We start from the raw sequence: 57,671 nt of genomic DNA on the forward strand, positions 1-57,671 counted from the left end.
GACACAGGCGCAGGCGCATGGAGAGGATGCCGCGGTCGCGCCAGATCACATAGAGCGGCACCTGCGACTGGATGCGCTGCCAGGCATAGATGCACAGCTCGCCATTGCCGGCATTGCCGATGGCGTAGTTGAACGGCCCGTAGCGGTTCTGCACGAAATAGTTGGAGACATGCATGGCGACGCCGGGCACGCGCTCCAGCATCTCGTCATCCAGCAATTCGTCGTTCAGATAATCGTCCTGCTTGAGATTTTCCCAGCCGGTGCGGCCCTTCACCGGGCCGAAGAACACGACATGGATCGCGTTCTGGCCGGGCGTGCGGGCCTGCGTCTCCAGCACGATCTCCTGCTCGACCGCGTTGAGATAGTCCGTCTCCAGCACGGTGACGACGCGCGGCGTCGAGCCCGGCTCGGGGAGGATCAACGCCTCGGCCACGGGCACTTCAACGGTCGCGGTGGCGACCTGCGGATTCTGGCCGACCAGCGGGTACGGGGCGCACCCCGCCATGGCAAGGGCGACGGACACCGCAAGACACCCGAGGCGAGCTATGCGCCTGTTCCGTCCAATCATGAGCCCTTCAAGCGCTTGAGCCGTCGCCGTGACGACACCCCCCACTCCGCCCGCTTTCCAACGAATCGACGCGAGACGCCCCCGAATCACATGCGTCGGCGGACTTTATCCTGCCCGTCCCTCCGGTGGAATCGAGCACGGACAAAGCGGACGGGCCCTTGGATAGATTTCCTCAACCTCTGGAGCGTAAGACACAGTCGGTAGTGTGCGGCCCCGCACGGCTGGAACCGAGGCTAAAGACACGATGCGCAAGGCATGGGTTGCCGGCCTGTGGGCTATTTCTTCGCTGATCGTGGTGTTTCTCATCACCCTGCCGATCAGCCTCCAGGCTCATCTCATCGCCGGCTGCATCGTTGTGCTGGCCATGATCCTCTTGAAGACCTTCGGCCCGCCGGTCGGCGTCTTCCGCATGATCGCGCTGGCGCTCGGCACCGCCATCGTGCTGCGCTACGTCTATTGGCGGACGACCTCGACGCTGCCGCCGATCTCGCAGATCGAGGACTTCATCCCCGGCTTCATGCTCTACATCGCCGAGATGTACAGCGTGTTCATGCTGTTCCTCAGCCTGTTCGTCGTGTCCTCACCCATGCCCTCGCGGGTCTCGCCGGCCATTCCGCCGGGCGAGGAGCCGACCGTCGATGTCTTCATTCCCACCTATAATGAAGACCCGCACCTGCTTGCCTCCACCGTCTCGGCCGCGCTGAGCCTCGACTACCCCGCCGACAAGTTCACCGTCTGGCTGCTGGATGATGGCGGCACCGACCAGAAGTGCCAGCAGGACGACATCACCAAGGCCACCGAGGCGCAGCAGCGCCGGGCGGAACTCACCGCCATGTGCGAGGGCCTCGGCTGCCGCTACCTGACGCGCGCGCGCAACGAGCACGCCAAGGCCGGCAACCTGAACAACGGCCTCCAGCACTCCACCGGCGACCTCGTCGTGGTGTTCGACGCCGACCACGCGCCCACGCGCGACTTCCTGAAGGAGACGGTCGGCTTCTTCCTGCAGGACGAGAACCTGTTCCTCGTCCAGACCCCGCACTTCTTCATCAATCCCGACCCGCTGGAGCGCAATCTCGACACGTTCGAGCACATGCCGTCCGAGAACGAGATGTTCTACGGCATCATCCAGCGCGGCCTCGACAAATGGGACGCGGCGTTCTTCTGCGGCTCGGCGGCGGTCATCAACCGGCGGGCGCTGGCCGAGACCAACGGCTTCCAGGGCATCACCATCACCGAGGACGCCGAGACCGCGCTCGAGCTGCACTCGCGCGGCTGGCACTCGATCTATGTCGACCGCCCGCTCATCGCCGGCCTCCAGCCGGAGACCTTCGCCAGCTTCATCGGCCAGCGCTCGCGCTGGGCGCAGGGCATGATGCAGATCCTGCGGTTCCACTTCCCGCCCGGCAAGCGCGGCCTCTCGCTGCCGCAGCGCCTCTGCTACATGTCCAGCACGCTGTTCTGGCTGTTTTCCTACCCGCGGCTGATGTTCCTCATCTCGCCGCTGTTCTATTTGTTCTTCTCGCTGGAAATCTTCAACGCCTCGGGCGCCGAGTTCTTCGCCTACACCACCACCTATATGCTGGTGAACCTGCTGATGCAGAACTACCTCTATGGCCGCTACCGCTGGCCATGGATTTCCGAGCTGTACGAATACATCCAGTCGATCTACCTGTTCCCGGCGCTGATCTCGGTGATCGCCAACCCGCACAAGCCGACCTTCAACGTCACCGCCAAGGGCGAGACACTGGAAGAGGGCCATGTGTCGGAGATCGGCCGGCCATTCTTCATCGTCTACGGCATCCTGATCGTCGGGCTGCTGGTCACCATCTGGCGGCTGGTCACCGAGCCGTTCAACGCCGATGTCATCATCGTCGTTGGCGCGTGGAACGTGCTCAACATCATCATCGCCGGCTGCGCGCTCGGCGTGGTGTCGGAGCGGCGCAACCGGCGCCGCACCCACCGCGTCGACCTGATGCGGCGCTGCGAACTCGTCATCGACGGCGTGTCCTATGGGGCGATGATCGACGACGGCTCGCTCGGCGGCGCGCGCGTGCGGCCGAACCCGAACGTCACCCTGCCGGAGCTGGACCGCGGCCATGCGGCGGTGCTGCGCTTCAAGCCCATCGCCTCCAACATCGCCATCGACACGATGCCGGTCACCATCCGCAACGTCGAACGTGATTCGGACGGCACGCTGATCGGCACCGAATTCGCCCCCACCGAGCCGATGCATCACCGGCTGATCGCCGACCTGATCTTCGCAAATTCCGACCAGTGGAAGAAATTCCAGGAGTCCCGGCGCCGCAATCCGGGGGTTCTGCGCGGTACTATCAATTTCCTTCGAATTTCGATCTTTCATACCGGCCGCGGCCTGTCCTATCTGGTTCACCTGCACAAGCTGTGGCGGGAGCGGCGCCAGCGTCCGGTGCTCGCCCCGGCCAAACGCGGATAATGACCATGCGCGCTCTCCACCCGATCGCGGCGCTCGGCTTCCTGGCCGCCCTCGCCGGTGCCGCAGCCGCGCAGCAGAGCGGCGCCGCCGGTCAGGGCACGGGCTTCTCGATGACGCCGCCGGTCTCCGGCTACAGCGCGCCCGCGACCCCCGCCTCGCCCGGTGGCGTGCCGATGGCCCCGCCCGCCGGCAACCGCGCGCCCGGCGCCGGTAACCTGCCCGGCGGCACGCCGCGCGGCCTCGCCGAGCAGGACGGCCCCGCCGCGCCGGCGCAGGGCGAGCGTCTGCCGACCACCGGTCTCGGCGTTCCCGGCGAGGCCGGCGCCCCCGCGCCGACCGCCGCCCCCTTCCAGATGCGGCCGGGCCAGCCCGCGCCCGCCGCCCCGCGCGTCGCCACCCCTGCCGTGCCGGCGGCGCCGCCCAGGCCCGACCGTTTCATCATCCCGCAGCAGCGCATGATCTTCGCCGGCGAGGCCGCGGCCCGCGCCTGGACCATCAACCTCACGCAGGAAGAGGCCAGCCGGCAGGCGACCTTCCTGCTCAGCTACATCAACGCCGTCGTGGTGATGCCGGAGACCTCGCGCATCCGGGTGACCATCAACGGCCAGGCGATCATCGAGACGCCCATCGCCTCCTCGCAGGAGCCCTCGCGCTTCTCGGTCGCGGTGCAGCGCGGCACGCTGCGCGCCGGCGCCAACCTCATCCGCATCGACGTGATCCAGCGCCACCGCACCGACTGCGCGGTGAACGCCACCTATGAGCTGTGGACCGAGATCAATGGCGAGGGCACCGGCCTGTCCTTCGCCGGCGGGCGCCCGCCGCTCACCGGCGGGCTCGACGACCTGCCGGCGGTCGGCTTCGATTCCAAGGGCGTGACCAACATCCGTGTCGTGACCCCCGGCCCGATCGAAGGCGGCGGCTCCACCCGCGTGCTGCGCGTCGTGCAGGGCCTGTCGGTGCGCGGCCAGTTCCCCAACCCCGCCGTCACCATCGCCGAGGGCGCGCAGGGCCCCACCCCGCCCGGCGGCCTCACCGTGGTGATCGGCACTGCCGCCGAGCTGCCGCGCCTCATGGCGAACGCGCCGGGCGATGCCCGCCAGCGGCCCATCACCACCTTCCTGGAGGATGACCGGCTCGGCGCGCCGACGCTGGTGATCTCCGGCCCGACCCCGGCCGATGTCGACCGCGCCATCGAGCGGCTGAACGACATCACCATCCCGCAGACCGACGCCATCAACACGCTGACGCGCTGGGCGCCGAGCGCGCCGCTGTTCAACGGCGCGCGCACGGTGCGGCTCGCCGATCTTGGCGTCAGCACGCAGGAATTCTCCGGCCGCCGCTACCGGGCCGAGTTCCAGATCGCCCTGCCGCCGGACTTCTTCGCCGAGGCCTATGGCAACGCCAATCTCTATCTCGACGCCGCCTTCACAGCCGCGGTGCGGCCGGGCAGCCATGTCGACATCTATGTGAATCAGCAGATCGCCTCGACCCTGCCGATCACCGCGCGCGGCGGCGGGCTGTTCCAGCATGAGCCGATCTTCATCCCGCTGCGCAATTTCCGCCCGGGCATCAACCGGCTCTGGCTGGAAGTGGTGCTCGACACCGAATCCGACGCGCGCTGCCTGCCGGGCGCGACCCTGCCGGCCGACAACCGCTTCGTGCTGTTCGACAGCTCCGAATTCTCCATGGAGAACTTCGCCCGGATCGGCCGCATGCCGGACCTCGCCGCCTTCGCCGGCGACGCCTTCCCCTATGATCTCGACGGCAGCCCGATCGCCGTGGTGCTGGCGCGGCAGGACGCCTTCACCCTCTCCGCCGCCTCGACGCTGATGGCTCGCCTTGCCCAGTCCAATGGCGCGCCGCTGCCGATCGACGCCGCCCCCGCCTCGGTGACGCTGGGCGAGCGCAACGCCATCTTTGTCGGTGGCATCGACCAGATCTCCGCCAGCGTGCTCGACCAGGTGAGCATCGCCGAATCCGTGCGCGCCAACTGGGTGGTCTCGGCCGGCGACGATGGCGGCACCGCCAATTCCACGGACAGCGCCAATTACGACAACGTGCTGGAGCGCTTCCGCAACCGGCAGGCCGGGGAGGCCGCGCCGGTGCCATCGACCCCGCCCCCGCCCGCCGCGCAGACCACGCCCGAGGTCTATGAGCGCTGGCGCGAGAGCGTGCAGGGGCGCGGCGGCTTCTACGCCATCATCGACGGCTTCGAGGGCTGGCTGCAGCGCACCTTCTCCATCGGCTTCAACTCGCTGCGCATCCAGGAAGGCCAGCGCACGCGCTGGGAGCCGCCGCCGCGCACCTCCGTGCTGATGGCGCAGGGCAACAGCACCAATGGCCGCTCGGCCTGGACGCTGGTGACGGGACGCACCTCCGAGGCGCTGGCCGCCAATATGGTGCGCTTCACCGCCGATCCCGTCTGGAACCGCATCGGCGGGCAGGCGGTCGCCTTCCAGTCCGCCAATGGCGAGGTGGAACGGCGCGACGTGACGAGCTACCGCTTCATCGTCACCCAGCCGCTGACCTTTGGTAATTTCCGCATGATCGCGGCCAACTGGCTCTCGACCAACATCATGCCCTATGCGCTGATGCTGCTCGTGGCCGGCACCGTGCTCGGCATCGCCACTGCCTTCCTGCTGCGACGACTGGGACGCCCGACATGATGAAATACCTCGTAGCCGGCATCCTCTTGCTTGCCTGCGGGGTGTTTCCAGTAAAGGCCCAGAACATCCAGATACCGATCGACGCCTGGAACGCCTACATGAAGGCGTTCGTCGACGATTCCGGGCGGGTCGTGGACACCGCCAATGGCGGCATCAGCCATAGCGAAGGCCAGGGTTACGGAATGTTGCTGGCCTATTTGGCTGGTGACAGAAGTAACTTTGAGCGCATATGGAGTTTCACGCGTACCGAGTTGCTGATTCGCGACGACGGACTCGCTGCATGGCGCTGGGATCCTGCTTCAAAGCCGCATGTGACCGACGTCAACGCCGCGAGCGACGGCGATCTGTTAATAGCCTATGCACTGGCTCGGGCGGGCAGGACTTGGGGATACCAGCCTTATATCGACAGCGCACAGAAGATCGCCCGCGCCATCGGGCGCAAGCTGGTCGTGCGCGACGGCAGCCGGTCGATTCTTCTTCCCGGTGCCACCGGCTTCAGTTCAAAGGACCGGCCGGACGGCCCTATACTGAATCTATCCTATTGGATCTTCGAAGCTTTTCCGGTGATGAAGCAACTCGCGCCGGAAACCGACTGGGACGCGCTGTCGCGCTCCGGCATCGAGCTTCTGCGCATCGCGCAGCTTGGTCCCGCGCGCCTGCCGCCCGACTGGATATCCGCCCCGACGAATGCGCCGGTCACCGTGGCCGAGGGGTTTCCCCCGGTCTTCGGTTACAATTCGTTAAGGATATCTCTTTACCTGTTGCGGGCAGGGATTGCGGACGCAGAGCTTCAGGATTCGTTCCGGAGGAGTTGGCTGACCGAGAACGGGGGAAGCCCCGCGGTGGTCGACATTCCCACCGGGCGCGTGGTCACGCGGCTGACCGAACCGGGCTATCGCATGCTCGGCGCGGTTCTGGCCTGTGCCCTCGCGGCGACCCCGATCCCCGACGATCTGCGGCGGTTTGAGCCTACGCTCTACTACCCGTCGACTTTGTTTCTTTTGGGCTGGGCCTTGGTCGCGGAGAAGTATCCGAGATGTCTCTAAAGCGAGCTGCTCTGCTGATCATGCTGGGAGGCGCCGTCCTCCCCGCGATCGCTCAGCAGATCGAGCTCCCGACAGGCTCCGGATCCACCACCAACCGCCCCAAGGTCGACGAGACCGCCCTGCGCTACTTCGCCTCCCAGGGTGATACGCGCCGCCTCGAAGCCGAAATCGCCCGCCTGCGCGCGCTCTACCCGGACTGGTCCCCGCCCGGCGACCTGTTCGGGCCGCAGTCCGATGTCGAGCTCGAGCGCATGTGGAAGATGTATGCCGAGGGCAAGTACAGCGATGTGCGCAGCGCCATCGCCGCCAAGCAGGCCGCGGATTCGTCCTGGGAGCCGCCGGCGGACCTGATCGCCCGGCTCAACGAGGCCGAGACCCGCCAGCGCCTGATCAACGCCTCAGACGGCCAGCAGTGGAACACCGTGCTGCGGCTCGCCACCGACCAGCCGGGCATCCTGACCTGCACCAATGTCGACATTCTCTGGCGCGTGGCCGAAGCCTTCGCCAAGACCAATCAGGTGCCGCGCGCGCTCGACGCCTACACCTATGTGCTGACCAACTGCAACGACGCCAATGAACGGCTGGCGACGATGCAGAAGGCCATCCCGCTGCTGACGGACGATCAGATCGCCAATCTGATGAAGCTCGAGCGCAAGGATGCCGAGGGCAAGCCGGAATTCGACGTGCTGCGCGACGATCTCATTCGCCGCCGCATGGGCGCCGCCGCCGAGAACCCGGAATATTCGGTCCCCGAGGCTGACATCAAGCGGCTCGAAGTGCTCGCCAAGCAGAATGACCAGCCGGGCGACCCGCTGCTGCTGGGCTGGTATCTGTTCCGCCATGACGAGGCCAGGCGCGCGCTCGACTGGTTCAAGCTCGCGCTCGACCGCAAGGGCGGCCCGAAGTCGGCGGAAGGCTATGTGCTGGCGCTGAACTTCCTCGGCCGCGCGCTGGAAGCCGAGCCGATCGCCTTCGAGTGGCGCGATTCCGCCCCGGAGAACAACAAGGCCTATCTCGACGTCGTCATCAGCCTGCTGACGGCCGACCCGCCGCCGGTGCTGGACGAGATCGTGCTGGCGCGCTTCAGCCCTGTCGTCATGCGCGACAAGTACGTGCCGGGCGCACAGGCGCTGGGCTGGTACGCCTACAATACCGGGCAGATCGTCACCGCCCAGTCCTGGTTCGAGACCGCGCTGAACTGGGATCCGAACGACGAGCCGTCCGCCTATGGCCTGGCGCTCACCTTCTGGCGCCTCGGCGACCGGGCTCGCCTCGCGGCCATCGTGCAGGCCTGGGGTGCCCGCTCCGAGCGCATCGTCGCGCTGGTCGATCCCAATGTCCGCGCCCGGCTCGAGGCCCGCAACGCCCAGACCTCGCATCTGCGCATCACCGATCCGCTGGTGGCCGCCGCCGCCCGCATGACCCCGACCCCGACGCTCACCCCGCCGCCGATCGGCCAGCCGACCATCGGCGCGGGCCGGACCTATGCGCCGGGCGCGGTGAACTACCCGACGGCGCCGAGCGCGACCACCGCCATGTCCTATGCCGGGCAGGCCTTCCAGCCGATCCCGCAGCAATTCCAGGGGGCTTCCGGCGCGGTGCGCACCCCCGGCACGGCGCAGTTCCAGCCGATCCCGCAGCAGGGTGAAAGCTATGCCGGCCAGCCCGGCACCGGCTTCGCGCCCATCCCCGCCGTCACCGCCGATCAGGGCTATGCCAGCGAGCCCGTGCCCACCCCGCCGCGCCGGCGCAACCTCGCCCAGTCGACCGCCCGCTCGGGCAATGCGGCGGCGGGCGGCGGCTCGGGCGGAGCGGCCGGCGAGGCGCTGGCGCGCGCCTGGCAGCTCATGGAGCTGAACCGGCCGATGGAGGCGATCCCCTCCTTCGACTACGCCATCAAATACGGCACGGGCCGCGTCGCCGAAGATGCCGCCTATGGCAAGTCGCTGGCCTATATCCGCAAGGGCATGACCAATCAGGCGCAGGCCGCCGCGCTCGAAGCGCCGCAGAACCCGCGCCGCTCGCTCCAGCTCACCGGCGACCTGCTGGCCCAGAGGGCGCTCGAATTCTACCGCGACGGGCGCTATGTCGAGGCGATCATCGCGCTCGACGAGCGCGCCCGGCTCGGCCCGGAGCAGCAGGATCTGATGATGCTGCGGGCGTGGAGCTACTACCACATCCGCGACTTCCAGTCGGCCAACCGCCTCTTCAAGGCCCTCTCGCTGCAGGGCAACAAGGAAGCGATGAGCGGCGTGCTCGCCGTCGACGCCGCCACGCGCAAAACCCGCGACGCCTACTGACCCGCGACGCCTGCTGACCGGCGACGCCGACGGAGGCCGTCGCCGGCGGCGGGGAAAACTGGCGGAAGAGAGTGGGAGTCGAACCCACCAAGGACCGTCTCGCGGCCCCTACCGGATTTGAAGTCCGGCCCCATCACCGGATGGGACGCTCTTCCATCGCCCGCCTGTCGCGGGAAGTTCACTCTCGCCGATCGCGCCGAACAGGTCCAGCCGGTGCGGGTTGATGCGGCGCTGGTCGCCCCGGCGCAGCGTCACGCCATGGCGGTCGAAAAACTCCAGAATCTGGATAGCCACCTTGCGGCCGGCCGGCGCCGCGTCGCGCTCGACCCGGTCGCGAAAGGTGCTGGCGCCGAACTGCCGGTCGGGTGAGGCCGCGGCGAGTTCGGCGGCCATGCCGACCAGTTCGGCGACGCTAGCGCGCAGGAAGAAATGATCGTGCGCCACCTCGTCCACCCGGCCGAGCCGGGCCAGCAGCTTCATCAGCCGGCGAATATCGGCTTCCGCCTCGCCCAGCAGCCCGGCGAGATCACGCACGCGCGGCGGGCGGAAGCGCTCGGCGCCGCCGAGCCTGGGGGCGATGGCCTCCCAGACAATTTCATCGGCTTCCGTAAGTCGGACCTCATGGCCGGCAAGGCGCACCCAGGCGCCCTCCAGCACCAACCCGCCTTCCTCGGCGAGCCGACGCAGCGCCTCGGTAAAGGCGGGCTTGGGCAGGCGCGGGGTGAGGGAAAGCCGCAGCTTCTCCGCCCCCATGCCGGCCAGATCGGGATTGGCGGCGTGGAAACCGGCGAGCGTCTCCAGCATCGCCTCGCGGTACAGCGCCCAGCGCCGCACGGAGAGGACGATGCGCGCGCCGGGCGACCCGAACAGGATGAGCCCGAGCGCCGCCGCCAGATGCTCGGTCGCGCCGATCTCCAGCGCCCGGTCGCGGACGAAGCCGTCGAGATCGAGATGATAGGGATCGAGATCGAGCAGCCGCGCCAGCACCGTCGGCGCGTCGCCGGCTTCCAGCGCCGCGAGCTGCGCCAGCCGCTCCGGCGTCCGCCGCTTGCGGGCCGGGGCGCGCAGATCGAGGAAGCGTCCGCCGCCGATGGTCCGCTGGGCCGAGGTGTCGCGAATGACATAGCGGTCGCCCACCGCCGCCGCGATCGGCCGGTCGAGCACGAGCTGCGCCCACCCCTCCCCGCCGGGCGCGATCGCCTCGTCCGACAGCGGCACCAGCCGCGCGCCGACCTCGACCGAGGCATGGTGCAGCCGCACCGGGAACCACGCGCCGAGCGGCTTCGGCTCACCCGCGAGGACGGTGACGCTCGCGTCGATCCGCACGGTGGGGGCGTGCAGCGCGGGGTCGAGCACCATGTCGCCGCGATGGATGGCGTCATGGGTGATGCCCTCGCCGGCGAGATTGAGCGCGCAGCGGTCCCCGGCGCGGCCCTCCTCCGCCCGGCGGTTCTGCGCATGGATGGAGCGCACGCGCGCCGTGAGGCCGGAGGGGCTGACGCTCACACTGTCGCCCAGCCGCACGGCACCGGAGAGCACCGTGCCCGTCACCACCGTGCCGGCGCCCGCCAGGGTGAAGCAGCGATCCACGGCGAGGCGAAACCGCCCCTCCCCCGCGCGTCCGTGAAAAGCGGCGGCCATGGCGACGAGGCGGCCGCGCAGATCGTCCACCCCCTCGCCGGTGACCGACGAGACCGGCAGGATCTCCGCCCCCTCAAGGCCCGTGCCCTCGATCAAAGCGGCGATCTCGGCGCTCACCTGCGCCCGGCGATCCGCGTCGGCGAGGTCCGCCTTGGTCAGCGCGACGACCCCCCGGCGGATGCCGAGCAGGTCGATCAGCGCCAGATGCTCGCGGGTCTGCGGCATTACCCCGTCATCGGCGGCGACGATCAGCAGCGCCGCGTCGATGCCGCTCGCCCCGGCGAGCATGGTGTGGATGAACTTTTCATGGCCGGGCACGTCGATGAAGCCGAGCGTGCCGGCCTCGGTCGGCAGATAGGCGAAGCCGAGGTCGATGGAGATGCCCCGCGCCTTCTCCTCCTTCAGCCGGTCGGTATCGACCCCGGTGAGCGCGCCCACCAGCGCGGTCTTGCCATGGTCGATATGCCCGGCCGTGCCGATGATCATGGCGCCGCCCCCAGCGCGTCGAGGCTGGCGAGAAATCCCGCCTCATCCTCCAGGCAGCGCAGATCGAGGAGCAAAGCGCCCTCATTGACGCGCCCGATGACCGGCACCGGCAAACCGCGCAGCCGCGTGGCGAGGCCGTTGAGCGCCCCGCCAGAGGCGTCCCCGGCCGGGCGGATGGCGAGCGCGGCGCTGGCCAGCGTTTCCAGCGGCAGCGCGCCGGAACCGATCTGACTGGTGCAGTCCGCCACCTCGACCGTGAAGCCCGGCCCGAGCCGCGCCGCCACCGGCGCGGTGAGCCGTTCGGCCACGGCGCGCAGTTCGTCGCGCGTGCGGGCGAGCAGGCGCAGCGTCGGCAGGCGGGCGGCGAGCCGGTCCGGATCGCGGTAGAGCTTCAGCGTCGCTTCCAGCGCGGCCAGCCGGATCTTGTCCACCCGCAGCGCCCGCTTCATCGGGTTGCGGTTCACTTTCGCGATCAGATCCTTGCGCCCGACGATGAAGCCGGTCTGCGGCCCGCCAAGCAGCTTGTCGCCGGAGAAGGTCACGAGGTCCGCGCCCTCCGCCACCGCCTCGCGCACGGTCGGCTCATGGGCGAGGCCGATGCGGGCGAGATCGACCAGCGTGCCGGAGCCGAGATCGTTCACCAGCGGCACGCCGCGCGCCCCGGCAATGCTCGCCAGCTCGCGCGCGCTCACCTCCTTGGTGAACCCTTCGATCCGGTAATTCGAGGTGTGGACCTTCAGCACCAGCCCGGTCTCGGGGGTGAGCGCGCCCTCATAATCGCGCGCATGGGTGCGGTTGGTGGTGCCGACCTCGATGAGCCTCACCCCGGCGCGGGCCATGATGTCCGGCATGCGGAAGGCGCCGCCGATCTCGATCAGCTCGCCGCGCGAGACGATGGCTTCCTTGCCGAGCCCGAGCGTGTTGAGCACCAGCAGCACGGCGGCGGCGTTGTTGTTGACGACGGTGGCGTCCTCCGCCCCCGTCAGCTCGATCAGCAGATCGCGCACATGGTCGTCGCGCTCGCCGCGCGTGCCGGTCGACAGGTCGAATTCCAGCGCGACGGCGCTGCGCATGGCGGCGGTGGCCGCCGCCACCGCCTCTTCCGCCAGCAGCGCCCGGCCGAGATTGGTGTGCAGCACCGTGCCGGTGAGGTTGAACAGCGGGGCGAGCGAGGCCCGCGCCGCGCCTTCCAGCGCGCTGGTGGCGGCGAGCGCCACATGGTCCGGGGTGGGCAGGCTCGCCAGCTTCCCGGCGAGGAGGCGGGCGCGCACCTCGTCCAGCGCGCCGCGCACCGCCTGCGTCACCGGCAGGCGGCCGAAGCGGGCGATGGCGAGCTGGCCGGAGGGCGTCTTCAGCACCGCATCGACGGCGGGCAGGTCGCGCAGGGAGGGACGGATGGGCGTATCCATGGCCGCCCCCTCAATAGCCGAGCAGGAACGGGTTGAACGCCGCCCGCCGGTACGGCCCCTCGCGCATCATCATGTCGAGCCCGAGCGAGCCGATATCGTCGGCCACCGGCTCGATGGTCATGTCCTTGTTCTGGTAGAGCACCTTCACATAGGTGCGGCACTCGTCGCAGGTCTCGGCCTTGATGGTCTCCGGCCCGCCCTCGATGCCCTGATAGCCAATGCCCTTGGTCGAGCCGCAGGCGCAGCAGCGGATGCGCACATAGTTCCACAGCGTCGCGCAGAGCGAACAGGCGCAGTAGCGGTTGCCATGGGCGTTCGGCCACTCGACGATGAGCGAGGCGACGGGCGGCCCGCCGCAGGCCGGGCACACGCCATCGCCCACCGGCACCAGCGCCTTGGCATCGAGCGTCGCGGCGAGACGCGCGGCATGCACCTGCAGCGCGGCGGCGACATAGACATGCTCGGCCAGCGTCTCCACCGGCATGTCATGGGCGAGCACGTCCCGCACCATCTGCGCGCGCAGCGCCCCGTCGGCGAGGCGCACGCGGGTGAGCGCCGCCTCGGCCTCCTCCGGCATCCGCACCTTGGCGGCAGCGTCGAACAGCGCGTCGAGCGTGGCGTCCAGCGTGTCGTCGAGCTTCACGCCCACGCGGTCGATCGGCGGCATCTCGAAGCTGCGGGCGCGCTCCAGCGCCTGCGGATCGGGCGCGGCGACGGGCGGCAGGGTCGGCACAATCGCGTGCTGGCCATCGACGATACCCGCCACGAAATTGAGAAACGGCGCCATCGGGCTCACCGCCGCATAGCTGCGCAGCCGCACAGCGCGGGCGGCGAACAGCGTCGCGGGATCGGGCAGCACGGCGAAGGGCGGGGTGGTGACCCCGCCAATCATCGAGGGGTCGGGCTGAAGGTCTTCCGGCATCATGTCCTCACGAACCGCACGGGCCACGTGTTGATGTGGGGCGTCGCGGGCTCGCGCCAACGCCCCGCTGCGGAACCGCGCGTGGAACGAAGCGCGGCATTGATTGATCGTCATCCCCGCCAAGCGCGGAGCGCGCAGAGCCGGGATCGGCATTGTTCGCGGCACGCGATCCCGGATCGACCTTCGGCCGTCCGGGATGACGGTTGCCCCCCGCTTACTCGGCGGGCGTCGCCGGTGGCTTGCCGGGACGGCTCACCAGTTCGCGCAGCCATTTGCGATGATGGCGCCAGGCCCAGCCGCCGGTGACCTCGCCGCGCGTCATCGCGCCGATCGTCCCCTTCACCCAGATCGCCGCATAGACGTGGATGATCCAGACGCAGATGATGACCACCGCCGCCATGGCGTGGACGAGGATCGCCCAGCGCTTTTGCGGGATGGTGGTGAGGTCATAGAAATACTGGTCCCACATCACGATGCCCGAGCCGATGAGCACGATGATGAGGCCGGACATCGCCCAGAACACGCCCTTCTGGCCGGCATTGTACTTGCCGACCTCCGGCATCTTCTCCTCGCGCCCGGCGAGCAGGTCGGCGGAATGCGCCACCCAGTCGACATCCTCGCGCGCCGGCAGGTTGGCGCGCCAGAAGCGGATGAACAGCAGGGCAAAGGAGACGAACAGCACCACGCCGATCCACGGGTGCAGCGTGCGCGTCCACTGCCCGCCGCCGAACAGATTGGTGAGGAAGAACAGCTTCGGCGTGAACAGCGCGAGGCCGGACAGCGCCAGCAGCACCAGGCTGATGGCGGTGATCCAGTGGTTGATGCGCGCGCCCACCGTGTAGCGCTTCACCTGCACGGGGTGGCCGGGCCGGACGGCATCGCCCGGCTCGACATCATCGGGGACATGCTGATGCGGGATCGCGGCCATCACACCCTCCCCTCGGGACGGGACGCCTCGTTGGGCGGCGGCGCGGTGCCGGCCAGCAGCTTCTCGGCGTTTTCCTCATCCTCCTCGGCCACCTTGTTCGGGCCGGCGACCATGTAGTGGAGGAAGCCCGCCGCGGCGGCAAAGCCCATCACGGCGAGACCGACATATTTGGTCACGCCCTTCCAGGTCTCGACGATCGGCGAGATGCGCGGATTGTCCGGCAGCCCGGCATAGAGCGAGGGCTGGTCGGCGTGCTGGAGCACATACATGACATGCGTGCCGCCGACGCCCGGCGGGTCGTAGAGGCCGGCATTCTCATAGCCGCGGGACTTCAGGTCGGTGATGCGGTGTGCGGCCCAGTCCTTCATCTCGTCCTTGGTGCCGAAGACGATGGCCTGGGTCGGGCACGCCTTCTGGCAGGCCGGGCCCTGGCCCACCGCCACGCGGTCCGAGCACAGCGTGCACTTGTAGGCGGTGTGATCGACCTTGGAGATGCGCGGGATGTTGAACGGGCAGCCCTTGATGCAATAGCCGCAGCCGATGCAGTTCTCGTGCTGGAAGTCCACGATGCCGTTGGAATACTGCACGATGGCGCCCGGCGAGGGGCAGGCCTTCAGGCAGCCGGGATCCTCGCAATGCATGCAGCCATCCTTGCGGATGAGCCATTCGAGGTTCTCGGTCTCCGGGTTCACCCATTCGGTGAAGCGCATCAGGGTGAAGGTGTTCGGCGTCAAATCCATCGGGTTGTCATAGACGCCGTGGTTGAAGCCGATCTCCTCGGTCAGGTTGTTCCATTCCAGGCACGCGGCCTGGCAGGCCTTGCAGCCGATGCATTTGGACACATCGATCAGCTTGGCGACCTCGGTCAGCCGCTGCGCGGGCGGCGTGACCTCGGAGGCCGAGCGGCGAAGAATGTCCTTCTCGCCGAACCTGGCGCTGGCGGCATCGGGGGCGGTCGACGGGTTGGGAATTGGGGGAAACATCTGCGCCGCCTCCCTACGCCACCGGCCCGGTGGACGCTTCGATATTGACCATGAAGGCCTTGAACTCGGGCGTCTCGATATTGGCGTCGCCCACGAAGGGGGTCAGCACATTGGCCGGGAAACCCTTGCGCGCCGCGCCGACGAAGCCCCAGTGAATGGGGATGCCGACCACGTGGACGGTCTTGCCGTCGATGGCCATCGGCCTGATGCGCTTGGTGACGACCGCCTTGGCGAGGATCTCGCCGCGCTTCGACCACACCCGGACCCAGCCACCCTTGGTGATGCCCTTCTCCCGCGCCAGTTCCTCGGAAAGCTCGACGAACTGCTCGGGCTGGAGCACCGCGTTCACGTGGTTGTTCTTGGTCCAGTAGTGGAAGTGCTCGGTGAGCCGGTAGCTGGTCGCCGCATAGGGGAAACCGGGGTCTCCCACATCGGCGAACTGCGCCCAGTCATCCTTGAACACGCGCGCCACCGGGTTGCCGCGCACCTTGGGCGCGATCACGTTGGCGACCGGGCTCTCGAACGGCTCGTAATGCACCGGGAACGGCCCATCCCGCATCATCTTGCGCGCGAACAGGCGTCCGACGCCCTCCGCGTTCATGATGAAGGGCCCCACATCCTGCGGCTTAGCGGTGGGGGCGATATCCGGCACGTCGTAGCCGGACCATTTCGCCCCGTCCCATTCGATCAGCTTGCGTGAGGGATCCCACGGCTTGCCGTCGCGGTCGCAGGAGGCGCGGTTGTAGATGATGCGCCGATTGGCCGGCCAGGCGAACGACCATTTCAGATAGGCGCCGGTATTGTCCGGGTCGGAATTGTCCCGGCGCGCCATCATGTTGCCGGCCTCGGTCCAGCAGCCGGAATAGATCCAGCAGCCCGCCGCGGTCGAGCCGTCGTCGCGCAGCACGCCGAAGCCGGAGACCTGCTTGCCCGCTTCCAGCACCTTCTTGGTCGAGTCGTTCGGATCGAACACGTCGGAGATGACGTAGCCGTTCATCTCCTTGGCGAGTTCCTCCGGCGCCGGCTCGCCCGGATCCTTGTAGGGCCAGTACAGGTTGAGGATCGGGTCGGGGAACGCCCCGCCCTCCTTGCGGTACATGTCCTTCAGCCGCAGATGGATCTGCGCCATGATCCAGGCATCGGTGCGCGCCTCGCCGGGGGGCGAGCCGCCCGGCCAGTGCCATTGCAGCCAGCGGCCGGAATTGACCAGCGAGCCCTCATCCTCCGCGAAGCAGGTGGTGGGGAGCTGGAGCACCTCGGTCTGGATGCTGGCCGGGTCGGTCTTGTTGTAGACGCCGTGATCTTCCCAGAAGCGCGCCGTCTCGGTCTGCAGCGGGTCCATGACCACGAGCAGCTTGAGCTTGGAGAGCGCCTGCGAGAGCTTGGCCCGGTTGGGGAAGGCCTGGAGCGGGTTGAAGCCCTGGCAGATGTAGATGTTCATCTTGCCGTTCTTCATCAGCTCGAAGGCGCGCAATATGTCGTAGAAGGCGACATCGAGCTTGGGCAGGTAGTTATAGGCCCAGTCGTTCTGCGCCGTCGCCGCCGGGCCGTACATGGCCTTCATGAAGCTGACGAAGAACTTCCGGTAGTTCTGCCAGTAGCTCATCTGGTTCGGCCGCAGCGGCTTGAAGCCGCGCGTCGACATGTAGGTCGCGATATCCGGCTCCTTCTCCGTCGGCAGGTTCAGATAGCCGGGCAGCATGTTGGACATGAGCCCGATATCGGTCAGCCCCTGGATGTTGGAGTGGCCGCGCAGCGCGTTCATGCCGCCGCCACGGATGCCGATATTGCCGAGGATGAGCTGCAGCATCGCCATGGTGCGGATGTTCTGCGAGCCCTTGGAGTGCTGCGTCCAGCCGAGCGCGTACATCGACGTCATCGCCTTGGTGGGCGAGGACGTCTCGGCGATCATCTGCGCGACCTTGAGGAACTTGTCCTTGGGCGTGCCGCAGATGCGCTCGACCAGCTCGGGCGTGTAGGTCGCGACATGCGCCTTCAGGAGGTTCCAGACGCAGCGCGGGTGCTGCAGCGTCTCGTCCACCACGGCGAAGCCGTCCGGCCCGATTTCGTACTCCCAGCTGTCCTTCACATAGTCGCGCTTCTCCGGGTCGTAGCCGGTGAACAGCCCGTCCTGATAGGTGAAGCCCTCCTTCACGATGAAGGACGCGTTGGTGAAGGCCTTGGTGTACTCCCACTGCACCTTGTCGGTCTGCATGCAGTGATTGATCACGCCGAGCAGGAAGGCGATGTCGGTGCCCTGCCGGATGGGCGCGTAGAAATCCGCCACCGCGGCGGAGCGGGTGAAGCGCGGATCGACGACGATCAGCTTCGCGCCACGTGTGGCCTTCGCCTCCGTGACCCATTTGAAGCCGCAGGGATGGGCTTCAGCGGCATTGCCGCCCATGATGACGACGAGGTCCGTGTTCCGAATGTCGGTCCACGAATTGGTCATTGCGCCACGGCCAAATGTTGGGGCGAGACTCGCCACCGTCGGGCCGTGTCAGACGCGCGCCTGATTGTCGAAAACCAGCATCCCCGTGCTTCGCACCACCTTATAGGTGGCGAAAGCGGTCTCGTTGGTGGTGGCGGAGGCCGCCAGCATACCGGTCGTGGTCCAGCGGTTGACGGTCACGCCGTCCTTGTTGGTGGCGACGAAATTGGCGTCGCGATCGTCCTTCATGGCGCGGGCGATCTTGTCGAGCGCCGCCTCCCAGGAGATCGGCTCGAACTTGTCCGAGCCCGCCTTGCGGATCATCGGCTGGGTGAGCCGCGTCTCGGATTTCACGATGTCGCGCAGCGCCGCGCCTTTGGGGCAGAGCGTGCCGCGATTGGTCGGGTGGTCGGCGTCGCCCTCGATATGGACGATGTCGGCCTTCTCACCCTTTCGCAGGTCGCCCTTGGAATAGATGATGATGCCGCAGGCGACCGAGCAATAGGTGCAGGTGTTGCGGGTCTCGGTGGTGTTGGCGAGATGGAACGGCTTGATATAGGCCGCCACCGCCGCTTCTGCCTCGCTGAAGCCGAAGGCTCCCAGCGTCGTACCCGCGATCCCCGCTCCCGACGTTTTCAAGAACGTCCGGCGCGAGAGCTCCATATTCATGGCGACCCTCCCGAGTTACCTTCCTATCCCCATCGGCCGATAGGGTAATCCAATCGTCAGGCTAGTTTCGAGCGGCTCCAATGTCAAACATTGGAGGGGCCGACCTTGGTAGGAAAAGCCGTTGTGTTTCAGTAGGTTCGTGGCATACCAGCACCGTCGGCGTGGCTTTTGGCAATGATGCGCCGCACCATCGCACAGGCTATCAATCCGGCGGATTGACGCGGCGAACCGACCGGCGCAGCATCGCGCCGTGTTCGCCTTGAAGGCTCCCGCGTGGCGGGGCGCACTGAAAATCCTGATCGGCCTTGTCCTTGCTTCCCTTGCGTCACTCACGACGGGAGCGAGCGCGCTCGCCGCGTCCCTGCCCGTGCCCGGAAGCGCGGCGCCGGCCCTCACCCTGCCGAGCCTCGACGGACCGCCGCTGAGCCTTGCTGCGCTGCACGGCCGGCCGGTGGTGGTTCACTTCTTTGCGACCTGGTGCGAGCCGTGCCGGGAGGAACTTTCCGGCCTGTCCCGCCTCGCCGCGCAGCTCGATCCGGCGACCGGACCCGTGATTCTGGCGGTCGATGTCGGCGAGGTGCCGGTGCGCGTGCGCCGCTTTCTCGACCGGCAGTTCAAGGGCGCGGGCCTCGGCTTCCCCGTGCTGATCGACGAGGACCGCGCGCTGAGCCGCGCCTTCGGCGTCACCGTCCTGCCGGCCACCCTGCTGCTCGACCCCGCCCATATCATCCGCCGCACCGCCGAGGGCCCCATCGACTGGGACCACCCGGACGCCCGCGCGGCGCTGGACCGCCTTTCCACCTCAACAGCCACGCCGGATGCGGCGGCGCTGCCTCCTCTCACCGACCGGGAGCCCCCTCATGACCAGCCGTCGTGATTTCCTGAAAGCCGGCGCCGCGCTCGCCGCCGCGACCACGCTTCCCGCCCACGCCTTCGCTCAAAGCGCCGCGACCGCGGGCGCCGCGGCGGGCGCCGCGACCTTCGCCCCCTCGCCCGGCAAATGGCGGCAGTTCGAGGTGGTGACGACGCTCGACGTCGCCCCGCTCGACGGCAAGAGTGGGCCGGCCCAGGCCTGGGTGCCGCTGCCCTCCTACAGCGCCGCCGACTGGTTCAAGCCCGGCGAGAACCGCTGGACCACCAACGCGGCGAGTGCCACCGTGGTGAAGGATCCCCATTACGGCAGCGACATGCTGCACCTCGTCTGGGCCGCGGGCGAGACCGCGCCCAAGGTCGAGATCATCTCCACCTTCGCCACCCGCGACCGCGCCACCGACCTCTCCAAGCCCGGCACCGTCGCCGCCCTCACGCCGGAGGAGCGCTCGCTTTTCCTCAAGGCGACCGACCTCATCCCCACCGACGGCATCGTCAAGACGACCGCCGACAAGATCACCGCCGGCAAGACGAGCGACCTTGAGAAGTCCCGCGCCATCTATGAATGGGTGGTCGAGAACACCTACCGCAACGCCGCCACGCGCGGCTGCGGCACGGGCGACATCGCCGCGCTGCTGACCAGCGGCAATCTCGGCGGCAAATGCGCCGATCTCAACGCTCTGTTCGTCGGCCTCAACCGCGCCGCCGGCATTCCCGCGCGCGACATCTATGGCATCCGCGTCGCCCCCTCCGCCTTCGGTTACAAGAGCCTCGGCGCCAATTCGCCGACCATCTCCAAGGCGCAGCATTGCCGCGCCGAGGTGTGGCTGGACGGCTTCGGCTGGGTCGCCACCGATCCGGCGGATGTGCGCAAGGTCGTGCTGGAGGAACCGCCGGGCAAGAACGCCATGGACGACGCCAAGGTGGTCGCCGCCCGCAAGGCGCTGTTCGGCTCGTGGGAGGGAAACTGGCTCGCCTATAATGACGGCCACGACATCGCCCTGCCCGGCTCCTCCGGCCCCAAGCTCGGCTTCCTCATGTACCCGCAGGCGGAAGTCGCGAGCCTGCGCCAGGACTGCCTCGACCCGGACGCCTTCCGCTACACCATCAAGGCCAGCGAGATCTCGGCGTGATGCCGAGCATCGTCATCCCGGCCGAAGCGCAGCGAAGAGCCGGGACCGCTCGCCAATTTCATGCGATCCCGGATCGGCTTTCAGCCGTCCGGGATGACGCCTTGCAGAGGTAGACGACATGCTCGACAAGCCGACCGACACCCCCGCCCCGTTCCGCCTCACCAGCCTCGCCCATGGCGGGGGCTGTGGCTGCAAGCTGGCGCCGTCGGTGCTGCGCGAATTGCTGGCCGAACAGCCGGCGGCGGGGGCGTTCACCCAGCTCCTCGTCGGCACCGAGACCGGCGACGACGCGGCGGTGTGGCAGCTGGATGACGAGACCTGCCTCATCGCCACCACCGACTTCTTCATGCCGATGGTGGACGATCCCTTCACCTTCGGCCGCATCGCCGCGACCAACGCGATTTCCGATGTCTACGCTATGGGCGGCAAGCCGCTGCTGGCGCTGGCGATCCTCGGCATGCCGCTCGGCAAGCTCGATCCCGCGCTGGTGCGCGAGATCCTCAAGGGCGGCGCCTCCATCGCCACCGAGGCGGGCATCCCCATCGCCGGCGGGCATTCCATCGATTCCCCCGAGCCGATCTATGGCCTCGCCGTCATCGGCACCGCCCACCCCTCTCACATCCGCCGCAACAGCACGGCGAAGGCTGGGGACGCGCTGATCCTGACCAAGCCGCTCGGCGTCGGCATCTATTCGGCCGCCTTCAAGAAGGAGGCGCTGTCGCCGGCCGCCTATGCCGAGATGGTCGGCGCGATGACGCAGCTCAACAAGGTCGGCACGGCGCTCGGCCGGGACAGCGATGTTCACGCCGTCACCGATGTCACCGGCTTCGGTATTCTCGGCCATGGGCTGGAAGTGGCGCGCGGCGCCGGGCTGCGGCTGGAGATCGAGGCGGCCGCCCTGCCCTTCCTCGATGAGGCCCCCGCGCTGGCGCAGGCCGGCTTCGTCACCGGCGCCTCGCACCGCAACTGGGCGAGCTATGGCGAGGGCGTGACGCTCCCCGCCGGCCTGCCAGAGTCGCAGCGCCATCTGCTCACCGATCCGCAAACCGCTGGTGGCCTGCTCGTCGCCTGCGCGCCCGACGCCGCCCCGCGCCTTCTCGCCCAGATCCGGGCGGAAGGTTTTTCCCGCGCGGCGATCATCGGGCAGGCGAGTGCGGGCGAGCCCGGCATCACCGTGCGCTAAAGCGTTCAGCCGATCCGTTCGCTGAGGAAATCGACGAAGGCGCGGATGCGGGCGGCGAGATAATCGTGCCCCACGAACACCGCATGCAGCAGCTCGATGTCGCCGCCGTTGAACTCTTCCAGCACCGGCACCAGCCGCCCCGCCGCGATGTCCGCCTCCGCCACATAGCGGGCGATGCGGGCAAGGCCGAGGCCGTCCAGCGCGAGGCGGCGCACCATGGCGCCGCTATTGCCCTCGAGATTGCCGGTGACGGTGAGCGCGTAGCTCTCCCCGCTCGACGGGTCGCGGAACGGCCAGTCATCCATCGAGCGGCGGAAATTGAAGCGCAGGCAATTATGCGTGGCGAGATCGGCCGGGGTGCGCGGCGTGCCGTGCCGCGCCAGATAGGACGGCGCGGCGACGATGACGCGCCGGCTCTCCAATATCTTGCGCGCCATCAGCGTGGAATCGCGCATTGGCCCGGCACGCAGGGCGATGTCGGCGCGCTCGGTCACCAGATCGATCACCTCGTCGGTGAGGGACAGGTCAAGCTGCACCTGCGGGTAGCGTCCGAGAAATTCCGGCACCAGCGGCACGAGGCACTGCTCGCCGAAGCCGACCGTAGCGCTGACCCTAAGCCGCCCGCGCGGGGTGGCGGCGGCACCGGCGGCGACGACGCGCTCCGCCTCGTCGATCTCGCCGAGAATGCGCCGCGCCCGCGCCGCATAGGCCTCGCCTTCCGGGGTCAGCGTCACCACGCGGGTGGAGCGCACCAGCAGGCGCGTGCCGAGCCGCTCCTCCAGCCGCGTCACCAGCTTGCTGACGGCGGAAGGCGAAAGGCCGAGCCGGCGCCCGGCGGCGGAGAAGCTGCCGCGCTCGACCACCTCGACCAGCACCTGCATCTCGCCCGCGCGGTTATCCATTCGCCCGCCTGTCGCACTCATGAATTCAATTCACAGCCCTTCGTCCGACATCGCGGCTTATCGCGCAAGTGGCTGGCCCGCATATTGCCGCCAACCCCTTGCACGCGCCGCATCCGTCTGCGGCGCCGGAGACCCCCGATGCCTCTTGCCCTGTTCGCCCTCACCATCGCCGCCTATGCGATCGGCACCACCGAATTCGTCATTGTCGGCCTGCTGCCCACCGTCGCCGCCGATCTCGCCATCGACCTGCCGCGTGCCGGGCTGATCGTCAGCGTCTATGCGCTCGGCGTCACCTTCGGCGCGCCCATCCTCACCGCGCTGACCGGCCGCGTGGCGCGCAAGCCCCTGCTGCTCGGGCTGATGGCGCTGTTCGTCATCGGCAATTCGGCGGCAGCGCTGAGCCCGGGCTACGAGACGCTGCTTGTCGCCCGCGTCGTCTCGGCCTTCGCCCATGGCGTGTTCTTCTCGGTCGGCGCCACCATCGCCGCCGATCTCGTGCCGGCCGACCGGCGGGCCTCGGCCATCGCGCTGATGTTCATGGGCCTCACCGTCGCCATCGTCACCGGCGTGCCGCTCGGCACCTTCATCGGCCAGAACTTTGGCTGGCGCGCCACCTTCTGGGCGGTCGCCGGGCTCGGCGTTGTCGCCTTCCTCGCCATCGCGGCGCTGCTGCCGAGCACCCTGTCGCGCGCCGAACCCGCCCGGCTGATCGAACAGTTGCGCGTACTGGGTTCCGGTCGGCTGCTCATCGTCTACGGCATGACGGCGCTCGGCTATGGCGGCACCTTCGTCGCCTTCACCTATCTCGCCGTCATCCTCGAGCACATCACCGGCTTTTCCAGTGCCAGCGTCAGCCTGATCCTGGTGCTCTACGGCCTCGCCATTGCGGCGGGCAATCTCGTCGGCGGGCGCATTGCCGACCGTGACCCGGTGAAAGCGCTCACCGTACTGTTTCTCGCGCAGGCCGGCGTGCTGGCGCTGTTCTCGCTCACCGCCGTCTCGCCCTGGCTGGCGCTGCCGACGCTGGCGGCGCTCGGCTTCCTGTCCTTCGCCAATGTGCCGGGCCTGCAGATCTATGTGGTCGAGCTCGCCCGCCGCTACCGGCCCGGCGCCGTGGATGTCGCCTCCGCGCTCAACATCGCCGCGTTCAATCTCGGCATCGCCGTCGGCGCCTGGGTGGGTGGGCGCGTCGTCGCCTCCCCGCTCGGCCTTGGCGCGACGCCCTGGGTCGGCGCGCTGCTGGTGGCCGGCGCGCTCCTCCTCACCCTGTGGAGCGGCGCGCTCGACCGCCGCGCCCGCCCGGCGGCCTGCCCCGCCTGAGGTCCGTCGGCCCTCGCGGCACACTGTGTGAGAACCGATAACGGACCGGAGCGACCGCCGGTCCGTGCTGTTTCTGATTTGCTTCGCCGCCAAATCATGCTGTCTGGCCAAGGGCCGGACGGCAATTTGAGGTGGAGGAACGCTTGCGCGTCAGCAAGGCGAAGGTGGCCGAACATCACGGTTCGATCCTGCAATCGGCGTCGCGCCTGTTTCGCGCGCGCGGCATCGACGCGGTCGGCGTCGCCGAGATCATGCAGGCAAGCGGGCTGACCCATGGCGCCTTTTACGGCCATTTCCGCTCCAAGGCCGAGCTTGCCGGCGCCGCCTGCCGCACCGCCTTCACCCAGACGCTGGCGAAATGGGAGAGCGCGCCGAGCCTCTCGGTCATCTTTGACCGCTATCTGAGCGGCGCTCACCGTGACACGCCGGGCGAGGGCTGCGCGCTCTCCGCCCTCGGCGCCGAGATCGCCCGGCACGACACCGACATCCAGAAGGATTTCGCCGCCGGCCTCAAGGCCTGCATCGCGCAGGTCGAGGCCCGGCTGGAGGGCGGCGATCCCGCCGAACGCCGCGCCCGCGCCATTGCCACCGTCTCGGCCATGGTCGGCGCGGTCTCGCTCGCCCGCGCGGTGAAGGAGGCGGACGCCCCGCTTTCCGACGAGATCCTCGCGAGCGTGCGCGCGGCCCTGCGCGAGACTGCCGGGGCCTGAGCCGCCGCACCACCGTTGAACGACGTATTGCCGCCCGCACCGGCCTGCCGCCAATCTGCCGGCGCGCGGCCCTTCATCACGACTCCTGCCGCCACGACAACCCACCCTTTGAGACGCAATGGCCCCGCCGCTTGCGCGCGCGGCGGCGTGCGCGTTCACGCGAGGAGAAGACCATGTTGCACGGCGATGTTTCCAGCAGCAAAGACACCGTCGGCGTGGCCGTCGTGAACTACAAGATGCCCCGCCTGCACACCAAGGCCGAGGTGCTCGCCAATGCCCGCAAGATCGCCGACATGCTGGTCGGCATGAAGATCGGCCTGCCGGGCATGGATCTGGTGATCTTCCCGGAATATTCGACCCACGGAATCATGTATGATTCCAAGGAGATGTACGAGACCGCCGCCACCGTGCCGGGCGAGGAGACCGAGATCTTCGCCGAGGCCTGCCGCAAGGCGAAGGTGTGGGGCGTGTTCTCGCTCACCGGCGAGCGTCATGAGGAACACCCGCACAAGGCGCCCTACAACACGCTCATCCTGATGAACGACAAGGGTGAGATCGTGCAGAAGTACCGCAAGATCATGCCCTGGGTGCCGATCGAGGGCTGGTATCCCGGCAACTGCACCTATGTCTCGGAAGGCCCCAAGGGCCTGAAAATCTCGCTCATCATCTGCGACGACGGCAATTACCCGGAAATCTGGCGCGACTGCGCGATGAAGGGCGCCGAGCTGATCGTGCGCTGCCAAGGCTACATGTACCCGGCCAAGGAGCAGCAGATCCTGATGTCCAAGGCGATGGCCTTCGCCAACAACACCTATGTCGCGGTCGCCAACGCCGCCGGCTTCGACGGCGTCTATTCGTATTTCGGCCACTCGGCCATTGTCGGCTTCGACGGGCGCACGCTCGGCGAATGCGGCGAGGAGGAGTACGGCATCCAGTACGCCGCGCTCTCCACCTCGCTGATCCGCGACGCGCGCAAGAACATGCAGTCGGAGAACCACCTCTTCAAGCTGGTCCATCGCGGCTATACCGGCATGATCAATTCCGGCGACGGCGACAAGGGCGTCGCCGACTGCCCCTACGACTTCTACAAGAAGTGGGTCGCCGACCCCGAGGGCACGCGCGAGATGGTGGAATCCTTCACGCGCCCGATGGTCGGCACCGAGGAATGCCCGATCGACGGCATCCCCAACCCCGACACCGCGCATCGGTGAGGGCTGGAGGGGGCTCCCACCCCGACACAACGTCATGGCCGGGCTTGTCCCGGCCATCCACGTCTTGGCCCGGTGCGGCGGGCAGACTGCTGAAAGCTGTGCGCCAAAGTCATGGATGCCCGGCCAAAGGCCGGGCATGACGGCTGTGTGAGGATGGCGGGCGGCGTTTCAGCTCCCTCTCCCCGGCGGGGAGAGGGTTGGGGTGAGGGGCCTTCAACGCTCCGCAGCCGTGCCGACCCTCACCGACCCGCTGCGCGGGCCACCTCTCCCCAATGGGGAGAGGGAAGAATTCGCGGCGCCACATGGCTAGCCATCCCTCAGCCATTCCACAAAACCACGTCATGGCCGGGCTTGTCCCGGCCATCCACGTCTTCTGAGGGACGTCTTGGGGCCGGGCGCGCGAGTGACAGAACCGCGGGCCGCGCGCCAAAGTCATGGATGCCCGGCCCAAGGCCGGGCATGACGGCTGTGCGAGGTGAACGGCGTCGTTGCGACTCCCTACCGCCGAGCGAGGCGGAAATAGAGGTCGGCGAGGCGCGCGGGCAGATCTTCGATGCGGTGGATCGGCAGCACATGCGCCTTGCCGAAGATCGCCGCCGCGCTCTCCGCCCCGGAGGGCCATTCACGCCCGGCGCCCCCGCCCCCACTCACCCCCGCGGGCGCCAGCGTCACGCCGAAACTGTCGATGCCGCGCGCGCGCAGCGACAGCACCGCCCGGCGGGCATCGGCGGCGAGGTCGGCGGAGCTCGCGTCGATGTCGGACGGCTCGCCATCAGTGAGCACCAGCACCAGCTTGCGGAAGCTGGGCACGCGCGCGATCTCCGCCCCGGCATGGCGCAGCGCGGCGCCGAGCCTTGTGGACAGGCCCGAACCGAGACCGGCGAGCCGGGCAAAGCCTTCCGCCTCCCACGGCTCGTGAAAGCCCTTCACGGGATGCACCCGCACCTCGCCGCGCCCGTTTGAGGCGAAGCCCATCAGCGCGAAGCGGTCGCCGAGCCCCGCCAGCGCCTCGGCCAGCAAAGCGACGGCGAGCTTTTCCACGTCGAGCACGCTGAGCCCGCCGGCGAGGCGATCACGCGTGGACTGCGAGATGTCGATCAGCACCAGCACGGCAAGATCGCGCCGGGCCAGCACGGACGAGCGGAACACCCGCAGCTCCGGCACCTCCCCCGCCCGGCGGGCGATGGCCTCGGCGATCACCGCGTCGATGTCGAGTTCGTGCCCCTCGCTCTGGCGCGTCAGCCGGCTCGGGCGACCGAGCTTCGCCGCCATGACCAGCCGGGCGATGCGGGCGCGCAGCGGCGCGGCCTCGTCCAGCGCCCGGCGCAGGGCCCGCGTGTCGCCCTCGACCGGCGGCATGGCCTTCACCGTCACCCAGTCCGGCCGCTCGATGCCGGCCTGCGCGTCCCATTCCGGATAGGTGGCGAGCGTGACGCCCTCCGCCGCCGCGCTCACCGGCCGCGCCCGCCCAGCCGAGGGCGAGGGCGGCGCGTCGGGCTTGCCATCCTCGCCCTCCCGCCGCTCGATCCGCGCGGCCTCGACCATCATCTCGACCTCGGCCGTCACCTGCGGATCGACCTGCGAAAAATCCCACAGCCCCAGCCCGTCATCGCGATAGGCCGGCTCGACCACATGGCCGCGCGCGTCGAAGCGCAGGCGGCGCTGGCCGATATCATTGGCGAGCCGCGTGCCGATCTCGCGGCTGATGGCGGGATCGTCCAGCCGGCCCGCGGCATCGCCAAACAGCGCCTGCGCCTTCTCCACCAGCGCGTCGGGATCGCGATAGGCCGGATCGAACAGCCCGCGCGCCGCCCGCGCCAGCAGCGCGTGAACCGTCGGCCCATCCTCGGCGCTCGCCCGGTGATAGGGCGCCCAGAGCCGGCGCAGGCCCGGATAGAGCCGCAGCGCCAGATGCTCGATGCGCGCGTCCTCAATGAGCGTCGCCAGCGCGATCTGGATCGGCTTGTCCTTGCCCACGGCAAAGCGCGGATTGCCGAAGAACAGATGCGCCCCGGCATGCACCGCGCTGGCGAGATAGAGATGGCGCGCGCCCTCGGCGTCGAGCGCCGGCCACGCGGCGGGTAGGCGCAGCACGGAGCCGGCGATGTTCACCCGCTGCGCCGCGCCGGGCGGCGGCGGTGGCAGGGCCTGAAGCTGCGGCGCCCCACCCCAAAGCGCCAAGAGCACGCGGCGCAGCTGGCCGTCCATATCCTCAAGCCCCAGCGCCGCGCCAAGCCGGGCGACGAGGCCGAGCGCCAGCGGGTCCTCCAGCGCGAAGAAGGCCCGCCGACGCGCCGCGCTGCGGCCGGCCGCCTTCAGCCCCGTCTCGACGAAATGCCGGAAGGCCGCGCCCTGCCCCGGCCGCCACACCTGCTCGGCCCGCGCCGCGAACGGCGCGACCTCATCGGGCGCGCCTTCCGCGAGCCGCGCGAAAGCGGCCCAGAAATCCGCCGCCTCGCCTGCCGGCCGCAGCCGCGCGCACGCCTCCAGCGTCGCTTCCGCCGCCCGCCCGCCGGCCAGCCGGCAGACCCGCATCGCGCCCTCGGCAGCGGCGAGAAGGGTGGACGGACCAAGGCCACCCCCCTCGCCAAGGCGCGCATAGGCCAGCAGCGCCCCGGCCCCGGCATTGGCGGTGAGCAGCGCCAGCGCCCCCTCGGACCATACCTCGCCCGCCGGATCACCATGGCGGGCGGCAAAGCGCGCCGCCGCCGCATCCAGCGAGACGCGCAAGGTCTCGCGCCCGGCGAGCAGGGTCGCGAGGCGCCCGGCGGCCGGCCCGCGCGCCGTCAGCGTCACGGCAGACATGCGGAAATCGCCGCGCGCAGCGCCGCGCGCACATCCGCATCATCGGTGATGGGCAGCACGATCGCCGCGTTCACCGCCGCCTCCAGCGGCACGCCGGCGCAAGCGAGCCGCCCGGCATGGATCAGCATGCGGGTGGAGGCACCCTCATCCAGCCCCTGCCCGCGCAGCCGGCGCGAGGCGGCGGCGATGGCCACCAGCACCTGCGCCAGCCCCTCGTCCACCCCCGCCTCGCGGGCGACGATCTCGACCTCCAGCGGCGCTGAGGGATAGTCGAAGTCGATGGCGATGAAGCGCTGCTTGGTGGACTCCTTCAAATCCTTCACCGCGCTCTGGTAGCCGGGGTTGTAGGAGATCACGAGCTGGAAATCGGCATGGGCGGCGATCAGCTCGCCGCGCTTTTCCAGCGGCAGCACGCGCCGCGCATCGGTCAGCGGGTGGATGACGACGGTGGTGTCCTGCCGCGCCTCGACGATCTCGTCGAGATAGCACAGCCCGCCATGGCGCACCGCCAGCGTCAGCGGCCCGTCCTGCCAGACCGTGCCTTCGGGATTGAGCAGGAAGCGCCCGGCAAGATCGGCCGCCGTCATGTCCTCATGCGCGGCGACGGTGACCAGCGGGCGGGCGAGCCGCCAGGCCATGTACTCGACAAAGCGCGTCTTGCCGCAACCGGTCGGGCCTTTCAGCATCACCGGCAGGCGATGGGCGAAGGCGGCCTCGAAGATGGCGATCTCGTCCGCCATCGGCCGGTAATAGGGCTCGGCGGCGAGACGGAACAGCGCGAGGGGATGGACGGCGGCATCGGTCGGCATGAAGGTCTCCGCGGCAGGAACGGATGGCGCCCTGTCAAAGGGCTCACCTCCCGCTTCGCCTTGGTCCTTGCCGCCGGCAGCAAGGGATTAGACGGGCCCGCTCACCCCCGCGCAAGGGGGTGAATGGCTTATTGCGCCGCCTGCAACGCCCGGCGGAATCGCAGCCGGGCGAGGGTGAAGAACGCCCCGCCGATCACGACCAGCGCCAGGATCTGCGGCCAGATGATGGACATCCCCGCCCCGCGATAGAGGATCGCCTGCGACAGCGCGACGAAATGGGTCGAGGGCGAGAGCTGCATCACATATTGCAGCACCTCCGGCATGCTCTCCATCGGCGTGGTCGAGCCCGACAGCAGGTTCATCATGATGAGCACCGGCATGACGATCAGGCCGAACTGGCCCATCGAGGTCGAGACCGTGGCGATGAGGATGCCGAGCGAGGTCACCGAGAACTGGTAGACCAGCATGGAGGCCACGAAGAGCGTGACCGAGCCGCCAATCGGCACGCCGAGCAGCTGCTGCACCACGAAGATCAGCGACAGCGTCGCCGCCACCACGATGACGAGGCCGTTGGCCCAGACCTTGGCCAGCATGATCTCGGTCGGCGTCACCGGCATCACCAAGAGGTGCTCCAGCGTGCCGTGCTCGCGCTCGCGGATCAGCGCCGCCCCGCACAGGATCACCGCCAGCATGGTCACGTTGTTGATGACCTGCATCACCGCGTTGAACCATTCGGATTTCAGGTTCGGGTTGAACTTGGCGCGGGTGACGACGCTGACCGGCGCCGTGCCGGTGGAGGAGGGATAGGCCGCCGCCACCTCCTGCAACAGGATGCTCTGGATATAGGTCGCGCCATTGCCGGCCTGCGACATGGCGGTGGCGTCGATGTCGAGCTGCACCACCGGGTCGCGCCCGGCGATCACGTCATGCTCGAATTTCGGGGGGATGCTGACCACGAAGACGAAACGTCCCTCATCCATGGCCCGGTCGACCTCGCTGGCCTCGATCAGCACCGGCTCCTTGAAGAAGGGCTTCAGCAGCGCGTCGCGCATCCGGCGCGAGAGCGCGGTGTGGTCCTCGTCCACCACCGCCACGGCGGCGTTCTCCACCTCGAACTTGGCGCCGGACGCCACCGTGTAGATGGCGATGGTGAAGGTGTAGACGATCAGCGCCGCCAGCACCGGATCGGCCTTGAGGCTGTACAGCTCCTTGATGCCGAGCCGCCAGATGCGCTTGAGCGAGGCGATCATGCTCAGGCTCCCTGCTTGCGCAACGCGGCCATCGCCGCGCCGATATAGGCCAGCGCCAGCAGCCCGGTCACCGCGATGTCCCACCACAGATCGCTGAAGCCCAGCCCCTTGGTGAAGGTGCCGGCGCTCACCTGCTCATACCAGGAGGCGGGGAAGGCGAGGCCCATATAGCGCCCCGCTCCCGAGAGCGAGGACACCGGCACCAAGAGGCCGGAGAAATTCACCGCCGGGATGATGGCGATGATCGCGGTGGCGAACACCGCCGCCACCTGGCTCGACACAAAGCTCGAGACCAAGAGGCCGAAGCCGGTGGTGGCGCAGACATAAATGAGCGAGCCGAGCGCCAGCGTCGGCAGCGAGCCCTTCACCGGCACGTCGAACACCAGCTGCGCGGCGATCACCAGCGTGATGAAGCTCAAGAAGGCGACGCCGACATAGGGCAGTTGCTTGCCGAGCAGGAACTCCACCTTGGTCACCGGCGTCGACTGGAAATTGGCGATGGAGCCGCTCTCCTTCTCCTTCACCACGCCGAGCGCGGTGGTGATGGCGGGGATCAGCACCAGCATCAGCATGATGACGCTCGGCACCATGGCGTTCACGCTCTTGAACGACTGATTGTAGCGGTAGCGCGGCTCGACCGAGATCGGGTAGAGCGAGGTCTCGGTCCCCTGCGTGCGCATCTGCGCGTCCGAAAGGTAGCTCTGGCTGATGCCCTGCACATAGCCGCGCGTGGTTTCGGCGCGGAACGGCATGGCCCCGTCCACCCACACGCCCACTTCCGGCGCGCGCTCGCGCAGCAGGTCGCGGCCGAAATCCGGCGGCACCTCGATGGCGAGCTTCAGTTCGCCATTGGCGAGGCGCCGGTCGAGCTCGTCGGACGAGGCGATGGGCGCGTGGCGCTCGAAATAGCGCGAGCCCTCGAAGCTCTCCAGCAATTGCCGGCTCTGCGCGCTCTGGTCCTGGTCCAGCACCGCATAGGGCAGGTTCTCGACATCAAAGGAGATGCCGTAGCCGAAGGTGAAGAGCAGCAACAGCGGCCCGAGCAGCGCGAAGGCGAGGCGTGCCGGGTCGCGCATCAGTTCCAGCGCCTCGCGCCAGGCATAGGCCCAGAGCCGACCGGGATCGAAGCGGCGCGAGCGGGTGACATGGGCGGGCCGGGTGGCCAGCTCCACCGCCCCCTCCTCGCGGCCCATGCCGGCCTCTTCCAGCACGGCGATGAACACTTCTTCCAGGCTGTCCATGCCCCGCGCGTGCTTCAGCTCCTGCGGCGTGCCGACCGCCAGCACCCGCCCGGCATGCATCAGCGAGATGCGGTCGCAGCGCTCGGCCTCGTTCATGAAATGGGTGGAGAGAAAGATCGTCACGCCATCCTCGCGCGCGAGCTTGATCAGCTCGCGCCAGAAGCCGTCGCGCGCCACCGGATCGACGCCCGAGGTCGGCTCGTCGAGGATGAGGATTTCCGGCCGGTGGATCAGCGCCACGGCGAGCTGCAGGCGCTGGCGGATGCCGAGCGGCAGGCTGTCCGGCCGCACATCGCCGACATCGGCGAGATCGAAGCGCGCCTCCATCTCGGCAATGCGGGCCGGCCCGTCGGGGATCTCGAACAGACGCGCGTGCAAATCGAGATTCTGCCGCACGGTGAGTTCGGCATAGAGCGAGAAGGCCTGCGACATGTAGCCGACGCGCTTGCGGGTCGCCATGTCGCCGCCCGCCATCGGCGCGCCGAACAGCTTGGCCTCGCCCTCGCTCGCCGGCAGCAGGCCGGTGAGCATCTTCATCGTGGTGCTCTTGCCGCAGCCATTCGAGCCGAGAAAGCCGAAGATCTCGCCCTTCTCGATGCGGAAATTCACATGGTCCACCGCGACGAAATCACCGAAGCGGCGGGTAAGCCCGGTCGCCTCGATGGCGGGCGGGCCCTCGCTCGGCCAAGGCGGCAGATCGGGCATGCCGCCGGCCTGCGCGCGCTCTTCTTCCGGCAGCAAAGCGATGAAGGCGGCTTCCAGCGTCGCCGCACCCGCCTTCTCGCGGATCTGCGCCGGGCTGCCGGTGGCCAGCACCTTACCGGCGTTCATCGCCGCCAGCCAGTCGAAGCGCTCGGCCTCCTCCATATAGGCGGTGGCGACGAGGACGCTCATGGACAGGCGGCGCGCCCGCAGCCGGTCGATCAGCTCCCAGAACTGCCGGCGCGACAGCGGATCAACGCCGGTGGTCGGCTCGTCGAGAATAACAAGGTCGGGATCGTGGATCAGCGCCGCGCAGATACCGAGCTTCTGCTTCATGCCGCCGGAGAGCTTGCCCGCCGGGCGGTCGGCGAACTTTGCCAGCCCCGTCGCGGCGATGAGTTCGGCGATGCGCTCGGCCCGCTCCTGCGCTCCTTGCCCGAACAGCCGGCCGAAGAAATCGAGATTTTCCGCCACCGACAGCGTCGGGTAGAGGTTGCGCCCCAGCCCCTGCGGCATGAAGGCGATGCGCGCGCCGGCCTGCCGGCGCCAGGAGGCCAGCGTCATGTCGCCGCCCAGCACCTCCAGCGTGCCGCTTTGCAGCCGCGTCACCCCGGCGGCGAGCGAGAGCAGGGTGGATTTGCCGACGCCGTCCGGGCCGATCAGCCCGGCCATGCAGCCGGCGGGAATGGCAAGGTCCACCCCGTCCAGCGCATGCGTCGTGCCATAGAGATGGGTGACGCCGCGAAGCGTCAGCACAGCGCCCGCTGGCGCGCTCTCCCCGGCGGTCATTGCGGCAGCTTGATGTTGAGCCAGTCGGGCCAGGTGGCGTCAGGGGCGGTGCGCACATAGGCGACGCCGCGCACCCCGGTCTTCACCCGGTCCTCATATTGCCGGAGCAGGTCCGAGGCGAGCCGCAGCTTGACCCGGAACATCAGCTTTTCGCGCTCGTCGGAAGTCTCCACCGTCTTCGGCGTGAACTGCGCGCCGGAGGCGACGAAGCTCACCGTGGCGGGGATGACGTAATCGGGCGCGGGATCGAGCACGATGCGCGCCTCGCTGCCCATGCCGAGCCGCCCGGCGACACGCGCCGGCAGGAACACGGTCATGTAGACATCGCCGAGATCGAGCAGGGTGACAATGGGCGCGCCCGCCGCCACCACCTCGCCGGTGCGCACCAGCTTGTACTCCACCCGCCCGCGCCGGGGCGCCTTGAGCACGGCATCGTCGAGCTGCGACTGGATGCGCGCCACCTCGGCCCGTGCCGTGTCGGCGCTCGCGTCAGCCTCGGCGAGCGAGGCTTCCGCCGCCTTCTGCGCGGCAATGGCGACATTGAGCTGGCTCTGGCGTGTATCGGCCGACTGGATGGTGCCGAACCCGCTCTGCTTCAGCTTGGCGGCGCGCTCATATTCCTGCTCGGCCAGCACGCGCTCGGCCTCGCGCTGGGTGATGGAGGCCTCGGCTTCGGCGATGGCCTTCTCGGCGCGGCGCACATCGGCCTGCGCGCCGGTGAGCTGGGCGTTGAGTTCGGTCGTGTCCATGCGGGCGATCTCAACGCCCTGATCCACGGTCTGGCCTTCCTCGACCAGCACCTGCGCCACCCGCCCGGCGAATTTCGAGGCGATCAGCACCTGCTCGGATTCGAGCCGGCCATTGGTCTTGAAGAACTCGGCCGGCAGGGCCCGCCCGTTGAAACGGTCGACCAGCGATTGCAGGCGCGCTTTCAGCCCGCTCTCCTGCGCCGCGGCGGGCGTGGCGGGGACCAGCAGGGCCAGCAACGCCCCCGCCAGAATGAATGCAAGCGCGCGGTTACGCCCGCGTGACGGCCGAACGGACATCAGACCTCCCTTAAGGACTTAAGGGGCGGCGCCCACCCGCATGGAAGCGCCGCCGTCAATCCGCCACCCCTGGCCAGACCCTTCGCGCGCCTCGGCCCACGTCAGGTGAAATCGAGCACCATGCGGCCATCGACCTTGCCGGCCTTCAGCGCATCGAAGATATCATTGATGCTCTCCAGTGGCGCCTTATGAATCTCGGCCTTCACCTTGCCCTCGGCGGCGAAGGCGACGGATTCGGCGAGATCGCGCCGCGTGCCGACGATGGAGCCGCGCACGGTGATGCGCTTCAGCACCACATCGAAGATCGGCGTGGCGAAATGGCCGGGCGGCAGGCCGACCAGGCTCACCGTGCCCTTGCGCCGCACATAGCTCAGCGCCTGATTGAAAGCCGGCGGCGAGACCGCCGTGACCAGCACGCCATGGGCGCCGCCGCCGGTGACCTTGAGGATTTCCGCCACCGCGTCGGGCGACGAGGCGTCGACCGCCAGATCGGCGCCGGCCTCGCGGGCGAGCGCCAGCTTTTCCGGGGCGATGTCGAGCGCCACCACATGCAGGCCCATCGCCTTGGCGTATTGGATGCCGATATGGCCGAGCCCGCCGACGCCGGAGATCGCCACCCATTCGCCGGGCTTGGCCTCGGTTTCCTTCAGCCCCTTATAGGTGGTGACGCCAGCGCACAGGATCGGCGCCATGGCGGCGAAATCGACGCCCTCGGGCAGGCGCGCCACGAAGGGCGCGGCGGCGATGACATACTCCGCGAAGCCGCCATCGCAGCTATAGCCGGTATTGTGCTGGTGCTCGCACAGCGTCTCCCAGCCGGTCTCGCAATACTCGCAGCACATGCAGGCATCGTGCAGCCAGGCGACGCCGACCGGATCACCCTCCTTCAGCCCGGTGACGCCCGGCCCGAGCGCGGCGACATAGCCGGCCGCCTCATGGCCGGGGATAAAGGGCGGGGACGGCTTCACCGGCCAGTCGCCATCGGCGGCGTGCAGGTCGGTATGGCAGACGCCGCAGGCGACCACCTTCACCAGCACCTCGCCGGGACCGGGAACCGGTACGGGAACGTCCTCGATGGTGAGCGGCTTGCCGAATGCGCGGACCACCGCCGCCTTCATCATATTCGCCATGGCGTCGACCTCTGTATGCCCCGCGGCGCACTGTAGCCGGCGCGACAAGGTCGTCCTTGACCCGTGTCAATTCCGCGCCGCGCCAGCCGTGCATGATGGGGCGGTCCACAGGATCATTCGCCGGCTACACATCAGGTGCGGGGTACTGCGCATGGTGGAAGGCCGTTGTCGCGCATTAAGCTCCTCGCGGGCGCAGCGAAGGAATGGCCATGACAGGCGAGACCATTGCGGGCCGGATGCTGGCCATGGTGCTGCACGCCCATGGCGCCCCGCTCCGTCTGGAGGAGCGCGCGCTGCCCCAGCCGGGGCCGGGCGAAATCCGTGTGCGGGTGGAGGCCTGCGCCGTCTGCCGCACCGATCTCCACGTCGTCGACGGCGAATTGCCGCCGGGGCCACTGCCCATCGTGCCCGGCCATGAGATCGTCGGCATTGTCGAGGCGCTGGGCGAGGGCGTGACGACGCCGGGGATCGGCCGGCGCGTCGGCATCCCCTGGCTCGGCCATAGCTGCGGCACCTGCCCCTATTGCATGTGCCATCGCGAAAACCTCTGCGACGACCCGCTGTTCACCGGCTACACCCGCGACGGGGGCTTCGCCACCCATGTGGTCGCCGACGCCGCCTATTGCTTCCCGCTCGACGGCTTCGACGATCCCGTGGCGGCCGCGCCGCTGATGTGCGCCGGGCTGATCGGCTGGCGCACGCTGAAGCTCGCCGGCGAGGCCCGCCGCGTCGGCATTTACGGCTTCGGCGCCGCCGCCCATCTCATCGCGCAGGTCTGCCGCTTTCAGGGGCGCGAGGTCTATGCCTTCACCCGTGCTGGCGACAGCGCGGCGCAGGGGCTCGCCCTCTCCCTCGGCGCGGTGTGGGCGGGAGCGTCGGAGGAGGCGCCGCCGGTGCCGCTCGACGCCGCCCTGATCTTCGCCCCCGTCGGCGCGCTGGTGCCGGCCGCGCTGCGCGCCGTGCGCAAGGGCGGGCGCGTGGTGTGCGGCGGGATCCATATGAGCGACATCCCGTCCTTCCCCTATTCCATCCTGTGGGAAGAGCGACAGTTACTCTCCATCGCCAATCTCACGCGCGAGGACGCCACCGAGTTCCTCGCCCTCGCCCCGGTGGCCGGGGTGCGGGCAACCACGGTGACCTACCCGCTGGCCCGCGCCAACGAGGCGCTGGCCGATCTGCGCGCCGGCCGCTTCCAGGGGGCGGCGGTGCTGCTTCCCGGCCTGTCCACACCGGCCTCACCGGCCTGACTGGTCACCACACTGCACTGACACTCCACCTGACTGCACTGACGCTCCACGATCCTGAACCGCCCTTTAGGAGACCGACACGATGACCCATGAGCCTGCACCCGCCCCGGCTCCGCTGAGTGCCGACCTCGTCGACCGCATGAACGCCTGGTGGCGCGCCGCCAATTACCTCTCGGTCGGCCAGATCTACCTGCTCGGCAACCCGCTGCTGCGGGAAAAGCTGACATTGGAGCATGTTAAGCCGCGCCTGCTGGGCCATTGGGGCACCACGCCGGGGCTCAATTTCATCTATGTCCACCTCAACCGCATCATCCGCGAGAGAGGTAACAATATACTGTTCATCGCCGGCCCCGGCCATGGCGCGCCGGGCGTGGTCGCCTCGACCTATCTGGAGGGCACCTACAGCGAACTCTACCCCGACATCTCCCAGGACGAGGAGGGATTGTGCAGGTTTTTCAGGCAGTTCTCCTTCCCCGGCGGCATTCCCAGCCACGCCGCGCCGGAGACGCCGGGCTCCATCCATGAGGGCGGCGAGCTCGGCTATTCGCTAAGCCACGCCTATGGCGCCGTGCTCGACAACCCCGATCTCGTGGTCGCCTGCGTGGTCGGCGATGGCGAGGCGGAAACCGGGCCGCTCGCCACCTCCTGGCATGGCAACAAGTTCCTGAACCCGGTGGGTGACGGTGCGGTACTACCGATCCTGCACCTCAACGGCTACAAGATCGCCAACCCCACCGTGCTCGCCCGCATCCCGCATGAGGAATTGCGGGCGCTGATGGTCGGCTATGGCCATGAGCCGATCTTCGTCGAGGGCGACGACCCCGCCACCATGCACCAGCTCATGGCGGCGGCGATGGACGAGGCCTTCGCCAGGATCGCCGAGATCCAGAAAGCCGCGCGCGAGCAAGGGGTTAGCGAGCGTCCGCGCTGGCCGATGATCGTCCTGCGCAGCCCCAAGGGCTGGAGCGGGCCGAAGCTCGTCGACGGCAAGAAGGCGGAGGGCACCTGGCGCTCGCATCAGGTGCCGTTCTCCGACATGTCGACGCCGGAGCATCTGACCCTGCTGGAAGACTGGCTGAAGAGCTACCGGCCGGAGGAACTGTTCGATGATACCGGCAAACTCCTGCCGGAGATCGCCGCCACCGCGCCCGCGGGCGAAAAGCGCATGAGCGCCAACCCGCACGCCAATGGCGGCGTGCTACGCCGCCCGCTGCGCCTGCCGGACTACACGGATTACGCCGTGAAGGTGCCGTCACCCGGCGCGGTGGAGCTGGAATCCACAGCGATCATGGGCACTTACCTGCGCGACGTGATGAAGGCTAACCTTGCCACCCGCAATTTCCGCGTCTTCGGCCCGGACGAGACGGCGTCGAACCGGCTGCAGGCGCTGTTCCAGGTGACCAACCGCGCCTGGAACGCCGAGACCATCCCCGGCGACGACCGTCTGGCGCTCGATGGGCGCGTCACCGAGATCCTGTCGGAGCATATGTGCCAGGGCTGGCTGGAAGGGTATCTTCTTACCGGACGCCACGGCCTGTTTTCCTGCTACGAGGCCTTCATCCACATCATCGACTCGATGTTCAACCAGCACGCCAAGTGGTTGAAAACAGCCAGCGAAGTGGAGTGGCGCCGCCCCATCGCCTCGCTCAATTACCTTCTCACCTCGCATGTCTGGCGGCAGGACCATAATGGCTTCAGCCATCAGGACCCCGGCTTCATCGACCATGTGGTGAACAAGAAGGCGGAGATCGTGCGCGTCTATCTCCCGCCGGACGCCAATACCCTGCTCTGCGTCACCGAGCATTGCCTGAAGAGCTGGAACCGGGTGAACGTCATCGTCGCCGGCAAGCAGCCCGCGCCGCAATGGCTCGACATGGATGCGGCGATCAACCATTGCTCGACCGGCATCGGCATCTGGGAATGGGCGAGCAATGACCGGGGCGGCGAGCCGGATGTCGTGCTGGCCTGCGCCGGCGATGTCCCGACGCTGGAGACGCTGGCCGCCGTGGACCTGCTGCGCGGCTATTTCCCCGACCTCAAGGTGCGCGTCGTCAACGTCGTCGACCTGATGACGCTGCAGCCGAAATCCGAGCACCCGCATGGGCTTTCCGACGCGGAGTTCGACGCGCTGTTCACCACCGACAAGCCGGTGATCTTCGCCTATCACGGCTATCCCTGGCTCATCCACCGCCTCGCCTATCGCCGCACCAACCACGACAACATGCATGTGCGCGGCTATATCGAGGAGGGCTCGACCACGACGCCCTTCGACATGGTGGTGCGCAACAAGCTCGACCGATTCCACCTCGTGGACGACGTGATCGACCGGGTGCCCAAGCTCGCCCGCGACGCCTATGTGCAGCAGGCGATCCGCGACAAGCTGGCCGAGCACGCCCGCTACATCCGCGCCCACGGTATCGACCTGCCGGAAGTGCGCGACTGGCGCTGGCCGACGGGTAAGTGAGGCATCGCCCCTCATAATGTCATGGCCGGGCTTGGCCCGGCCATCCACGCTTTTGACGAGAACGACTTCCGACGCGATCCCGGATCGGCCTGCGGCCGTCCGGGATGACGTCTTTCGCCTAAACCCGCTCGATCAGCGCCATCGCGGCGGCGGGGTTCTTCGGCTTGAAGCCGCTGATGACAAAGAGGAAAACGTCGCGCGGCGTTGTCTCCGCCGCCGGCGCGAGCAGTTGGTTGGCGAGCGGCCCCGGCGTCTCGCCCTGCGCCCACGCCTTGGCGATACCGGCCCAATGATCGAGCGCGGTATTTTTATACCCCTGCGCCTCGTCCTCCTGCGTCCCCATGATCCGCGCATAGACGAAGGGCGCCGTCACATCAGCGATGGAGGGAAATTCCGAATCCCCGGCGACGATGACCGCGACGCCATAGGCCCGCGCCATCTCCACGAACTCGGCATTCTTGAAGCTGTCATGGCGCACCTCCACCGCGTGGCGGAGGTCGCGGCCCTCGACGCTTTTCGGCAAGAGCTTGAGAAAGCCCTCGAAATCGGCCGGGTCGAACTTCTTCGTCGCCATGAACTGCCAGTTGATCGGCCCCAGCTTGTGCTTCAGCTCGGTCACGCCGCTGGACAGGAACCGCTCGACGGACTCGCCGGCCTCGCTGAGCACCCGGCGATTGGTGGTGAAGCGCGGGCCCTTCAGCGTGAAGACGAAATCCTCGGGGGTTTCATCATACCACTTCGCGAAGCTCGCCGGCTTCTGCGAGCCATAATAGGTGCCGTTGATCTCAATGGCGGTGAGCTTGGACGCGGCATATTCCAGCTCGCGCTTCTGCGTCAGGCCCTCGGGATAGAACGCCCCGCGCCACGGCTCGAAGGTCCAGCCGCCAACGCCAATGCGGATACGGCCGGTCTCGCTCTTGCTCATGTCGCCTCGCGCGTCGAGAAGGGCCGGCAGGATAGGCACCCCCTCCCGCCCAGAGCAACCCGTTACGGGACACCTCACTCGATCGGCAGGCCCTGCGCGTGCTTCACCTGGCTCAGCGCGAAGCTGGATTCGATCGAGGCGACACCGTCGAGCCGCGTCAGCGTGCGCTTGAGGAAGGCCTCATAGGCCGGCAAGTCCTTGACCACGATGCGCAAAAGGTAATCGCGCTGGCCGGTCATCAGATAGCACTCGACGATCTCCGGCCAGCGGGCAATGGCCTTCTCGAAGCGGTCGAGCTCATCCTCGCGCTGGCGCTCCAGCTTGATGGAGGCGAAGACGCTGATCGGCAGGCCGATCTTGTCCTGATCGACCACCGCCACATAGCGCTTGATGACGCCGGCCGCCTCGAGGTTGCGCACCCGCCTTGCGCAAGGCGAGGGCGACAGCCCCACGAGAGCGGCGAGCTTCTCCATGGTGATGTGGGCATCCTGCTGCAGCGCGGCGAGGATGCGGCGGTCGATGGCATCGACGGCGTCTGGCATGAATCACCTTGGAACCCCGCCATGGTGGCTGATTTCACCAATCTAGACCGTGTGACTGGCCAAGAATAGCTGCATCGCGCACGGTAACGGCGCTAGCCTGATTAACCTAGCGTCACCGGGAGCGCGCGCATGGCCGCCCAGAAGTCGATCGCCGACACGCCCACCGCCTACACCGCCGATCTCGCGCTGCTGGAGGAGTTGGAGCGCAAGATCCTCTGGCTGGCGACCTGGACCATCCACAACGCCAACCACATCCGGCCCAATGTCGACGGGCTGAAGGTCGGCGGCCATCAGGCCTCCTCCGCCTCGCTCGCCACCATCATGACCGCGCTCTATCTCAACGCGCTGCGGCCGGAAGACCGGGTGGCGGTGAAGCCCCATGCCAGCCCGATCTTCCACGCCATCCAGTATCTGCTCGGCAACCAGACGCGGGCGAAGCTGGAGAACTTCCGCGGCTATAAGGGCGCGCAGTCCTACCCCTCCCGCACCAAGGACGTGGACGACGTCGATTTCTCCACCGGCTCCGTCGGCCTCGGCGTCGCGCAGACGCTGTTCGCCTCTCTGGTGCAGGATTACCTGACCGCCAAGGGGCTCGGCCATGGGCCGGAAGGCAAGATGATCGCGCTCGTCGGCGATGCCGAGATGGACGAGGGCAACATCTTCGAGGCGCTGCTGGAAGGCTGGAAGCACGGCCTGCGCAACACCTGGTGGATCGTCGATTACAACCGCCAGAGCCTTGATGCCGTGGTGCGCGAAGGGCTTTGGCAGCGTTTCGAGAGCATTTTCCGCAATTTCGGCTGGGACGTCGTCATCCTCAAGCATGGCCGCCTGCAGCAGGCCGCCTTTGCCGAGCCGGGCGGGGAGAAGCTGCGCGACTGGATCGATTCCTGCCCCAACCAGCTCTATTCCGCCCTCACCTTCCAGGGCGGCGCGGCCTGGCGCAGGCGCCTGCTCGACGAGATCGGCGATCAGGGCCCCGTCACCGCTTTGATCGAGCGGCGCACGGATGAGGAACTTGCCGCGCTCATGGCCAATCTCGGCGGGCATGATCTGCCCTCGCTGATCGACGCCTTCGCGCAGGCCCGCACCCATGACCGACCGGTCTGCTTCATCGCCTACACCATCAAGGGCTTCGGCCTGCCGCTCGCTGGCCACAAGGACAACCATGCCGGTCTCATGACACCGGCGCAGGTGGAAAGCCTGCGCGCCCGCCACGGCGTGCGCCCCGGTCATGAATGGGAGAAGTTCGAGGGGCTGACACTGCCCGTCGCGACGCTCGATGCTTTCCTGAAGGCCGTGCCCTTCAACGCCCAGGGCCCCCGCCGGCATCAGGCGCCGCGCATTGCCGTGCCGGAGACGCTCGACGTGCCGCTGCAGCCGGCGATGTCGACCCAGCAGGGTTTCGGCCTGATCCTCAACGAGATCGGCAAGCAGGACAGCGCCTTCGCCAGCCGCCTCGTCACCACCTCGCCGGATGTGACGGTCTCGACCAATCTCGGCGGCTTCGTGAACCGGCGCGGCCTGTTCGCGCGCGAGGAACTGGCGGACACGTTCAAAAAGGAGCGCATCCCCTCCACCTTCAATTGGGAATTTTCGCCCAAGGGCCAGCATCTGGAGCTCGGCATCGCCGAGATGAACCTGTTCATCATGCTCTCGGCGCTCGGCCTCTCCCATTCGCTGTTCGGCGAGCGGCTGCTGCCCATCGGCACGCTCTACGATCCCTTCATCGAGCGCGGGCTCGATGCGCTGAACTATGCCTGCTACCAGGATGCCCGCTTCATCATCGCCGCCACCCCCTCCGGCGTGACGCTGGCGCCGGAAGGCGGCGCGCACCAGTCCATCGCCACCCCGCTGATCGGCATGGCACAGGACGGGCTGGCGAGCTTCGAGCCGGCCTTTGTCGACGAACTCGCGGTCATCCTGCGGCACGGGCTGGTGAATCTTCAGGAAGAGGACGGCCAGTCGCTCTATCTGCGGCTTTCCACCCGCACCATCGACCAGCCCGCGCGCACCATGAACGCGGCGCTCGCGGCCGACATCGTCAAGGGCGGCTACTGGCTGCGCCGGCCGGGGCCGAACGCGCAGGTAGTCGTCGCCTATCAGGGCGCGCTGGCGCCGGAAGCCATCGAGGCGGTCGGGCTGATGGCGGAGGACCGGCGCGATGTGGGCCTGCTCGCCATCACCTCGGCCGACCGGCTCCATGCCGGCTGGAACGTGGCGCAGCGGGCGCGCGAGGAAGGGGCGCCGACGCCGCCCAGCCCTGTCGAGGCGCTGCTCGCCGAGGTGCCAGCGGGCTGCGCTCTGGTCACCCTTGTCGACGGCCACCCCGCGACGCTCGGCTGGCTCGGCGCCGTTCACGGGCATCGCACGCGGGCGCTGGGGGTGGAGAAGTTCGGCCAGACCGGCACGCTGGTGGATATTTACCGCCATTACGGGCTGGACGCGCAGGGGATCGTGCGCGCCGCGCAGGCCGTCGCGCCGGGGCGGCCCATCCGGTATCTTCGCACCGTCGGCGGTTAACGGCACCCCGCCCCATCGTCATCCCGGACGGCCGAAAGGCCGATCCGGGATCGTGATACGATCCGGGATCGCGAGACGAATGGACAGCGATCCCGGCTCTCCGCTGCGCTCGGCCGGGATGACGGAGATCCATTCCGCAAAAGAAAGGCGCCAGCTCGCGAGGGCCGGCGCCGAGAGGAAGTTCGGGGGGCGACGGCGCCGCAGCCGGCGCCGTCAGGATTGAAGCGGGCGGCGCCGCGTCCAGCACCGCCCGTCGAGGCGGAGGGTCAGCCCGCCTTCTTGAACTTCGCCGCCTCTTCCGAGCCGCCGGTGGCATTGCCCTTGGAGTAGGAATGCGCGCCGGTGCCGGCGAGCGCGCCGCCCTGCACGATCAGGTACTCGTCGCGGATCGCCCGGCCCTCGAAGAAGCATTCGAGGATCTCGCGCGTGCCCGCCGCATAGCGGGTCTGGGCGGTCAGCGAGGTGCCGGAAATGTGCGGCGTCATGCCGTTCCACTTCATCGTGCGCCAGGGGTGATCCTGCGGCGCCGGCTGCGGGAACCACACGTCGCCCGCATAGCCCGCCAGCTGCCCGCTCTCCATGGCGCGGGCGATGGCGTCGCGGTCGCACAGCTTGCCGCGCGCGGTGTTGACGATATAGGCGCCGCGCTTGAACAGCTTCAGCGTCTCGTCATTGATCATGTGCTCGGTTTCGGGGTGCAGCGGGCAGTTGAGCGTCACCACGTCGCAATGCGGGTACATCTCCTCGCGCGTGGCGTGGAAGGTGAGGTTCAGCTCCTTCTCCACCGCTTCCGGCAGGCGGTGGCGGTCGGTGTAGTGCAGCTTCACGTCGAAGGGCGCGAGGCGGCGCAGCACGGCGAGGCCGATGCGGCCGGCGGCCACGGTGCCGACGCTCATCGCTTCCAGATCATAGGAATGCGCCACGCAATCGGCGATGTTCCAGCCGCCCTTGCGGGCCCAGTCATGCGAGGGGATGTAGTTGCGCACGAGGCCGAGGATCATCATCACCACATGCTCGGCGACGCTGATCGAGTTGCAGTAGGTGACTTCCGCCACCGTGATGTTGCGGTCGATCGCCGCCTGCAGGTCGACATGGTCCGAACCGATGCCGGCGGTGAGCGCGAGCTTGAGGTTCTTCGCCTTGGCGATGCGCTCAGGCGTGAGATAGGCCGGCCAGAAGGGCTGGGAGATCACCACATCGGCGTCGACCAGTTCCTTCTCGAACACCGAGTTCGGGCCATCCTTGTCGGAGGTCACGACCAGCGTATGGCCCTGCGATTCCAGGTATTTGCGCAGGCCAAGCTCGCCGGAGACGGAACCCAGCAGCGTGCCGGGCGTGAAGTCGATCGCCTTCGGCGTGGGGAGCGTCTGGCCGCCGGGATAATGGTCGATCTTCGGCAGGTCGTCGCGGGCATAGCTGGTGGGGTAGCCATCGATCGGATCGTCGTAAAGAACGCAAAGAACCTTCGCCATGGGGGCGTCTCCTCTCCTGGGGTAAGCGGGGACGCTTCCGCCGTGCGCACGGCAGACCCTTCAAGCCATCACGGACTTAGGTACCGGCAGGCGCTCCAGCTTGCCGCTGGATCGGAGCGCTGTGCGGCGGGCATCCTCCACATCGGCCGGATCAGCTCTGCGAACCGCCCCGGACCAATGGGGAGAGACTGCCCGCCGGAGCGCTGGCGCGCAAATCGAAAGGAAGCAACGATTGATAGACGGCGCCGATGAAGAACGTCTATTTCAAATCAGTCTCAAGTAAATCTGCATCTCCAGCCGCGCCATTCCGCCAAGAACGGGCGAATTTCAGCAAAGCGCCGGCCACAGGACTGAGCGGATCGCGCTCCGTCAGCACCAGACCCACCGGCTGTACATGGACGGGATCGACCAGCGGCACGGCGACGAGATCGCCGGCGTCGCCAAGACCACGGAAACTCGCCTCCGGCACGATGCTGGTCCACGGCCCGCGCCGCACGAAAGACCACACGCCCATGAAGGAGTTGGTCTCGATCGCCGGCTGCGAGGCGAGTCCGGCCTCCGCCATCACATGATCGATGATGCGGCGGTTCTGCATGTCCGGCGTGAGCAGGCAGAGCGGCTGCCGGGCGGCCTCCTCCCAGCGCAGCGAGCGGCGCCGCGCCAACGGCTCCCCCGCCCGCGTCACGAAGACATAGCGCTCGACATAGAGCGGCAGCCGGCGCACCCGGTTCAGTGGCTCGTTTTCCAGATAGGTGATGCCGGCATCGAGATCGAGCTCGTCGAGCCCCCGCTGGATCGCCGCCGAGCTCAGCGTGAGCATCTGCACCTTCACCTCGGGAAAGCGGTCGCGGAATGGCGCCAGCAGCGCGGGCGCGGCGGCGGTGGCGGCCGGGATGGCGCCGAGCCGCAGCGTGCCGGAGAGCCGCGCCCCGGTCTCCGCCCGCTCCTGCCGCAGGCTCTCATAATCCGCCGCGATCTGCCGCGCCCAGGCCAGCACGCGCTCGCCCTGCGCGGTGAAGCCGAGAAAGCGATGGCCACGCACCACGATGGGCAGCCCCAGCTCCTCCTCCAGCTTGCGGATGCCGGCGGAAAGCGTGGGCTGAGTGACGTTGCAGGCCTGCGCGGCGCGGCCGAAATGCTTCTCGCGCGAGAGCGCGACGAGATAATGCATCTGGCGGACGAACATGGGCGCGCTCCGGGGGCGAGGTGCGGTGAGGCGACAGGCCGGCGCGCCCTTTTATTCCTTTTCGGATACAGCTTTCAAATAGACCTTGAGCCGGCGGCGGAAGGCGCGGGGCGTCTCGGCGAACAGCCTTCGGTGCAGCCGCAGCGCGGAGAGCACCAGCCGGGCCTGCCGCGCGGCGATGGCATCGGCCAGCGGCTGACGCCAGCTTTGCCGCCCTGCCGGCAAAGCGGCGAGTTCGGCGGCGAGCACGGCGAGGTCCTGATGCTTGCCGAGCTTGTCGCGCAGCCTTTGCAGCTCAGCCACCCACACCTTGCCGAGCGCCGGCCAGGCCTCGCTCACCAGCTCCATCTGGTAGCGCTGCGCCACCACCGCCTTGCGCAGCTCATGCAGGCTCTCGGGATCGCCGGGATCGATCGAGCGGACAAGCCGCCGGCCGCGGGCATATTCATCGCGCAGGGCACGCAGCAGCGCGGATCGGTCCATGCGGGCGGCAAAACGCGGCCCCGCCTCCCGGCAGGCGGCAACGAGAGCGGTAAGATCCTCCCGGTGCGGCGCAAGCCCCACCGCCTCATGCGCGCCGCCGGCCGCCAGCGCCCGGGCCGCCGCGCGATGCGCCGCTGGCGTGAGGTATGATTTTGCCGCGAGATCGGTCAGCGCGTCCCGCCGCGCCTGCGTGTCACGCGCCCCGGCCAGCCGGCGCGCCGCCTCCCCCAGCGCCGCGCGCAACGCCTTGGCCTCGCCGCGATGCTCGCCGCCGATCAGCCGCAGCAGCGCCCGCAGCCGCTTGAACGCCTTGCGCAGCTCATGCACCGCCCGCACCGGGTCTTCCAGCCCCAAAGCCGCCTCCGCCTCCCCGGCGGCCTGGGCGAACGGACCCGCGAACACCGTGAGAGAGGGCGCTGGCGGCAGGGTATCAGCGGACGCAGGGCGGCCATGCACAGTTTCGCTCATCTCGCTTTGTCCTTGCGGCGCAACGGTTTGGCGGCCATCTTGGCACAGGCTGCGACGGCGCGATGACAAAAACGACGCTGCCCCCCTTTCAATTGCCCATGCGGATTGCTAGATACCCGGCGTCGGCGGCGCCCTGGTGCCCCCGGCTCTGACGCGGGGTGGAGCAGCCCGGTAGCTCGTCAGGCTCATAACCTGAAGGCCGCAGGTTCAAATCCTGCCCCCGCAACCAAAACAGCGACAAAACCCGCAGCCTCGGCTGCGGGTTTTGTTGTTTTAACGGCCCTGCCCGGCGCCTGGCGCTCGGTCCATGCGAGGATGGTGCGACGTTCGCCATGCGATGCCGCGAACATTTCGCCCCGCTCCTGGACGGGCATCAGCACGATCCGCTCGATCAGCATCCGCAAAACTTACGCTGCCTGAGGCCTATCCTCTGGCCTGTTCAACGCATGGGGCAGGGTCGCGACCTTGCTCGCCTAGATGGCGGCGGCCCTTGCCAGATGTCCCGAACAGTTGTGCCGCTGCCGCAAGCTCAGCCTGACTCCAGAACTGCACTGGCGGTCCCGCCATGGTGATTTCCCGGCCTCGGACCAAATGTCTAAGGGCTCCTGCGGATAGGCCGTGACCGGCTGAGGCCATAAACATGGCCCTGCAACGAGCAACAGCTGCGGACATCGTCGCGACACATGGACCCCGGTTTCACAGAGTTCTGAGGGGGCATGCGCCATACTAGGTTGGCGCTTATTCCCTCGCTTCTGCCGCGCTCGTCACGGACCAAGCGCATCATCATCGCCATTCGATCACGCGCCCGTGGCCTTCCGGCCGTGCGGTCTGCCGTGCCTTGCGCCGTGCCCGTGCGGTGCGCCGTTATCGAGAGACCCGGCCAACGGAGCCGCCAAGATGGAACTCAACGTCGTCGATCTGTCGCGTCTGCAATTCGCGATGACCGCGCTCTACCACTTCCTGTTCGTCCCGCTCACCCTCGGCCTCTCCATGCTGCTCGGCATCATGGAGACCGTCTATGTGATGACAGGGCGGCCGATCTGGCGCCAGATGACCAAATTCTGGGGCACGCTGTTCGGCATCAACTTCGTGCTCGGCGTCTCCACCGGCATCGTCATGGAATTCCAGTTCGGCATGAACTGGAGCTATTACAGCCATTATGTCGGCGACATATTCGGCGCGCCGCTGGCCATTGAAGGGCTGATGGCCTTCTTCCTGGAGGCGACCTTCGTCGGCCTGTTCTTCTTCGGTTGGGACAAGCTTTCCAGGCTCGGCCATCTCGTCGCCACCTGGTGCGTGGCGATCGGCTCGAACCTGTCGGCGCTGTGGATCCTGATCGCCAATGGCTGGATGCAGAACCCCACGGGCTCGGCCTTCAACCCGCAGACCATGCGCATGGAGGTGAGCGACTTCTACGCCGTGTTGATGAACCCAGTGGCGCAGGCGAAGTTCGTCCATACCGTTTCGGCCGGCTATGTCACCGCCTCGCTCTTCGTGCTCGGAGTCTCCGCCTGGTACGTGCTGAAGGGCCGGCATATCGAACTCGCCAAGCGCTCCATGACGGTCGCCGCCTCCTTCGGCCTCGCCGCCTCGCTCTCCGTGGTCGTGCTGGGCGACGAGAGCGGCTATCTCACCACCGAGCACCAGAAGATGAAGCTCGCCGCCATCGAGGCGATGTGGGAGACCGAGCCGGCGCCGGCCGCCTTCACCCTGTTCGGCCTGCCGAGCAATGAGGACCGCGAGACCCATTACGCGGTGCGCATTCCGTGGATGATGGGCCTGATCGCAACCCGCTCGCTCGACACCACCGTGCCTGGCATCGACGAGCTGGTCGGCCAGGCGCAGGACCGGATCAATAGCGGCCTTGTCGCCTTCGACGCCCTGCAGAAGATCCGCGCCACGGCGCCGGGCGCACCCATCGACCCGGCCGTGCAGAAGGCCTTTGAGGATCACGGGGCCGATCTCGGCTACGCGCTGCTGCTGAAGCGCCATGTCGACGATCCCCGCACCGCCACGCCGCAGCAGATCACCGCCGCGGCCTGGGACACGGTGCCGAGCGTACCGACGCTGTTCTGGTCGTTCCGCGTCATGGTCGGGCTCGGCTTCTTCTTCATCCTGCTGACCGGCACCTTCTTCCTGCTCTCGGCGCGGCGCAGTCTCGATCGTTACCGCCCGCTGCTCTGGCTCGCCGTGCTCGCCATCCCGCTGCCCTGGGTCGCGGCGGAAATGGGCTGGGTGGTGGCGGAGATCGGCCGCCAGCCCTGGATCATCGAAGGTGTGCTGCCCACCGCCGCCGCCGTCTCGAATCTCGGCGCGGCCACGGTGCTGACGACCATTCTCGGCTTCGCGGCGATCTACACCGTGCTCATCATCATCGAGATGGCGCTGATGATCCGCGCCATTCGCAAGGGGCCGGAGCCGGACGATACGCCGGAAGCCGCCCTCCTTCCCGCCCATCTCGTCGCCGCGGAGTGAGGCCATGATCCTCCATACCCTCATCGACTATGACGTCCTGCGCGTTGTCTGGTGGCTGCTGCTTGGCGTGCTGCTGATCGGCTTTGCCATCATGGACGGGTTCGACCTCGGCACGGCCACGCTGCTGCCCTTCGTCGCCCGCACCGATCTCGAACGGCGCACGGTCATCAACGCCATCGGGCCCACCTGGGAAGGCAATCAGGTGTGGCTGATCCTCGGCGGCGGCGCCATCTTCGCCGCCTGGCCGCCGCTCTACGCCGTGTCCTTCTCCGGCTTCTACCTCGCCATGTTCGCCATCCTGTTCGCGCTGATCCTGCGCCCGGTCGGCTTCAAGTACCGCTCGAAGCGCGAGAGCGCGGCCTGGCGGGCGGGCTGGGACTGGGCGCTGTTCGTCGGCGGGCTGGTGCCGGCGCTGGTGATGGGCGTCGCGGTCGGCAACGTCTTGCAGGGCGTGCCCTTCCACCTCGATGGCGATTTGCGCATCTTCTATGACGGCACGACTCTGTTCGAGCTGCTGAACCCCTATGGCCTGCTCGCCGGCCTTCTGTCCGTCGCCATGCTGGTGATGCACGGCGCGGGCTGGATCGAGCTGAAGACGGACGGCGTCATCGCCGCCCGCGCCCGCACGCTCGGCTCGCTGGCGGCGCTCGTCACCCTCGTCCTGTTCATCCTCGGCGGCGTGTGGCTCTGGTTCGGCATTGCCGGCTATGAATTCACCAGCGCCATCGTCACCACCGGCCCATCCAACCCGCTCGCCAAGACGGTGGCGCAGGCGCCGGGCGTGTGGTTCGCCAATTACGCTGCGCATCCCTGGATGTGGATCGCGCCCGTCATGGGCCTTGCCGGCGCGCTGGGCAGCTTCATCCTGCTGCGGGCCAACAAGGGCGGCTTTGCCTGGCTGATGAGCTCAGTGTCGATCTTCGGCATCATCGCGACGGTGGGGCTGTCCATGTTCCCCTTCATCCTGCCGTCCTCGATCGACCCGCGCTCCAGCCTCACCGTGTGGGACGCCTCCTCGAGCCATCTCACCCTGTTCATCATGCTGGTCTGCGCGCTGATCTTCGTGCCGATCATCCTCGCCTATACGAGCTGGGTCTACAAAGTGCTCTGGGGCAAGGTGGACGTGCAGGCGATCGCCAAAGACACCGGTCACGCCTACTGAAAGAAGGAAGACACGTCATGTGGTACTTCGCCTGGATCCTCGGCCTGCCGCTCGCGGCTGCCTTCGCCGTGCTCAACGCGATGTGGTACGAGCTGATGGACGACGCCGCCCGCAAGGATCGCCCCCAAGCGGCGCCGGCGTCCCTGAAGGTGCGCTGACCGGACCTCGAAGCCGGTCCTCGGGTGGCCCGGGATGTGTGCCGCCTCGATCAGCGGCGGATGTGCAGCGTGCCCTCCAAGCGGGTCATGTCGAAATCGCTGATCAGTATGTCGATGCGCACGCTCCATTCCCCGGCCGCGGGAAGGACCATGCCATCGATGCGCCACAGCCCGTCGCGGCGTTCGGCCTTGCGGCGGATCGGCTCAATGCCGAGGGTGGGATTGGCCAGCACCAGCGTCACCTCCTTGGCGTCGAGCGGCCCGAACTCGCCGGTCATCAGCATGAGGCTGACATCGACCGGTCCCGCCCGGCCCGGCGTCACGGTGAGGTCCGCCATCGCCTTCAGCGCGTGGATATGGGTCTGCGCCGGCTGGGCGGCGGCCAAGGCAAGGGCGCGCGGCGGCGGCGTGAAGCGCCAGAGTGCCGCGAGGGCGAAGATGGCAAGGACGAGGGCGATCTCCAGCTGGATCGTTCGCACCAGAAGGCGGCGGGCGTCGGGCTCGCCCCGTTTCGCCGGTTCGGTGAGGCGCCGGCGGTTATAGGCGGCGAGGGCGAGGAGCGCCGCCACGAGGATGATCTTCGCCGCGAGCACACGCCCATAGGCCGTCTCCCACAAGGCGGCGGGGGTGCCGAGCTGGATGATCGCCAGCAACAGGCCGGATGCCAGCAGCGGCAGCACAGCGAAGGGAATGACGGCCGAGAAGCCGCACAGGGCGGCGCCCGCCTCGGGCACTGAGCGCCGAAAGAGCAGCGCGAGCGGGAGAAGCGCCCCGACCCACAGGGCGATGCCGACGCCATGGAGGAACACTGCCGGCCGGGTCAGCCCTTGCGGCGGAGCCGCGCCGGCATGGCCGCTCGCCGCAAGCGCGACACCCAGCGTGACAAGGGCGAGGAGAGACAGAAAGCGCGCGGGAATGCCGGTAGTCGCGAGGCTGGACCCGGCGAGGATCGTCGCCAGCAACGCCCCCATGACGGTCTGGCCGAAGCTGGTGGCGAAGCCGGTCTGCCAGATGATCGCCCGGCCAAGGCCGGTCAGCGGCGCCTCCAGCGCGTCCACACCCTGAAGGCCGCCGGAGGCGAGCGCGGCAAGCGCGGCGAGCACCAGCGCGGCGCCGATCCAGGTTTCGCCGGCGCGGGCGGGTGCCGAGAGCCAGGCGAGGCAGAAGGCGCCGCCAATGCCGACGAACAGGCCGGCATAGAGCAGCGCGCGCAGACCCCAGATCATGCGGGCAACGTTTGGCTCCGCGCCCTCGGCCGCCGCCGGCGCGGTTATGCTTGGGCTGCCGATCGAGAACACGACGGAGCCGCCGACGGGATGACCGTCCTCGGAAATCACCCGCCAGCTCAGCACATGGGTGCCCTGCGAAAGCCCGGGCGGAGCGTCGATCTCCAGCGTCTGGTCGCGCAGGGTGAAGCGGTCCAGCGGCAGACGGGTGCCGTCTGGTGTGACCAGCGACAGCAGCAGGGGCGAGGTCGGTTCGCTGAAGGTGAGGGCAAAGCCTGCCGGCGCCTGCGCCAGCATCGCGCCATCCGCCGGGCTGGCCGCGACCAGCGAGGCATGCGCCAGCGCCGGGCGGCTGGGCAAGGTCCAGCCCAGACCCGCGACCAGAAGTATCAGCAGGAGGCGGAGCAACGGTGTCGGCGGCAGCAGGGCAAAGGGCACGGTGTCTCGTCCGGCAAGGGGAACCGGCGTGCCCGTGGGGCACGCCGGTGGTCAGGCAAGGTTCAGTTCTTCGGCACCAGCTTCACGCCGGGCGCGGGCAGCTCGTAGTCGTCCGCGCTCTTGCCCTCGGCGGGAATCTCGATCCAGCGCTCGGTCGCGCCATCCGGGCATTCCTGCACAACCGGGAAGTACAGCGTCGTGCCGGTCTTGAGGCCGGGGGTGAGATAGGCGCGCAGCACGAACTCGTCATACTCATCATCCGGCAGGTTGCCGCCGCTCCAGATGACTTCCTTCACGCCCTCGCTGGTGGGGGTGCCGTAATAGTCATAGGTGGTGGCGTACTTGCCCTTCACCTTCTCCAGCGTCCAGCCGGGCTTGGGCTGCGGCTTCACCGAGATCACGCCCTCGGGAATCTGGATGCGGACCTTGAGGGTCGGCTTGCCCTCGCAGCCATGCGGCACGCGGAAGATCGCCTTGTAGGTGGACGGCACCGGCGCCTGCTGGGTTTCCAGCGTGACATGGGCGAACGCGCCGCTGGCGCCGAGCGCGAGCAACGCGGCGGCGAGAGAAGTCGAACGGATCATCTTGGGTCTCCTCGGGTGGAAGCCGGTTTGTTGCCGGCGGTTGAAGCCGCGGGCACAGGGGCGCGCGCGGGCACTCACAGCCACGGGGCGGGCAGGAGCGGTGAAGGCCGCATGGCCGGTGGCCATGAGGTCGGGAGGGGGACGAGGGGTAGAAGAGCGCCGGGGCGCCGCATTGCCCTGCCATGCGCGTGCCCGTTGGAGCGCGCAGACGCCACCGCGTTCCGGGTGATGGGCAAGGTAATGGCGCGCAGGCACAGGCGGCGGCTTAGCCGCGGTTCTCGGGCGTCAGCTTATGCGACGGCGCGTTGCGCGCTCGCGCGAGCCGGCCCTCAGGCGCGGACGGGTGGTGCGCGGCTGTTGTGTGGGGTGCGCCAGCCCTGATCGCCCCGCACGACCGATGTCGGGGTCATGAAGCTGGAGCTGGCGGCATCCGACGGGAACGCCGTGGCCACCGTGACACGTGGCGATGGCGCCAACGCCGTGCCCATCAGACAGCCGAGCTGGCAGCAATCGGGCAGGTGCGGCGGCGCGGGCGGCGCGTCCGGGGTGGAGGCGCCCGCCCCCGCGCCGAGGCAGATCACGCCATGCGTGCCGTCGGCGAGGGAGGGAGCGGCGTGCGTGCCGAGAGCGAGGCCCGTGAGCAGAAGCTGGAGAACGAGCAGATAGGCCGCGCCCAGCGCGACCACAAAGCTCCATCCCTGCCGCCTGCCAGTCACGAGCCTGAACCCCAATGTCCTGAGACGCCCGGCGGCGCCGCGCGTGGATTATCATGGGCGGGGGGAGTGCCGCAAAGCCCTTTGCGAACCATCCGCGGCCTTCATCCCGCCTGCCGGGGCGCGTAGAGCGCCTGCAGTTTCCGGCTGCCGCGCGCGATCTCGGTCAGGGCGGCGCGATCGAGAACGGTTAGGCTGGGGCCCTTGCCGAAGTCGATCACCCCGTCCTGCTTGAGCCGGCTCATGCAGCGGCTGACCGTCTCCAGAGTGAGGCCCAGCCAGTCGGCGAGATCGCCCCGGCTGAGATGGAACGGGAACGCCTCGCTCCCTTCGCCCTTGAAACAGGCCTGAGGGGCATATTGCCCGGCGAGATCGAGCAGCGCCTCGGCCACCCTCTCGCCGGCGCCCAGCCGGCCGAGCCGTGTGAGATGGCCGAGGGCCCGGTCCAGCATCACCTGCTGATGCGCGGCCGCGAGCGCCTCCAGCCCAATCGACGGGGCGTCGACCGGCGCGAGACGGGTCGGCGCGAAGGCGACGATCTGGCAGGGGAGGCGGTTGGCTAGGCCCTGATCGATCAACCGGCCCGGGCCGACGATGTCGAGGATCTGACGCCGCTCGGCGTCGACCTGGCGGCAGAGCGCCAGGCAGCCGGTTTCGACCCGATAGAGGCGACCCTCAGCGAGAAGGTCGGGCGTGACCGGTTCACGGGCGGCGATCACGAGCGCAGACGCGTCCGCCTCGGACGGAACAGGCAAGAGCGGCCACGCGCGCAGGGCGTCGGACCGTAGGGCAGCGTTGATGAACATGGTTGGACCCCGGCATTCGTCCGACAGGGCCGGCCTGGGCCGGACCGCGCGGACACGCGACCAAGGCAGGCGGTGGCCTGCCGCGATTCAGGCGTGAAAGCCGGACGCTGGGGGGCCACGCTGGGCGAGACGGAACAGCAGGACGGGCTGGGCCGGCGCCGCCTCGGGAAGGCGCGGCCGCGTCAGAAGCGTGTAGTCCGCGTGCTGGAACAGGTCGTGCTGGGGCGTCAGCAGTTCCGGCGTCGCGGCCAGCCGGCAGGCGTCGCAGCCGTGACCATGCGGAATGCCGGAGGAGGAGCCGTCATCGGAGGGCGACAGGCACAGCACCGGCACGGTGCCGTCCGGCAAAGCATACTCGCTGAGGTCGATGCTCGCGGGAGCGCCAGCGGCACGCGCGGGCAACTGATGGACCGAACCCACCAGCAACAGGGCGACAGCGCACAGCAGGTGCAACAGCGTATGGATCGACCCCCGCGCACGCCGATGCGAGGCCCGCGCGGGCGTGCGGTCGCGACTGTGAGCAAGATGCGCCATGACAGCCCGATGCTAGCGTTGTTTCACGCCGCCGGTACTGGTCAAATTGTCCAAGGCGCAACCGCCATCACGTCAGGCACAGCCCTTCCCAGGCGGCGGCTGGCAGCAGCGCGCTGGCTGCCGCGATCGCGACGAGGGTCGCGCCCGCCAGAACGCGGATACGTGGCGCGAACGCCATGTGCCGCAGCGCGGTGACGCCTAAGGCTGTCGCCGTCACCGCCGGCAGCGTGCCGAGCCCGAAGCCGGCCATCACCATCGCCCCGCCGCCCCCGCTCCCGGTCAGCATGGCGTAGAACAGGGCGCCATAGACCATGCCGCAGGGCAGCAATCCCCAGGCGGTCCCGGCAATGAACGGGCCGGCGTAGCCGCCGGCAAAGGCGAGGCGGGCGGGATGGCGCGCCAGCCGGGCGAACGGCACGCCGAGCCGGTCCACGACGCTCACCGCCGGCACCAGGCCGGTCATCGACAGCCCGATCCAGCCAAGCGCCACCGCCGCCGCCCAGCGCATGACGAGATGCGCGCCCGCCTGATGGAAGGCGCCGTAGAACTCCGATCCGACGACGCCGAGGAAGCTGCCCGCCATGACATAGGCGGTGATCCGCCCCGCCTGGCTCACCAACAGCACCCCGGCGCGTTGCGCCGGTCCGCGGCGGGGGTCGAAGGCGAGCAGAAGGCCGGAGGCGATGCCACCGCACATGCCGGCGCAGTGCAGGCTGCTGGCAAGGCCGAGTATCAGGCCGCCAAGAAAGCTGAGATCGACCATCACGATGGTTCAGCCCGCCGCCGGGCCGTCCTCCGGCTCCCGGCTCGCTTCGATGGCGACCATCACCAGGGCGACAATCATCACCGGCACGGCCGCCAGCGCCGCGTAGAAGGCGACCTCGATGCCGATCCCGACACACCCCAGGACGACCAGCAGCAGGATGTTGACGGCGGTCATCGGCAGGTTGACCGAGGTGAACAGGCCAAGCAGCAGGTGCCGCCAGGCGCGCAGGGTCGCGAGCGCCGAGAGGGAGCCGGGAACGGCGGGTCGGTTGATGCGGGCACCGACCCTTCCCCCGACCAGCAGAAGGACACTCAGCACGAGGGTGATGGCGGCGACCGGCGGGAACAGCACAAGGCCGACCAGCGGACGCAGCATGACCCAGACCGAGCGCCCCACCCGCTCCAGCGCCCGCCGCGCCTGCCCGATCTGCGGCGCGAGGAGGAAGCCGCCGAGCACCACCAATAGCGCGCCGGCCCCCGCCAGCGCGGCCATCCAGCCGCCGAGATGATAACCCAGGGCACCGGCCAGCAGCACGTTCAGCAGGAAAGGCAGCGGGCGCGGCATCTCGACCGAGGCCAGTTGCCGGACATGAGCAGCCGGGGCGGGCTTGAAAGGCGTCAGAGCGTTCATGGGGAAGCCTCGGGGGTGTCCTTGTCGAGGAGAATGCGAGTGGCGTCGCCGTCGAGGTCGTCATACTGACCGGTGCGCAGCGTCCAGAAGAACGCCGCCAATCCCAGCGTGCCGAGCGCCAGCGCGATGGGAACGAGGAACAGCAGCACATCCATCAGCCGCGCTCCCCGTTCGGTTCACCCGCCCGCAACGCGTTGAGGGTGACGGTCAGCGAACTCGCCGCCATGGCGAGGGCCGCGCCCAGCGGCGTCACCAGCCCGCACACCGCCACCGGAATGAGCGCGATGTTGTAGAGCGCCGCCAGTCCCAGATTCTGCAGGATGATGCGATGGGCGCGCCGCCCGGCCCGCCAGACATGGTGGACGGCGGCGAGATCGCCGAAGGGCAGCACGATGTCCGCCGCGCTCTGGCTCGCCGGGGCGCCATGGGCGAAGCTTGCCGAGACATGCGCCGCCGCCAGCGCCGGCGCGTCGTTGAGCCCGTCCCCGACCATCAGCGTGTGGCGCCCCGCGGCACGCCAGCCCTCCAGCCGGGCGAGCTTGTCGCGCGGCAACAGCCCGCCTTGGCCGATGCCAATGTCGAGCACCCGGGCCACGCGCGCCACCACCTCGGGCCGGTCTCCCGACAATATCGCCGACGGGATGCCGGCCGCGGCGAACCGTGTCACCGTCTCCGCCACGTCGGGGCGAAGGGCATCCTCGACGGCAAAGCGCGCCGGGGCGTGGCCGGGGCGGGCCAGCCAGACCTCGCTGGTCGGGCTGTCCGGGGCACCCGGCACATCGCAGAAGCTGGCGCGGCCGAGCCGGACTTCGCCCTCCGGCGTCATCGCGCGGATTCCCTCGCCGGGCACTTCCTCCCAGCCGGCAGCCGGTTCCTCCAGCGGCGCGGCGGCGTGGAGGACCCGCGCCACCGGATGGGGGCTGGCGCTGGCCAGGGACGCGGCGAGACGGATCGCGGTGCTGTCCTCGGGCCACTCAGTGATGCGCGGTTCGCCGCGTGTGAGCGTCCCGGTCTTGTCGAAGGCGACGAGATCAACGCCGGCCAGCCGCTCCAGCGCATCGCCGGCGCGCAGCAGAATGCCGCGTTTCAGCAGCGCGCCGGTCGCCACCACCTGCACCGCCGGCACGGCGAGCCCGATGGCGCAGGGGCAGGCGATGATGAGCACGCTCACGGCATTGAGCAGCGCGGGGGCGAGGCCGGCATCGGTCAGCAGCCACCAGCCGAGCAAGGTCGCCAGCGCCACGCCGTGGATGATCGGCGTCCAGATGCG

The 57,671-nt window shown here is 68.5% G+C and carries 44 protein-coding genes and 2 tRNA genes (2 of these 46 running past the window's edge); 17 read left to right on the forward strand and 29 right to left on the reverse strand.

The features are described 5' to 3' along the window. Positions 1-523, reverse strand: partial view of a cellulose biosynthesis protein BcsN gene (gene bcsN / locus AncyloWKF20_RS13445; RefSeq protein ID WP_279314533.1) — the 5' end (the start) only. The gene continues 620 nt to the left of window position 1, outside the view; 523 of the gene's 1,143 nt are visible here — the first part of the coding sequence; the start codon lies at positions 521-523; its stop codon lies off the left edge, out of view. Positions 524-812: 289 nt separating this feature from the next. Between bcsN and bcsA the strand changes: the two genes are divergently transcribed. From bcsA to AncyloWKF20_RS13465, 4 genes are read left to right on the forward strand one after another with little or no spacing between them, the layout of a single operon-like run. Beyond that, entirely contained in the window at positions 813-3,020 is a 2,208-nt protein-coding gene (gene bcsA, locus AncyloWKF20_RS13450) for a UDP-forming cellulose synthase catalytic subunit (protein WP_279314534.1), read from the forward strand. A gap of 5 nt (positions 3,021-3,025) precedes the next feature. Further along, positions 3,026-5,686, forward strand: a complete 2,661-nt coding sequence (locus AncyloWKF20_RS13455; RefSeq protein ID WP_279314536.1) for a cellulose biosynthesis cyclic di-GMP-binding regulatory protein BcsB — start codon at positions 3,026-3,028, stop codon at positions 5,684-5,686. Beyond that, positions 5,683-6,732: a glycosyl hydrolase family 8 gene (locus tag AncyloWKF20_RS13460; RefSeq protein ID WP_279314537.1), complete on the forward strand. Its 1,050-nt coding sequence runs from the start codon at positions 5,683-5,685 to the stop codon at positions 6,730-6,732. The genes AncyloWKF20_RS13455 and AncyloWKF20_RS13460 overlap by 4 nt, the downstream gene beginning before the upstream one ends. Beyond that, positions 6,723-9,032 carry a hypothetical protein gene (locus AncyloWKF20_RS13465; protein WP_279314538.1) on the forward strand — a complete coding sequence of 770 codons (2,310 nt, stop codon included), beginning with the start codon at positions 6,723-6,725 and terminating at the stop codon, positions 9,030-9,032. Before AncyloWKF20_RS13460 ends, AncyloWKF20_RS13465 begins: the two co-directional genes overlap by 10 nt. A 59-nt stretch (positions 9,033-9,091) precedes the next feature. Here the strand turns inward: AncyloWKF20_RS13465 and AncyloWKF20_RS13470 are convergent. From AncyloWKF20_RS13470 to fdnG, 7 genes are all read right to left on the reverse strand, one after another. Beyond that, positions 9,092-9,187, reverse strand: a tRNA-Sec gene (locus AncyloWKF20_RS13470). After that, entirely contained in the window at positions 9,141-11,159 is a 2,019-nt protein-coding gene (gene selB / locus AncyloWKF20_RS13475; RefSeq protein ID WP_279314540.1) for a selenocysteine-specific translation elongation factor, read from the reverse strand. The genes AncyloWKF20_RS13470 and selB overlap by 47 nt, the downstream gene beginning before the upstream one ends. Beyond that, entirely contained in the window at positions 11,156-12,568 is a 1,413-nt protein-coding gene (gene selA / locus AncyloWKF20_RS13480; protein WP_279314541.1) for an L-seryl-tRNA(Sec) selenium transferase, read from the reverse strand. The genes selB and selA overlap by 4 nt, the downstream gene beginning before the upstream one ends. 10 nt (positions 12,569-12,578) lie before the next feature. Continuing rightward, positions 12,579-13,493: a formate dehydrogenase accessory protein FdhE gene (gene fdhE / locus AncyloWKF20_RS13485; RefSeq protein WP_279317973.1), complete on the reverse strand. Its 915-nt coding sequence runs from the start codon at positions 13,491-13,493 to the stop codon at positions 12,579-12,581. 211 nt (positions 13,494-13,704) lie between these two features. Further along, positions 13,705-14,418, reverse strand: a complete 714-nt coding sequence (locus tag AncyloWKF20_RS13490; protein ID WP_279314542.1) for a formate dehydrogenase subunit gamma — start codon at positions 14,416-14,418, stop codon at positions 13,705-13,707. Next, positions 14,418-15,401 (reverse strand): formate dehydrogenase subunit beta, encoded by a 984-nt coding sequence (gene fdxH, locus AncyloWKF20_RS13495; protein WP_279314543.1) that lies wholly within the window; start codon positions 15,399-15,401, stop codon positions 14,418-14,420. Before fdxH ends, AncyloWKF20_RS13490 begins: the two co-directional genes overlap by 1 nt. 13 nt (positions 15,402-15,414) lie before the next feature. Next, entirely contained in the window at positions 15,415-18,501 is a 3,087-nt protein-coding gene (fdnG, locus tag AncyloWKF20_RS13500) for a formate dehydrogenase-N subunit alpha (RefSeq protein ID WP_279314544.1), read from the reverse strand. A gap of 250 nt (positions 18,502-18,751) precedes the next feature. Here fdnG and AncyloWKF20_RS13505 point away from each other — a divergent pair, with 250 nt between their 5' ends. The 3 genes from AncyloWKF20_RS13505 (at position 18,752) to selD (ending at position 21,687) form a co-directional block, all read left to right on the forward strand. Then, positions 18,752-19,378 (forward strand): TlpA disulfide reductase family protein, encoded by a 627-nt coding sequence (locus AncyloWKF20_RS13505; RefSeq protein WP_279314545.1) that lies wholly within the window; start codon positions 18,752-18,754, stop codon positions 19,376-19,378. Then, complete coding sequence (locus tag AncyloWKF20_RS13510) at positions 19,362-20,504, forward strand: transglutaminase-like domain-containing protein (protein WP_279314546.1); 1,143 nt, start codon at positions 19,362-19,364, stop codon at positions 20,502-20,504. Before AncyloWKF20_RS13505 ends, AncyloWKF20_RS13510 begins: the two co-directional genes overlap by 17 nt. Before the next feature lie 118 nt (positions 20,505-20,622). Continuing rightward, a complete protein-coding gene (gene selD, locus AncyloWKF20_RS13515) occupies positions 20,623-21,687 on the forward strand; it encodes a selenide, water dikinase SelD (RefSeq protein ID WP_279314547.1) in 1,065 nt (354 codons plus the stop codon). A 5-nt stretch (positions 21,688-21,692) separates the two neighbouring features. Here selD and AncyloWKF20_RS13520 read toward each other — a convergent pair whose 3' ends face one another. Continuing rightward, the gene (locus AncyloWKF20_RS13520) at positions 21,693-22,589 is read right to left on the reverse strand and encodes a LysR family transcriptional regulator (protein ID WP_279314548.1); all 897 of its coding nucleotides are present in this window, start codon (positions 22,587-22,589) and stop codon (positions 21,693-21,695) included. Between the two features lie 138 nt (positions 22,590-22,727). Here AncyloWKF20_RS13520 and AncyloWKF20_RS13525 point away from each other — a divergent pair, with 138 nt between their 5' ends. The 3 genes from AncyloWKF20_RS13525 to AncyloWKF20_RS13535 all read left to right on the forward strand — a co-directional run bounded on the left by AncyloWKF20_RS13525 (position 22,728) and on the right by AncyloWKF20_RS13535 (position 25,830). Beyond that, entirely contained in the window at positions 22,728-23,909 is a 1,182-nt protein-coding gene (locus tag AncyloWKF20_RS13525; protein WP_279314549.1) for an MFS transporter, read from the forward strand. Between the two features lie 143 nt (positions 23,910-24,052). Continuing rightward, the gene (locus AncyloWKF20_RS13530; RefSeq protein ID WP_279314550.1) at positions 24,053-24,619 is read left to right on the forward strand and encodes a TetR family transcriptional regulator; all 567 of its coding nucleotides are present in this window, start codon (positions 24,053-24,055) and stop codon (positions 24,617-24,619) included. A gap of 173 nt (positions 24,620-24,792) precedes the next feature. Beyond that, positions 24,793-25,830: an aliphatic amidase gene (locus AncyloWKF20_RS13535; RefSeq protein WP_279314552.1), complete on the forward strand. Its 1,038-nt coding sequence runs from the start codon at positions 24,793-24,795 to the stop codon at positions 25,828-25,830. Between the two features lie 498 nt (positions 25,831-26,328). On the opposite strand, the gene AncyloWKF20_RS13540 is transcribed toward AncyloWKF20_RS13535, so the two are convergent. The 6 genes from AncyloWKF20_RS13540 to adhP form a co-directional block, all read right to left on the reverse strand. Beyond that, positions 26,329-28,635, reverse strand: a complete 2,307-nt coding sequence (locus tag AncyloWKF20_RS13540) for a VWA domain-containing protein (protein ID WP_279314553.1) — start codon at positions 28,633-28,635, stop codon at positions 26,329-26,331. Next, positions 28,623-29,444, reverse strand: coding sequence for a CbbQ/NirQ/NorQ/GpvN family protein (locus AncyloWKF20_RS13545; RefSeq protein WP_279314554.1), 822 nt, complete (start codon positions 29,442-29,444; stop codon positions 28,623-28,625). Before AncyloWKF20_RS13545 ends, AncyloWKF20_RS13540 begins: the two co-directional genes overlap by 13 nt. Positions 29,445-29,572: 128 nt before the next feature. After that, positions 29,573-30,694 (reverse strand): ABC transporter permease, encoded by a 1,122-nt coding sequence (locus tag AncyloWKF20_RS13550; protein ID WP_279314555.1) that lies wholly within the window; start codon positions 30,692-30,694, stop codon positions 29,573-29,575. A gap of 2 nt (positions 30,695-30,696) precedes the next feature. Then, positions 30,697-33,426, reverse strand: a complete 2,730-nt coding sequence (rbbA, locus tag AncyloWKF20_RS13555; RefSeq protein WP_279314556.1) for a ribosome-associated ATPase/putative transporter RbbA — start codon at positions 33,424-33,426, stop codon at positions 30,697-30,699. Next, the gene (locus AncyloWKF20_RS13560; protein WP_279314557.1) at positions 33,423-34,472 is read right to left on the reverse strand and encodes an HlyD family efflux transporter periplasmic adaptor subunit; all 1,050 of its coding nucleotides are present in this window, start codon (positions 34,470-34,472) and stop codon (positions 33,423-33,425) included. Before AncyloWKF20_RS13560 ends, rbbA begins: the two co-directional genes overlap by 4 nt. 101 nt (positions 34,473-34,573) lie before the next feature. Beyond that, entirely contained in the window at positions 34,574-35,602 is a 1,029-nt protein-coding gene (gene adhP / locus AncyloWKF20_RS13565; protein ID WP_279314558.1) for an alcohol dehydrogenase AdhP, read from the reverse strand. A gap of 236 nt (positions 35,603-35,838) precedes the next feature. Between adhP and AncyloWKF20_RS13570 the strand changes: the two genes are divergently transcribed. Continuing rightward, the gene (locus tag AncyloWKF20_RS13570) at positions 35,839-36,849 is read left to right on the forward strand and encodes a zinc-dependent alcohol dehydrogenase family protein (protein WP_279317974.1); all 1,011 of its coding nucleotides are present in this window, start codon (positions 35,839-35,841) and stop codon (positions 36,847-36,849) included. Positions 36,850-36,931: 82 nt separating this feature from the next. Beyond that, on the forward strand, positions 36,932-39,313 hold the full coding sequence (locus AncyloWKF20_RS13575) for a phosphoketolase family protein (RefSeq protein ID WP_279314559.1): 2,382 nt from the start codon (positions 36,932-36,934) through the stop codon (positions 39,311-39,313). A gap of 118 nt (positions 39,314-39,431) precedes the next feature. On the opposite strand, the gene AncyloWKF20_RS13580 is transcribed toward AncyloWKF20_RS13575, so the two are convergent. Next, positions 39,432-40,238 carry a DUF72 domain-containing protein gene (locus tag AncyloWKF20_RS13580; protein WP_279314560.1) on the reverse strand — a complete coding sequence of 269 codons (807 nt, stop codon included), beginning with the start codon at positions 40,236-40,238 and terminating at the stop codon, positions 39,432-39,434. A 74-nt stretch (positions 40,239-40,312) separates the two neighbouring features. Then, positions 40,313-40,780, reverse strand: coding sequence for an Lrp/AsnC family transcriptional regulator (locus AncyloWKF20_RS13585; RefSeq protein ID WP_279314562.1), 468 nt, complete (start codon positions 40,778-40,780; stop codon positions 40,313-40,315). A gap of 129 nt (positions 40,781-40,909) precedes the next feature. Between AncyloWKF20_RS13585 and AncyloWKF20_RS13590 the strand changes: the two genes are divergently transcribed. Next, a complete protein-coding gene (locus AncyloWKF20_RS13590) occupies positions 40,910-43,300 on the forward strand; it encodes a transketolase (protein WP_279314563.1) in 2,391 nt (796 codons plus the stop codon). A 266-nt stretch (positions 43,301-43,566) separates the two neighbouring features. Here the strand turns inward: AncyloWKF20_RS13590 and AncyloWKF20_RS13595 are convergent, their stop codons facing one another. The 3 genes from AncyloWKF20_RS13595 to AncyloWKF20_RS13605 all read right to left on the reverse strand — a co-directional run bounded on the left by AncyloWKF20_RS13595 (position 43,567) and on the right by AncyloWKF20_RS13605 (position 46,909). Next, a complete protein-coding gene (locus AncyloWKF20_RS13595) occupies positions 43,567-44,772 on the reverse strand; it encodes an NAD-dependent formate dehydrogenase (RefSeq protein ID WP_279314564.1) in 1,206 nt (401 codons plus the stop codon). Positions 44,773-45,031: 259 nt separating this feature from the next. Beyond that, positions 45,032-45,958: a LysR family transcriptional regulator gene (locus AncyloWKF20_RS13600; RefSeq protein WP_279314565.1), complete on the reverse strand. Its 927-nt coding sequence runs from the start codon at positions 45,956-45,958 to the stop codon at positions 45,032-45,034. A gap of 51 nt (positions 45,959-46,009) precedes the next feature. Next, entirely contained in the window at positions 46,010-46,909 is a 900-nt protein-coding gene (locus AncyloWKF20_RS13605; RefSeq protein ID WP_279314566.1) for a CHAD domain-containing protein, read from the reverse strand. A gap of 152 nt (positions 46,910-47,061) precedes the next feature. Here AncyloWKF20_RS13605 and AncyloWKF20_RS13610 point away from each other — a divergent pair. The 4 genes from AncyloWKF20_RS13610 to cydX all read left to right on the forward strand — a co-directional run bounded on the left by AncyloWKF20_RS13610 (position 47,062) and on the right by cydX (position 50,704). Next, a tRNA-Met gene (locus tag AncyloWKF20_RS13610) sits at positions 47,062-47,138 on the forward strand. Positions 47,139-47,806: 668 nt separating this feature from the next. After that, positions 47,807-49,384 (forward strand): cytochrome ubiquinol oxidase subunit I, encoded by a 1,578-nt coding sequence (locus tag AncyloWKF20_RS13615; protein ID WP_279314567.1) that lies wholly within the window; start codon positions 47,807-47,809, stop codon positions 49,382-49,384. Positions 49,385-49,388: 4 nt separating this feature from the next. Next, positions 49,389-50,546, forward strand: coding sequence for a cytochrome d ubiquinol oxidase subunit II (gene cydB, locus AncyloWKF20_RS13620; RefSeq protein WP_279314569.1), 1,158 nt, complete (start codon positions 49,389-49,391; stop codon positions 50,544-50,546). Positions 50,547-50,563: 17 nt separating this feature from the next. Then, complete coding sequence (cydX, locus tag AncyloWKF20_RS13625; RefSeq protein WP_279314570.1) at positions 50,564-50,704, forward strand: cytochrome bd-I oxidase subunit CydX; 141 nt, start codon at positions 50,564-50,566, stop codon at positions 50,702-50,704. A 50-nt stretch (positions 50,705-50,754) separates the two neighbouring features. Here the strand turns inward: cydX and AncyloWKF20_RS13630 are convergent, their stop codons facing one another. The 9 genes from AncyloWKF20_RS13630 to AncyloWKF20_RS13670 all read right to left on the reverse strand — a co-directional run. Then, positions 50,755-52,368, reverse strand: a complete 1,614-nt coding sequence (locus AncyloWKF20_RS13630; RefSeq protein ID WP_279314571.1) for a copper resistance CopC/CopD family protein — start codon at positions 52,366-52,368, stop codon at positions 50,755-50,757. A 62-nt stretch (positions 52,369-52,430) separates the two neighbouring features. Next, positions 52,431-52,952, reverse strand: coding sequence for a YcnI family protein (locus AncyloWKF20_RS13635; RefSeq protein ID WP_279314572.1), 522 nt, complete (start codon positions 52,950-52,952; stop codon positions 52,431-52,433). 329 nt (positions 52,953-53,281) lie between these two features. Then, positions 53,282-53,638: a hypothetical protein gene (locus tag AncyloWKF20_RS13640; protein ID WP_279314573.1), complete on the reverse strand. Its 357-nt coding sequence runs from the start codon at positions 53,636-53,638 to the stop codon at positions 53,282-53,284. Positions 53,639-53,769: 131 nt separating this feature from the next. Continuing rightward, complete coding sequence (locus tag AncyloWKF20_RS13645; protein ID WP_279314574.1) at positions 53,770-54,471, reverse strand: Crp/Fnr family transcriptional regulator; 702 nt, start codon at positions 54,469-54,471, stop codon at positions 53,770-53,772. A gap of 87 nt (positions 54,472-54,558) precedes the next feature. Further along, on the reverse strand, positions 54,559-55,005 hold the full coding sequence (locus AncyloWKF20_RS13650; RefSeq protein ID WP_279314575.1) for a hypothetical protein: 447 nt from the start codon (positions 55,003-55,005) through the stop codon (positions 54,559-54,561). A gap of 67 nt (positions 55,006-55,072) precedes the next feature. Then, positions 55,073-55,768, reverse strand: coding sequence for a sulfite exporter TauE/SafE family protein (locus tag AncyloWKF20_RS13655; RefSeq protein ID WP_279314576.1), 696 nt, complete (start codon positions 55,766-55,768; stop codon positions 55,073-55,075). Positions 55,769-55,777: 9 nt separating this feature from the next. After that, entirely contained in the window at positions 55,778-56,401 is a 624-nt protein-coding gene (locus AncyloWKF20_RS13660; RefSeq protein WP_279314577.1) for a hypothetical protein, read from the reverse strand. Next, positions 56,398-56,556, reverse strand: a complete 159-nt coding sequence (gene ccoS, locus AncyloWKF20_RS13665) for a cbb3-type cytochrome oxidase assembly protein CcoS (RefSeq protein ID WP_279314578.1) — start codon at positions 56,554-56,556, stop codon at positions 56,398-56,400. The genes AncyloWKF20_RS13660 and ccoS overlap by 4 nt, the downstream gene beginning before the upstream one ends. Further along, on the reverse strand, positions 56,556-57,671 hold the 3' portion of the coding sequence (locus AncyloWKF20_RS13670; protein WP_279314579.1) for a heavy metal translocating P-type ATPase. The gene runs 1,098 nt beyond the window's last position; the window shows 1,116 of its 2,214 coding nt (coding positions 1,099-2,214); its start codon lies beyond the right edge, outside the window; it ends in the stop codon at positions 56,556-56,558. The genes ccoS and AncyloWKF20_RS13670 overlap by 1 nt, the downstream gene beginning before the upstream one ends.

It is taken from the genome of Ancylobacter sp. WKF20, from assembly GCF_029760895.1.
GTDB lineage: Bacteria > Pseudomonadota > Alphaproteobacteria > Rhizobiales > Xanthobacteraceae > Ancylobacter.

Excerpts from the sequence above, each read along its gene's own strand:
- bcsA (WP_279314534.1), top strand. The coding sequence starts at position 813 with ATGCGCAAGGCATGGGTTGCCGGCCTGTGGGCTATTTCTTCGCTGATC.
- AncyloWKF20_RS13455 (WP_279314536.1), top strand. The coding sequence starts at position 3,026 with ATGCGCGCTCTCCACCCGATCGCGGCGCTCGGCTTCCTGGCCGCCCTC.
- AncyloWKF20_RS13460 (WP_279314537.1), top strand. The coding sequence starts at position 5,683 with ATGATGAAATACCTCGTAGCCGGCATCCTCTTGCTTGCCTGCGGGGTG.
- AncyloWKF20_RS13465 (WP_279314538.1), top strand. The coding sequence starts at position 6,723 with ATGTCTCTAAAGCGAGCTGCTCTGCTGATCATGCTGGGAGGCGCCGTC.
- selB (WP_279314540.1), bottom strand. The coding sequence starts at position 11,159 with ATGATCATCGGCACGGCCGGGCATATCGACCATGGCAAGACCGCGCTG.
- selA (WP_279314541.1), bottom strand. The coding sequence starts at position 12,568 with ATGGATACGCCCATCCGTCCCTCCCTGCGCGACCTGCCCGCCGTCGAT.
- fdhE (WP_279317973.1), bottom strand. The coding sequence starts at position 13,493 with ATGATGCCGGAAGACCTTCAGCCCGACCCCTCGATGATTGGCGGGGTC.
- AncyloWKF20_RS13490 (WP_279314542.1), bottom strand. The coding sequence starts at position 14,418 with ATGGCCGCGATCCCGCATCAGCATGTCCCCGATGATGTCGAGCCGGGC.
- fdxH (WP_279314543.1), bottom strand. The coding sequence starts at position 15,401 with ATGTTTCCCCCAATTCCCAACCCGTCGACCGCCCCCGATGCCGCCAGC.
- AncyloWKF20_RS13510 (WP_279314546.1), top strand. The coding sequence starts at position 19,362 with ATGACCAGCCGTCGTGATTTCCTGAAAGCCGGCGCCGCGCTCGCCGCC.
- selD (WP_279314547.1), top strand. The coding sequence starts at position 20,623 with ATGCTCGACAAGCCGACCGACACCCCCGCCCCGTTCCGCCTCACCAGC.
- AncyloWKF20_RS13520 (WP_279314548.1), bottom strand. The coding sequence starts at position 22,589 with ATGGATAACCGCGCGGGCGAGATGCAGGTGCTGGTCGAGGTGGTCGAG.
- AncyloWKF20_RS13525 (WP_279314549.1), top strand. The coding sequence starts at position 22,728 with ATGCCTCTTGCCCTGTTCGCCCTCACCATCGCCGCCTATGCGATCGGC.
- AncyloWKF20_RS13535 (WP_279314552.1), top strand. The coding sequence starts at position 24,793 with ATGTTGCACGGCGATGTTTCCAGCAGCAAAGACACCGTCGGCGTGGCC.
- AncyloWKF20_RS13540 (WP_279314553.1), bottom strand. The coding sequence starts at position 28,635 with ATGTCTGCCGTGACGCTGACGGCGCGCGGGCCGGCCGCCGGGCGCCTC.
- AncyloWKF20_RS13545 (WP_279314554.1), bottom strand. The coding sequence starts at position 29,444 with ATGCCGACCGATGCCGCCGTCCATCCCCTCGCGCTGTTCCGTCTCGCC.
- AncyloWKF20_RS13550 (WP_279314555.1), bottom strand. The coding sequence starts at position 30,694 with ATGATCGCCTCGCTCAAGCGCATCTGGCGGCTCGGCATCAAGGAGCTG.
- rbbA (WP_279314556.1), bottom strand. The coding sequence starts at position 33,426 with ATGACCGCCGGGGAGAGCGCGCCAGCGGGCGCTGTGCTGACGCTTCGC.
- AncyloWKF20_RS13560 (WP_279314557.1), bottom strand. The coding sequence starts at position 34,472 with ATGTCCGTTCGGCCGTCACGCGGGCGTAACCGCGCGCTTGCATTCATT.
- adhP (WP_279314558.1), bottom strand. The coding sequence starts at position 35,602 with ATGGCGAATATGATGAAGGCGGCGGTGGTCCGCGCATTCGGCAAGCCG.
- AncyloWKF20_RS13570 (WP_279317974.1), top strand. The coding sequence starts at position 35,839 with ATGCTGGCCATGGTGCTGCACGCCCATGGCGCCCCGCTCCGTCTGGAG.
- AncyloWKF20_RS13575 (WP_279314559.1), top strand. The coding sequence starts at position 36,932 with ATGACCCATGAGCCTGCACCCGCCCCGGCTCCGCTGAGTGCCGACCTC.
- AncyloWKF20_RS13580 (WP_279314560.1), bottom strand. The coding sequence starts at position 40,238 with ATGAGCAAGAGCGAGACCGGCCGTATCCGCATTGGCGTTGGCGGCTGG.
- AncyloWKF20_RS13585 (WP_279314562.1), bottom strand. The coding sequence starts at position 40,780 with ATGCCAGACGCCGTCGATGCCATCGACCGCCGCATCCTCGCCGCGCTG.
- AncyloWKF20_RS13590 (WP_279314563.1), top strand. The coding sequence starts at position 40,910 with ATGGCCGCCCAGAAGTCGATCGCCGACACGCCCACCGCCTACACCGCC.
- AncyloWKF20_RS13595 (WP_279314564.1), bottom strand. The coding sequence starts at position 44,772 with ATGGCGAAGGTTCTTTGCGTTCTTTACGACGATCCGATCGATGGCTAC.
- AncyloWKF20_RS13600 (WP_279314565.1), bottom strand. The coding sequence starts at position 45,958 with ATGTTCGTCCGCCAGATGCATTATCTCGTCGCGCTCTCGCGCGAGAAG.
- AncyloWKF20_RS13605 (WP_279314566.1), bottom strand. The coding sequence starts at position 46,909 with ATGAGCGAAACTGTGCATGGCCGCCCTGCGTCCGCTGATACCCTGCCG.
- AncyloWKF20_RS13615 (WP_279314567.1), top strand. The coding sequence starts at position 47,807 with ATGGAACTCAACGTCGTCGATCTGTCGCGTCTGCAATTCGCGATGACC.
- cydB (WP_279314569.1), top strand. The coding sequence starts at position 49,389 with ATGATCCTCCATACCCTCATCGACTATGACGTCCTGCGCGTTGTCTGG.
- cydX (WP_279314570.1), top strand. The coding sequence starts at position 50,564 with ATGTGGTACTTCGCCTGGATCCTCGGCCTGCCGCTCGCGGCTGCCTTC.
- AncyloWKF20_RS13635 (WP_279314572.1), bottom strand. The coding sequence starts at position 52,952 with ATGATCCGTTCGACTTCTCTCGCCGCCGCGTTGCTCGCGCTCGGCGCC.
- AncyloWKF20_RS13645 (WP_279314574.1), bottom strand. The coding sequence starts at position 54,471 with ATGTTCATCAACGCTGCCCTACGGTCCGACGCCCTGCGCGCGTGGCCG.
- AncyloWKF20_RS13650 (WP_279314575.1), bottom strand. The coding sequence starts at position 55,005 with ATGGCGCATCTTGCTCACAGTCGCGACCGCACGCCCGCGCGGGCCTCG.
- AncyloWKF20_RS13655 (WP_279314576.1), bottom strand. The coding sequence starts at position 55,768 with ATGGTCGATCTCAGCTTTCTTGGCGGCCTGATACTCGGCCTTGCCAGC.
- AncyloWKF20_RS13660 (WP_279314577.1), bottom strand. The coding sequence starts at position 56,401 with ATGAACGCTCTGACGCCTTTCAAGCCCGCCCCGGCTGCTCATGTCCGG.
- ccoS (WP_279314578.1), bottom strand. The coding sequence starts at position 56,556 with ATGGATGTGCTGCTGTTCCTCGTTCCCATCGCGCTGGCGCTCGGCACG.